Origin of the sequence: Amycolatopsis sp. 3B14 (genome assembly GCF_050958625.1) — a bacterium.
GTDB lineage: Bacteria > Actinomycetota > Actinomycetes > Mycobacteriales > Pseudonocardiaceae > Amycolatopsis_E > Amycolatopsis_E thermoflava.
Genome location: NZ_JBHZEN010000042.1, coordinates 1 through 52,554, shown reverse-complemented (window position 1 = coordinate 52,554; position 52,554 = coordinate 1). Strand labels below are relative to the sequence as shown.

Annotated in this window: 55 protein-coding genes; 31 read left to right on the top strand and 24 right to left on the bottom strand. The window is 72.8% G+C overall.

Annotation, left to right across the window (positions count from 1 at the left end):
• Window positions 1-241 precede the first annotated feature (241 nt).
• Window positions 242-1,207 (bottom strand): AraC family transcriptional regulator, encoded by a 966-nt coding sequence (locus tag ACCP09_RS23530; RefSeq protein WP_378366080.1) that lies wholly within the window; start codon window positions 1,205-1,207, stop codon window positions 242-244.
• A gap of 111 nt (window positions 1,208-1,318) precedes the next feature.
• On the opposite strand from ACCP09_RS23530, the gene ACCP09_RS23525 reads away from it, so the two are divergent.
• Window positions 1,319-1,492, top strand: a complete 174-nt coding sequence (locus ACCP09_RS23525) for a hypothetical protein (protein WP_433750231.1) — start codon at window positions 1,319-1,321, stop codon at window positions 1,490-1,492.
• Here the strand turns inward: ACCP09_RS23525 and ACCP09_RS23520 are convergent.
• Window positions 1,480-2,322: an LLM class flavin-dependent oxidoreductase gene (locus ACCP09_RS23520; protein ID WP_433750228.1), complete on the bottom strand. Its 843-nt coding sequence runs from the start codon at window positions 2,320-2,322 to the stop codon at window positions 1,480-1,482. The genes ACCP09_RS23525 and ACCP09_RS23520 overlap by 13 nt on opposite strands.
• A 124-nt stretch (window positions 2,323-2,446) precedes the next feature.
• Between ACCP09_RS23520 and ACCP09_RS23515 the strand changes: the two genes are divergently transcribed.
• Complete coding sequence (locus ACCP09_RS23515; RefSeq protein ID WP_433750225.1) at window positions 2,447-3,331, top strand: LysR family transcriptional regulator; 885 nt, start codon at window positions 2,447-2,449, stop codon at window positions 3,329-3,331.
• A gap of 7 nt (window positions 3,332-3,338) precedes the next feature.
• Here the strand turns inward: ACCP09_RS23515 and ACCP09_RS23510 are convergent, their stop codons facing one another.
• Both ACCP09_RS23510 and ACCP09_RS23505 read right to left on the bottom strand, forming a co-directional pair.
• Window positions 3,339-4,343: an LLM class flavin-dependent oxidoreductase gene (locus ACCP09_RS23510; RefSeq protein ID WP_378334797.1), complete on the bottom strand. Its 1,005-nt coding sequence runs from the start codon at window positions 4,341-4,343 to the stop codon at window positions 3,339-3,341.
• Between the two features lie 75 nt (window positions 4,344-4,418).
• Complete coding sequence (locus ACCP09_RS23505; protein WP_027935304.1) at window positions 4,419-4,853, bottom strand: DUF6292 family protein; 435 nt, start codon at window positions 4,851-4,853, stop codon at window positions 4,419-4,421.
• 122 nt (window positions 4,854-4,975) lie between these two features.
• Between ACCP09_RS23505 and ACCP09_RS23500 the strand changes: the two genes are divergently transcribed.
• The 3 genes from ACCP09_RS23500 (at window position 4,976) to ACCP09_RS23490 (ending at window position 6,618) form a co-directional block, all read left to right on the top strand.
• Window positions 4,976-5,269 carry a MerR family transcriptional regulator gene (locus tag ACCP09_RS23500; RefSeq protein ID WP_433750234.1) on the top strand — a complete coding sequence of 98 codons (294 nt, stop codon included), beginning with the start codon at window positions 4,976-4,978 and terminating at the stop codon, window positions 5,267-5,269.
• Window positions 5,270-5,271: 2 nt separating this feature from the next.
• Window positions 5,272-5,685 (top strand): hypothetical protein, encoded by a 414-nt coding sequence (locus ACCP09_RS23495; RefSeq protein ID WP_433750220.1) that lies wholly within the window; start codon window positions 5,272-5,274, stop codon window positions 5,683-5,685.
• A gap of 639 nt (window positions 5,686-6,324) precedes the next feature.
• Window positions 6,325-6,618 (top strand): hypothetical protein, encoded by a 294-nt coding sequence (locus ACCP09_RS23490; RefSeq protein ID WP_433750217.1) that lies wholly within the window; start codon window positions 6,325-6,327, stop codon window positions 6,616-6,618.
• Here ACCP09_RS23490 and ACCP09_RS23485 read toward each other — a convergent pair.
• Complete coding sequence (locus ACCP09_RS23485) at window positions 6,602-6,979, bottom strand: STAS domain-containing protein (protein WP_051362988.1); 378 nt, start codon at window positions 6,977-6,979, stop codon at window positions 6,602-6,604. The two genes, ACCP09_RS23490 and ACCP09_RS23485, sit on opposite strands and share 17 nt — an antisense overlap.
• A gap of 453 nt (window positions 6,980-7,432) precedes the next feature.
• On the opposite strand from ACCP09_RS23485, the gene ACCP09_RS23480 reads away from it, so the two are divergent.
• The 5 genes from ACCP09_RS23480 to ACCP09_RS23460 are packed head-to-tail and all read left to right on the top strand — an operon-like array spanning window position 7,433 to window position 13,324.
• On the top strand, window positions 7,433-9,241 hold the full coding sequence (locus tag ACCP09_RS23480) for a helix-turn-helix domain-containing protein (RefSeq protein WP_433750214.1): 1,809 nt from the start codon (window positions 7,433-7,435) through the stop codon (window positions 9,239-9,241).
• On the top strand, window positions 9,225-10,622 hold the full coding sequence (locus ACCP09_RS23475) for a hydroxymethylglutaryl-CoA reductase, degradative (protein ID WP_433750211.1): 1,398 nt from the start codon (window positions 9,225-9,227) through the stop codon (window positions 10,620-10,622). Before ACCP09_RS23480 ends, ACCP09_RS23475 begins: the two co-directional genes overlap by 17 nt.
• The gene (locus tag ACCP09_RS23470; RefSeq protein ID WP_378336579.1) at window positions 10,619-11,539 is read left to right on the top strand and encodes a hydroxymethylglutaryl-CoA lyase; all 921 of its coding nucleotides are present in this window, start codon (window positions 10,619-10,621) and stop codon (window positions 11,537-11,539) included. Before ACCP09_RS23475 ends, ACCP09_RS23470 begins: the two co-directional genes overlap by 4 nt.
• 16 nt (window positions 11,540-11,555) lie before the next feature.
• A complete protein-coding gene (locus ACCP09_RS23465; RefSeq protein WP_027935312.1) occupies window positions 11,556-11,960 on the top strand; it encodes a hypothetical protein in 405 nt (134 codons plus the stop codon).
• Complete coding sequence (locus tag ACCP09_RS23460) at window positions 11,957-13,324, top strand: tripartite tricarboxylate transporter permease (protein WP_123685727.1); 1,368 nt, start codon at window positions 11,957-11,959, stop codon at window positions 13,322-13,324. Before ACCP09_RS23465 ends, ACCP09_RS23460 begins: the two co-directional genes overlap by 4 nt.
• On the opposite strand, the gene ACCP09_RS23455 is transcribed toward ACCP09_RS23460, so the two are convergent.
• Window positions 13,285-13,644: a hypothetical protein gene (locus tag ACCP09_RS23455; RefSeq protein WP_400990917.1), complete on the bottom strand. Its 360-nt coding sequence runs from the start codon at window positions 13,642-13,644 to the stop codon at window positions 13,285-13,287. The genes ACCP09_RS23460 and ACCP09_RS23455 overlap by 40 nt on opposite strands.
• A gap of 132 nt (window positions 13,645-13,776) precedes the next feature.
• On the opposite strand from ACCP09_RS23455, the gene ACCP09_RS23450 reads away from it, so the two are divergent.
• Entirely contained in the window at window positions 13,777-14,751 is a 975-nt protein-coding gene (locus tag ACCP09_RS23450) for an SDR family NAD(P)-dependent oxidoreductase (protein WP_433750206.1), read from the top strand.
• Between the two features lie 49 nt (window positions 14,752-14,800).
• On the opposite strand, the gene ACCP09_RS23445 is transcribed toward ACCP09_RS23450, so the two are convergent.
• Window positions 14,801-16,618, bottom strand: a complete 1,818-nt coding sequence (locus tag ACCP09_RS23445) for an NAD(P)/FAD-dependent oxidoreductase (RefSeq protein ID WP_027935315.1) — start codon at window positions 16,616-16,618, stop codon at window positions 14,801-14,803.
• 148 nt (window positions 16,619-16,766) lie between these two features.
• Between ACCP09_RS23445 and ACCP09_RS23440 the strand changes: the two genes are divergently transcribed.
• Genes ACCP09_RS23440 through ACCP09_RS23420 form a run of 5 tightly spaced genes read left to right on the top strand, consistent with a single transcriptional unit; the run spans window position 16,767 to window position 20,369 of the window.
• Entirely contained in the window at window positions 16,767-17,933 is a 1,167-nt protein-coding gene (locus ACCP09_RS23440) for a helix-turn-helix domain-containing protein (protein WP_027935316.1), read from the top strand.
• A 39-nt stretch (window positions 17,934-17,972) separates the two neighbouring features.
• The gene (locus ACCP09_RS23435) at window positions 17,973-18,383 is read left to right on the top strand and encodes a PPOX class F420-dependent oxidoreductase (protein ID WP_027935317.1); all 411 of its coding nucleotides are present in this window, start codon (window positions 17,973-17,975) and stop codon (window positions 18,381-18,383) included.
• The gene (locus ACCP09_RS23430; RefSeq protein WP_433750201.1) at window positions 18,376-19,350 is read left to right on the top strand and encodes an RNA polymerase subunit sigma-70; all 975 of its coding nucleotides are present in this window, start codon (window positions 18,376-18,378) and stop codon (window positions 19,348-19,350) included. The genes ACCP09_RS23435 and ACCP09_RS23430 overlap by 8 nt, the downstream gene beginning before the upstream one ends.
• Window positions 19,351-19,372: 22 nt before the next feature.
• Window positions 19,373-20,173, top strand: a complete 801-nt coding sequence (locus ACCP09_RS23425; protein ID WP_433750198.1) for an alpha/beta fold hydrolase — start codon at window positions 19,373-19,375, stop codon at window positions 20,171-20,173.
• Between the two features lie 37 nt (window positions 20,174-20,210).
• Window positions 20,211-20,369 (top strand): hypothetical protein, encoded by a 159-nt coding sequence (locus ACCP09_RS23420; RefSeq protein WP_433750195.1) that lies wholly within the window; start codon window positions 20,211-20,213, stop codon window positions 20,367-20,369.
• Between the two features lie 288 nt (window positions 20,370-20,657).
• Here the strand turns inward: ACCP09_RS23420 and ACCP09_RS23415 are convergent, their stop codons facing one another.
• On the bottom strand, window positions 20,658-20,882 hold the full coding sequence (locus ACCP09_RS23415; RefSeq protein WP_027935321.1) for a hypothetical protein: 225 nt from the start codon (window positions 20,880-20,882) through the stop codon (window positions 20,658-20,660).
• A 34-nt stretch (window positions 20,883-20,916) separates the two neighbouring features.
• The gene (locus ACCP09_RS23410; RefSeq protein ID WP_433750192.1) at window positions 20,917-21,696 is read right to left on the bottom strand and encodes an IclR family transcriptional regulator; all 780 of its coding nucleotides are present in this window, start codon (window positions 21,694-21,696) and stop codon (window positions 20,917-20,919) included.
• A 114-nt stretch (window positions 21,697-21,810) separates the two neighbouring features.
• Here ACCP09_RS23410 and ACCP09_RS23405 point away from each other — a divergent pair, with 114 nt between their 5' ends.
• Entirely contained in the window at window positions 21,811-22,188 is a 378-nt protein-coding gene (locus tag ACCP09_RS23405) for a VOC family protein (protein ID WP_026153251.1), read from the top strand.
• 237 nt (window positions 22,189-22,425) lie between these two features.
• On the opposite strand, the gene ACCP09_RS23400 is transcribed toward ACCP09_RS23405, so the two are convergent.
• On the bottom strand, window positions 22,426-22,947 hold the full coding sequence (locus ACCP09_RS23400) for a cupin domain-containing protein (protein ID WP_433750189.1): 522 nt from the start codon (window positions 22,945-22,947) through the stop codon (window positions 22,426-22,428).
• A gap of 150 nt (window positions 22,948-23,097) precedes the next feature.
• Between ACCP09_RS23400 and ACCP09_RS23395 the strand changes: the two genes are divergently transcribed.
• Both ACCP09_RS23395 and ACCP09_RS23390 read left to right on the top strand, forming a co-directional pair.
• Window positions 23,098-23,826, top strand: coding sequence for a helix-turn-helix transcriptional regulator (locus ACCP09_RS23395; protein WP_433750186.1), 729 nt, complete (start codon window positions 23,098-23,100; stop codon window positions 23,824-23,826).
• Window positions 23,827-23,886: 60 nt separating this feature from the next.
• On the top strand, window positions 23,887-24,753 hold the full coding sequence (locus tag ACCP09_RS23390; protein ID WP_433750183.1) for an SMP-30/gluconolactonase/LRE family protein: 867 nt from the start codon (window positions 23,887-23,889) through the stop codon (window positions 24,751-24,753).
• 262 nt (window positions 24,754-25,015) lie between these two features.
• Here ACCP09_RS23390 and gudD read toward each other — a convergent pair whose 3' ends face one another.
• Genes gudD through ACCP09_RS23370 form a run of 4 tightly spaced genes read right to left on the bottom strand, consistent with a single transcriptional unit; the run spans window position 25,016 to window position 30,176 of the window.
• Window positions 25,016-26,335, bottom strand: coding sequence for a glucarate dehydratase (gudD, locus tag ACCP09_RS23385; RefSeq protein WP_123685734.1), 1,320 nt, complete (start codon window positions 26,333-26,335; stop codon window positions 25,016-25,018).
• Between the two features lie 12 nt (window positions 26,336-26,347).
• Window positions 26,348-27,919 carry an aldehyde dehydrogenase (NADP(+)) gene (locus tag ACCP09_RS23380; RefSeq protein ID WP_433750179.1) on the bottom strand — a complete coding sequence of 524 codons (1,572 nt, stop codon included), beginning with the start codon at window positions 27,917-27,919 and terminating at the stop codon, window positions 26,348-26,350.
• Window positions 27,919-28,848 carry a 5-dehydro-4-deoxyglucarate dehydratase gene (kdgD, locus tag ACCP09_RS23375; RefSeq protein WP_027935328.1) on the bottom strand — a complete coding sequence of 310 codons (930 nt, stop codon included), beginning with the start codon at window positions 28,846-28,848 and terminating at the stop codon, window positions 27,919-27,921. Before kdgD ends, ACCP09_RS23380 begins: the two co-directional genes overlap by 1 nt.
• A complete protein-coding gene (locus ACCP09_RS23370; protein WP_378336561.1) occupies window positions 28,845-30,176 on the bottom strand; it encodes an MFS transporter in 1,332 nt (443 codons plus the stop codon). Before ACCP09_RS23370 ends, kdgD begins: the two co-directional genes overlap by 4 nt.
• 102 nt (window positions 30,177-30,278) lie before the next feature.
• On the opposite strand from ACCP09_RS23370, the gene ACCP09_RS23365 reads away from it, so the two are divergent.
• The 3 genes from ACCP09_RS23365 (at window position 30,279) to ACCP09_RS23355 (ending at window position 33,770) form a co-directional block, all read left to right on the top strand.
• A complete protein-coding gene (locus ACCP09_RS23365; protein ID WP_027935330.1) occupies window positions 30,279-31,172 on the top strand; it encodes a LysR family transcriptional regulator in 894 nt (297 codons plus the stop codon).
• Between the two features lie 100 nt (window positions 31,173-31,272).
• Complete coding sequence (locus ACCP09_RS23360; RefSeq protein ID WP_378336560.1) at window positions 31,273-32,646, top strand: MFS transporter; 1,374 nt, start codon at window positions 31,273-31,275, stop codon at window positions 32,644-32,646.
• Complete coding sequence (locus ACCP09_RS23355) at window positions 32,643-33,770, top strand: L-talarate/galactarate dehydratase (RefSeq protein ID WP_433750173.1); 1,128 nt, start codon at window positions 32,643-32,645, stop codon at window positions 33,768-33,770. Before ACCP09_RS23360 ends, ACCP09_RS23355 begins: the two co-directional genes overlap by 4 nt.
• Here the strand turns inward: ACCP09_RS23355 and ACCP09_RS23350 are convergent.
• The 3 genes from ACCP09_RS23350 to ACCP09_RS23340 are packed head-to-tail and all read right to left on the bottom strand — an operon-like array spanning window position 33,767 to window position 36,184.
• Window positions 33,767-34,264, bottom strand: coding sequence for a DUF4232 domain-containing protein (locus tag ACCP09_RS23350; protein WP_433750170.1), 498 nt, complete (start codon window positions 34,262-34,264; stop codon window positions 33,767-33,769). The two genes, ACCP09_RS23355 and ACCP09_RS23350, sit on opposite strands and share 4 nt — an antisense overlap.
• 10 nt (window positions 34,265-34,274) lie before the next feature.
• Complete coding sequence (locus ACCP09_RS23345) at window positions 34,275-34,970, bottom strand: SDR family oxidoreductase (protein ID WP_433750167.1); 696 nt, start codon at window positions 34,968-34,970, stop codon at window positions 34,275-34,277.
• Window positions 34,971-34,975: 5 nt separating this feature from the next.
• The gene (locus tag ACCP09_RS23340) at window positions 34,976-36,184 is read right to left on the bottom strand and encodes a thiolase family protein (RefSeq protein WP_433750164.1); all 1,209 of its coding nucleotides are present in this window, start codon (window positions 36,182-36,184) and stop codon (window positions 34,976-34,978) included.
• A 113-nt stretch (window positions 36,185-36,297) separates the two neighbouring features.
• Here ACCP09_RS23340 and ACCP09_RS23335 point away from each other — a divergent pair, with 113 nt between their 5' ends.
• Together ACCP09_RS23335 and ACCP09_RS23330 are read left to right on the top strand one after the other, a co-directional pair.
• Window positions 36,298-36,861: a TetR/AcrR family transcriptional regulator gene (locus ACCP09_RS23335; protein ID WP_433750161.1), complete on the top strand. Its 564-nt coding sequence runs from the start codon at window positions 36,298-36,300 to the stop codon at window positions 36,859-36,861.
• A 95-nt stretch (window positions 36,862-36,956) separates the two neighbouring features.
• Window positions 36,957-37,835 carry a universal stress protein gene (locus ACCP09_RS23330; protein WP_433750158.1) on the top strand — a complete coding sequence of 293 codons (879 nt, stop codon included), beginning with the start codon at window positions 36,957-36,959 and terminating at the stop codon, window positions 37,833-37,835.
• An 18-nt stretch (window positions 37,836-37,853) separates the two neighbouring features.
• Here ACCP09_RS23330 and ACCP09_RS23325 read toward each other — a convergent pair whose 3' ends face one another.
• The 3 genes from ACCP09_RS23325 to ACCP09_RS23315 are packed head-to-tail and all read right to left on the bottom strand — an operon-like array spanning window position 37,854 to window position 39,121.
• A complete protein-coding gene (locus ACCP09_RS23325) occupies window positions 37,854-38,276 on the bottom strand; it encodes a hypothetical protein (RefSeq protein ID WP_433750155.1) in 423 nt (140 codons plus the stop codon).
• Between the two features lie 48 nt (window positions 38,277-38,324).
• Window positions 38,325-38,738: an SRPBCC family protein gene (locus ACCP09_RS23320; protein ID WP_027935339.1), complete on the bottom strand. Its 414-nt coding sequence runs from the start codon at window positions 38,736-38,738 to the stop codon at window positions 38,325-38,327.
• Window positions 38,735-39,121 (bottom strand): YchJ family protein, encoded by a 387-nt coding sequence (locus ACCP09_RS23315; protein WP_433750152.1) that lies wholly within the window; start codon window positions 39,119-39,121, stop codon window positions 38,735-38,737. Before ACCP09_RS23315 ends, ACCP09_RS23320 begins: the two co-directional genes overlap by 4 nt.
• 90 nt (window positions 39,122-39,211) lie before the next feature.
• On the opposite strand from ACCP09_RS23315, the gene ACCP09_RS23310 reads away from it, so the two are divergent.
• The 6 genes from ACCP09_RS23310 to ACCP09_RS23285 all read left to right on the top strand — a co-directional run bounded on the left by ACCP09_RS23310 (window position 39,212) and on the right by ACCP09_RS23285 (window position 46,473).
• Window positions 39,212-40,075, top strand: coding sequence for a p-hydroxycinnamoyl CoA hydratase/lyase (locus ACCP09_RS23310; protein WP_027935341.1), 864 nt, complete (start codon window positions 39,212-39,214; stop codon window positions 40,073-40,075).
• Complete coding sequence (locus ACCP09_RS23305) at window positions 40,075-41,550, top strand: acyl-CoA synthetase (RefSeq protein WP_433750148.1); 1,476 nt, start codon at window positions 40,075-40,077, stop codon at window positions 41,548-41,550. The genes ACCP09_RS23310 and ACCP09_RS23305 overlap by 1 nt, the downstream gene beginning before the upstream one ends.
• Before the next feature lie 41 nt (window positions 41,551-41,591).
• Window positions 41,592-42,401 carry an alpha/beta fold hydrolase gene (locus ACCP09_RS23300; RefSeq protein WP_433750145.1) on the top strand — a complete coding sequence of 270 codons (810 nt, stop codon included), beginning with the start codon at window positions 41,592-41,594 and terminating at the stop codon, window positions 42,399-42,401.
• Window positions 42,402-42,412: 11 nt separating this feature from the next.
• Window positions 42,413-43,561 carry a PP2C family protein-serine/threonine phosphatase gene (locus ACCP09_RS23295; protein WP_433750142.1) on the top strand — a complete coding sequence of 383 codons (1,149 nt, stop codon included), beginning with the start codon at window positions 42,413-42,415 and terminating at the stop codon, window positions 43,559-43,561.
• A gap of 468 nt (window positions 43,562-44,029) precedes the next feature.
• Window positions 44,030-45,070, top strand: coding sequence for a tryptophan dimethylallyltransferase family protein (locus ACCP09_RS23290; RefSeq protein ID WP_433750139.1), 1,041 nt, complete (start codon window positions 44,030-44,032; stop codon window positions 45,068-45,070).
• A 20-nt stretch (window positions 45,071-45,090) separates the two neighbouring features.
• Window positions 45,091-46,473, top strand: coding sequence for a tryptophanase (locus ACCP09_RS23285; protein WP_433750136.1), 1,383 nt, complete (start codon window positions 45,091-45,093; stop codon window positions 46,471-46,473).
• A 303-nt stretch (window positions 46,474-46,776) separates the two neighbouring features.
• Here ACCP09_RS23285 and ACCP09_RS23280 read toward each other — a convergent pair whose 3' ends face one another.
• From ACCP09_RS23280 to ACCP09_RS23265, 4 genes are read right to left on the bottom strand one after another with little or no spacing between them, the layout of a single operon-like run.
• On the bottom strand, window positions 46,777-47,376 hold the full coding sequence (locus ACCP09_RS23280; protein ID WP_433750133.1) for a GTP-binding protein: 600 nt from the start codon (window positions 47,374-47,376) through the stop codon (window positions 46,777-46,779).
• The gene (locus ACCP09_RS23275; protein ID WP_017983332.1) at window positions 47,357-47,722 is read right to left on the bottom strand and encodes a DUF742 domain-containing protein; all 366 of its coding nucleotides are present in this window, start codon (window positions 47,720-47,722) and stop codon (window positions 47,357-47,359) included. Before ACCP09_RS23275 ends, ACCP09_RS23280 begins: the two co-directional genes overlap by 20 nt.
• Complete coding sequence (locus ACCP09_RS23270; RefSeq protein ID WP_017983331.1) at window positions 47,722-48,147, bottom strand: roadblock/LC7 domain-containing protein; 426 nt, start codon at window positions 48,145-48,147, stop codon at window positions 47,722-47,724. The genes ACCP09_RS23275 and ACCP09_RS23270 overlap by 1 nt, the downstream gene beginning before the upstream one ends.
• Before the next feature lie 21 nt (window positions 48,148-48,168).
• Entirely contained in the window at window positions 48,169-50,601 is a 2,433-nt protein-coding gene (locus tag ACCP09_RS23265; RefSeq protein ID WP_027935347.1) for a sensor histidine kinase, read from the bottom strand.
• A 334-nt stretch (window positions 50,602-50,935) separates the two neighbouring features.
• On the opposite strand from ACCP09_RS23265, the gene ACCP09_RS23260 reads away from it, so the two are divergent.
• Window positions 50,936-51,529 carry a TetR/AcrR family transcriptional regulator gene (locus tag ACCP09_RS23260; RefSeq protein ID WP_433750128.1) on the top strand — a complete coding sequence of 198 codons (594 nt, stop codon included), beginning with the start codon at window positions 50,936-50,938 and terminating at the stop codon, window positions 51,527-51,529.
• The last annotated feature ends 1,025 nt before the right edge of the window (window positions 51,530-52,554 follow it).

Genomic DNA, 52,554 nt, shown 5'->3' with positions numbered 1-52,554 from the left:
GCCGCGAACCGCGCAGCCGCCAGCGGGGGAGGCCACCGCCGCCCGGTGCCGCGAACCGCGCAGCCGCCAGCGGGGGAGGCCACCGCCGCCCGGTGCCGCGAACCGCGCAGCCGCCAGCGGGGGAGGCCACCGCCGCCCGGTGCCGCGAATCGCACGGCCGCCACCGCGGGAGGCCACCGCCGCCCGGTGCCGCGAACCGCGCAGCCGTCACCACAGGGCGATCCGGTCGTCGCAAGGTCACTCACCACGTGCGGCGCCGGAGGGTGCGGGACGGCGGCTCCTCGTACCGGGCCCGGTAAGCGGCCGCGAACCGGCCGAGGTGGGTGAATCCCCAGCGGCCCGCGACGTGCGTGACGGTCGTCCGGGACGGGTCCGTGTCCAGCAGGTCCTGGTGCGCCCGGTCCAGCCGCACGTTCTGCAGGTACGCCATCGGCGTCATCCCGGTCTCCGCGCGGAACCCGTTGGTCAGCGCGCGCGCCGACACCGACACGGCGGCGGCGAGCCGCCCGGTGGTCCACTCCCGGTCCGGGTAGGCCTGCACCAGGTCCACCGCGCAGCGCACGGCCGACCGGCCGGGCGAGGCGGTCCCGGTGGTCAGCTGGTCGCTGTAGTTGTGCGGCTGCCCGGTCAGCAGCGCGTCGAAGACGATCTGCTCCAGCCGGCGCGCCGCGAGCGGATGGCTCAGCAGTTCGCTCTCCTGCCGCGCGGCCCGGGTCAGCAGCATGAGCGCCTCGACCCACGTCCGCGCCGGGCCGCGGCTCAGGTCCATCCGCGCGGCGAAGGCCAGCCGCGGGCCCACGTCGCGGCCGAGGAGCTGCCGCAGTTCGCGCTCGACCTCCCGCCCGTCGAGCATCACGCACAGCTGCTCGGTCCCCGGCGCCCAGTCCAGCTCCGCGGGCGCCTCCGGCGCGAACACCGTCGCCGTCCCGGGCTCGCTGACTACCGCCGGCCCGTCGCCGGAGTGGTACCGCGCCCGACCCGCCAGCGGGAGCACGACGTGGTAGTGCGCGTTCGGCGGGCACCGCACCCGGATCCGCGGCCCGAAGCTGATCAACCCGATCGTCAGCGCGGTGTGCGCCGTCGCGTCCAGCCGCATCGCCAGTTCGCCCCGCTCCGGCAGCAGTTCGAGGGGCAGGTACAGCCGGGTGAGCGTGTCCCGCGCCTCGTCCGGATCGCTGGTGGTGAAGGTGACGTGTCCGTTGCCCACGGCGGACCTCCTTGCCGGCACCACCCACCAGTGTGCCCCGCGCCGCAAGCGGATGGAATTCGTGCCGGAAACGGATAGCCGGGACCGCGCGCCCGGGTTTCGATCGACGGCGTGGCGGTGGTCTTCGAGCGGCGGGAGGAGCCGTGCCGGCGGTGCCGGGACGTGGTCGCGGTGAAGACCGTCGTCGAGTCGACGTCCCGGATGACCCTGCGGGTGCGGGAAACCGTGCACGCCGACGACGGCTCCCCCGCGGACGCCGCGTGTGCCCGCGATCAGACGGGCTGACCGGCCGAGGACGCGAGCCGCGCCAGCACCTCCACGTCGGTGGCGAAGTCGCTCCCGGACTGGGGCAGCAGCGCGACGTGGTCGGCGCCTGCGGCCAGGTGCTCGCGCACCTTCACCGCGATCGCGTCCGGTTCGCCGTACGCCACGACCGCGTCCACCAGGTGGTCCGCGTCCGCGGGATATCCGGCCCGCGCGACGGCGCGGGCGAACCACGGCTGCCCGAGCGTGCCCGTCACCCGCGCGACGGCCTCCGCTCGGCTCGCGCCGGGCATCACGGCCAGCCCGGCGACCAGCAGCTTGCCCGGGCCGAGCACGCGCCGGGCCAGCGCGGTCGCTTCGGGCGGCAGCATGGCGGGCATCGCGCCGTCGGCCAGCTCCCCCGCCAGCGCCAGCATCTTCGGGCCGTTCGCCGCCAGGATGCGCGGGTACTCGGCAGGGCCCATCCGGTCCACGTAGTCGCGCATCGTGGCCAGCGGGTCGCCGTACTCGCGACCGGTGTCGGCCGCCTGCTGCGGGTAGCCGACGCCCAGCCCGAGCACGAGCCGCCCGGGGTGGGCCCGGTGCAGGAACTCCGCGGCGGCCGCGGCCGTCCGCGCGTCCCGGGTCCAGATGTTGGCGACACCGGTCCCGAACACGACCCGCTCCGTGGCCTCCAGCAGCACGGCCAGTTGCACCAGCGCGTCCTTGCCGGGGAACTCGTTGGTCCAGATCGTGCCGTAGCCGGCGTCCGCCAGCCGGACGGCGGCCGCGGGCAGCTCCCGCGGCGCGGGCGGATCGGTGAACGGGACCGGCAGGTACACCCCGACCCGGCCCAGCGATGGGATCTGCACGAAAACCACTCCTTGCGAACAGGTGACCGTTGCTCCCACCGTGCTGCCGTCGCCGGCGGCCGGTCCAACGCCTGTTCCGCATCCGGCGATGCGATCCGGGCATCACCGCAGGTAGCTTGGGACGATGGCCGAGCACGCCGACCTGGACCTGCGACTGGTGCGGTACTTCGTGGCCGTGGCCGAGCACGGCCACTTCGGCCGCGCCGCGGCGGACCTGCACATCACCCAGCCCTCGCTGAGCCGCCAGATCCGCGGCCTCGAACGGCAGCTGGGCGCCCGCCTGCTGGACCGCAGCCCGCGCGGCACCCGGCTCACCGAGGCCGGCGAGGTCTTCCTGCCGCTGGCGAAGGACCTGCTGCGCTCGGCCGCCCGCGCAGCCGGCCGCACCCGCGCCGCCGCCCGGCCCGCCCGGATCACCATCGGTCACGCCGTGAACGTCCTCGTCACGCCGGCCGTGCGCGAGATGCGGCGCCGTCATCCGGAGGCAGAGGTGCGCACCCGGCACGTGGGCTGGCACGAGGTGCCCGCGGCGCTGCTCGACCACCGGGTGGACGCGGCCGTGGCGCGGCTGCCGTTCCCCACCGGCGGGCTGCACGTGACCGTTCTCCACGACGAGCCGCGGGTGCTGTTGCTGCCGCGCGACCACCGGCTGGCGGGCAAGGAGTCGGTGCGGCTCGACGACATCGCCGACGAACCGCTGCCGCGCGTGCCGGGTGACGCGGAGTGGAACGCCTTCTGGCGGGTCGACCCGCGGCCCGGCGGCAGGCCGGCGCCGGACGGGCCGGTGATCGGCGCGGTCGAGGACAAGGTCGAGCTGGTCGCCGGCGGGCAGGCGATCGCCATCGTGCCGGCAAGCGCCGGGCTGACGGGCCTGCGCCCGGACCTCACCACGGTCCCGCTGGAGGACGTCGAACCGAGCCACGTCGTGCTCGCCACTCGCGCGGACGACCGGAGCCGTCTCGTCGCCGCGTTCCGCAGGATCGCGCAGGCTCAGCTCAGCGGCGCGTGAACACGCATCACGCGGACCAGCCGAGTTCCGGCCCGAGCTTGGTCGCGATGTCGGTCAGGATCTGCACGTAGTCGGCGTGCTCGAAGGTGAACGGCAGCGCGAAGGCGACCTCGTCGACCTCCCGGAACGCGGCGTGCGCGTGCAGCCGTCCGGCGATCTCGGCGGACGTGCCCACCAGGTCGGGGGCGAACATCATCCGCGCCGGGCCCTGCGGAGCGGTGGTCCGCGGCGTGCGCTTGGCGGCGTACTCGGCGTACTTCGCGCGCTGCGCGGCGGTGGCCGAGTCGGTCGGGATGACCACCAGGCCCTGCGACACGCGGGCGCGGTCGCCGTCCGGGTGGTGGGCGCGGAAAGCGCGGATGTGGGAGAGCTGGATCTCGGCGAAGTCCTCCGACTCCTCGGCCTTGACGACGCTGCTGGTCAGCAGGTTCATCCCGTTCTCGCCCGCCCAGCGCGCCGAGCCGAGGCTGCCCGCGCCGTACCAGAGGCGGCGGCCGAGGCCGGGGGAGTGCGGCTGGACGCGGTCGGAGAAGACCTCGAAGCCCTCGGTGCCGCGGAAATCGGTGACGGGCTCGCCGCGGACCGCGTCCAGGAGACGGCGGACGCGCTGGTGGCTGAAGTCCTCGGCGTCCGCGGTGTCCGGGTAGAGCGCGTCCTTGACCTGGTCCCAGTGCATCGGCGGGCCGACCGACAGGCCCGGGTTGAGGCGGCCCCCGGAGAGGATGTCGACGGTGGCGAGGTCCTCGGCGAGGCGGAGCGGGTTCTCCCAGCCCATCGGGATGACCGCGGTGCCCAGCTCGATGCGCCGCGTGCGCTGCGAGGCGGCCGCGAGGACCGCGACCGGCGAGGAGATGCCGAACTGCAGGTGCCGGTGCCGCACCCAGGCGCTGTCGAAGCCGAGCTGCTCGCCCAGCTCGATGATCTCCAGCGTGCTCTCGTGGCCGGCGCGCGGGTCGGCCTCCTCGAACAGGCCGATGGTGAGGAAGCCCAGCTTCCGCAGCGGTCGTGACACGCGTCCTCCCGGGGTCCGTGATCACGATTCTGGCACCGGATCCCGGGCGGACGGCGGTCGTCCCACATGCCGGAGCTACCCCGCGGCGAGCAGCTCCTCGGCCACCGGCGCGTACGCGCCCAGCTCGTCGTGCAGATCGGGCGCTGGGAGCACCTCCGGCTCCGGCGTGCCCGCCGCCTCACCGGCCAGCGCGCGGCGCACGAAGGCGGCCACCACCCGCGGCGCGGGCGCCACCTGGCCGCCCAGGTAGGCCAGCACCAGCAGGTCCTCGCCGCAGCGGGCCTCCACCGCCAGTGACCAGCCGTAGCGCTCGTCCCACAGCAGGGCCACGTCGCGGTCCGGGAACGCGGGCACGTGCCCGTCGATCGCGAGGTAGGCGCTCAGCGGCGCGTCCAGTTGCACGAAAGAGCCGTGCCCGCTCAGGCCGAGTTCCTCCTCGACCAGTCCGATGTACCGGCGCAGGCCCCGCGCCGGTTTGCTCTGCGGGTCGAGACCCGGGTTCGGGAACACCTGCTCTCACCTCCCGAAAATATCTATAGTCAAGACTGGAGATTGAGTCAATCGAGCGAAGCAGATAGACTCTTCAAGTGGCTGTAGACAAGCTGGATGACGAGGACTACCCCGCCTGGACGATGGGGCAGGCGGCAGACGCGCTGGACGTGCAGCCTGCGTTCCTGCGCAGCCTCGACGCCGCCGAAGTCGTCCAGGCGCACCGCTCGTCCGGCGGCCACCGCCGCTACTCGCGCCGCCAGCTGCGGCTGGCCGCTCGGGTCCGCGAGCTGTTCGACGACGGGATGACCCTGGCGGCCGCGGAGCGGATCGTCCGGCTGGAGGACGAGCTGGCCGCGTCGCGCGCCGAGAACGCGGATCTGCGGCGCAGGCTGGGCGAGCAGACCGAGTCCATGGAGACCGAACGGGAGGATTGAGGATGGCGCTGGAGAACGTCTGGATCCGCACCCCTGGCGACGGGCTGGTCCGGGCCGATCAGGTCATCGGGATCTCCAACCACCGCACGCCGTCCCTGTCCGGCAAGCCGGGGCGCTGGCTGCTGACGGTGGCGCTGCCGGTGCCGACGGGCAGCGGGAGCGCCGACGGCTGGGGGCTGACGAACCTGCACCGCACGCTGGTGCAGACGGACCAGGAGGTGGCCGGCGCGCCGGACCGCCTGGCGCGGCTGCTGGCCCAGCTGGCGGTGGTGGACACCGCGGGGATCATCACGGCCGTCCCGTGCGGCCCCGACCGCAGCGACGTGCGGTTCGAGTTCAGCCGGTTCGACGCGGATATCCCGGCTGCCGCGGAACCGCAGGCGCAGGCGGAGGTGCCCGAGGTGGTCGGCGTCTGAGCCGGCCGCCGTGGGTGGCTCTGCTTCCGCTGGGGTAGGTCCAGCGGCGGGCGAGGAAAGCGCGGCAAGCCAAGGCGGCGGTGCGGAGGACGTGCGCCGATCACGTGCGCAGTCGCAGGTGCCGCCGCCGTCGGCGTCCGCCCGACCGGGTGGTTGATCCGCCGCCGGTGGGCGAGGAAGGCCGCCCGCTGCTGCTTTCGGCGCCTGGACCGGCGCAGGAAGCGCCGCCCCTCGCGGCGACTTTCAGCACCGGCACCGGCGCGGAGGGCGTGCGCCGGCAACGGAGGGCATGCGCTGGCGCGGAGCCGGAGTTGGCCGCCGCGGGGCTGGGCGGTTGATCCGCGTGGGCCCGGGGGGCCTGTGAATGTTCAGGAAGGCGCGCCGCGACGGCTTCCAGCGCCTGCATTGACCCGCGCCGGTTGCGGTGCCGGAGGTGGTCGGCGTGGAGCTACCGCGACGTTGGGTTGATCCGTGCCCGCCGGGGGTGGGACCAGCTGATGTGCAGCCCGCCGCGGCGGCGTTCAGCACCTGCGCTGGCGCGGAGGACGTGCGCCGATCAGGTGCGCAGTCGAAGGTGCCGCCGCCGTCGGCGTCCGCCCGACCGGGTTGATCCGCTTCCAGCGCGGGTAGGTCCAGCGGATGGCGACGAAAGCGCCGCCCGCCACGGCGGCTTCCAGCACGTGGACCGACGAGGACGGCGTGCGCCAGCCGGGCGCGGACGCCCACGCCTGGCTGCCTGGCACGAACCAGACCCTCTGCGGCCTCTCGCTGCACCGCACCCGCCTCGGCCGCTTCCCCCACGTGCTCTGGATCGACACGCTCTGGCTCGCGGACACGTCGGCGCACCGGATCGTGCCCTGCCGGCGCTGCGTGGCCGCCGCGGGCGGGCGGTCCGGCGCCCGCCGCTGGTTGCGCGTCAACCCGCGTCCGTGAGCGCCTCCTCCATCGTGCTGTAGACGTTCAGGAACTCCAGCAGGTCCGTGAACGCCATGACCCGCCGCACCGCCGTTCCCGCCACCACCCGCAACTCCGCGGGCGCGGCCTCGCGGTGCGTGCCCGCCAGCAGGCCCAGTCCGCTGGAGCTGATGAACCGCAGTTCCGACAAATCCAGCACCAGCAGGCGCGGCCGATCCACGAGCGCGAGCCGGATCAGCCCGCGCAGCTTGGGCAGCGTCGCGATGTCCAGTTCGCCCGTCGCGGTGAGCACGACGTCCCGTCCCCGGTGCTCGGCCGAAACCGTCATGGCGTGCGCGGGCGCGGGTTCCGTCCGCGGGCGGTCGCTGGGTGGTGCCATTCGCCCATCATGCATAAGAATCCGCGATCCGGCAGCAGCCATTTACACCGCCGTGCGATCGGCGCGCGACCGCGTTTGCCGCGCGATCAACGGGGTAACTCCACCCGCCATTCGTGCGAGCCGCGGCCGACGACGCCGATTTCCTTGCCAGGCAAGCGAATCCGGGCGCACTTGCCCGGCGACATGCGTGTGCAGGAAGGAAATCACCGCACCCTGGTCGTAATGGTCGAGCGACCCCAGTGCAGAGTCCAAAGCGGACTCCGGCCGCGCGGACGCGGCGCACCTGGTGCCGCCGTTCGCGGGGGACTAGCCCGGGTGGCGACGTTCGAGTGGTTCTTCGGCAACCTCGGCGTGCCCGCCGTGCCGGAGCACCGCCGGCGCACCATGAGGCGCATGTACCGTAGGCCCACCCGCCACCGCCCCGGGGTGGTCGTCCGGTCCACGAGGTGATGCATGAGCCTGCCCGTCGCCGCCGTCGTCGGCCTTCTCGAAGCCGCCGAGCAGGACACCGACGTGACGCCGCTGCTGGACGGCCTCGACGCCGCCGACGCCGAGCGGATCACGTCCGGCATCCGGCGCCTGCGCGCGACCTCGGATCGCCTTCGCCGCCGCGGGCAGGAGCTCGCCGCCCTGTTCTCCTCCGCCAGGGAGCTGGCCGAGCTGCGCGACGTTGACGAGCTGCTGGCCCGGCTGGTGGAACGGGCCCACGACCTCGTCGGCACCGACGTCACCTACCTGTCGGAGTTCGACGTCGGCAGCCGGGAGCTGCGGGTGCGCACCACGCTCGGCACGGTCGCGCCGTCGTTCCCCGGGCTCCGCGTGCCGCCGGGGATGGGCCTGGCCAGCCAGGTGGTCGAAAGCCGCCGCCCGTGCTGGACCGCGCGGTACGACGCGATGACCCAGGCGCCGCACGACGACCGCATCGACGAGACCGTCGCCGCAGAGGGCCTGGTCTCGCTGCTCGGGGTCCCGCTGCTGGCCGGGGAAGAGGTCATCGGGGTGCTGTTCGCCGCCAACCGCGTCGAGCACGCGTTCTCGCCGGAGGAGATCTCGCTGCTGTCCGCGTTCGCCGACCACGCGGCCGTCGTGCTGCAGACCGCCCGGCTGCTGGCGCGCGCCAACGCCGCCGCCGAGGAAACCCGCCGCGCCTACGGTGAGCTGGCCCGGCACGTGGAGGCGATGGAACGCGCGAGCGAGGTGCACGGCGACCTCACCGCGCTCGTCCTGCAGGGCGGCGACGCGACCGAGGTGGCCGGGGCGCTCGGCCGCGCGCTGCGCTGCCGCGTCACGCTGCTCGACACCGGCCACCTGGACGGCGGCGTGCGGGCGGCCGTCGAGCAGAGCCGGCGCAGTGGGCGGTGCGTCCCGGCGGGCGAGGGGACGTTCGCGGTCGCTGTCGTGGCGGGGCCGACGCTGCTCGGCGCGCTGCTGCTGGAGCAGGGTGCCGTCGAGTTCGGGCCCGTCGAGCTCCGCACCGCCGAGCGCGCCGCGCAGATCACCGCCCTGCTCAGCCTCAAGCAGGACGCCATGGCCGAGGCGGAGCAGCGCGTGCGCGGGGACCTGCTCGCCGACCTGCTCTCGGCCGACGCGGACCGCCGCGCGGGCGCCGCCGCACGGGCCCGCGCCCGCGGAATCCGGCTGGCGGCCCTGCGCTCGCTCGTGGTCGTCGCGGTCCCCGCCGACCTGCGCCGCCAGGCCGCCCGCGCCCTGCGTGGCACGGGTGACCTGATCGGCGAGCACGCGGAGCACGTCGTCGTCCTGACCGCGGGCGAGGACCCCGCCGCCGTGGCGCGGACCGTGCATGCCGCCGTCGCGCGGTCACTGGCCGCCCCGGTGCTGGCCGTGGGCACTGTCGGCGGGGACGACCTGCGCGAACCCGTGGAACAGGCCGCCGCGTGCGTGCGTGTCCTGCCCGCGCTCGGCCTGTCCGACGCGGCCGTGACCACCGACGAGTACCTGCCCTACACGGCGCTGTTCGGGCCCGGCGAGGAGCGCGTCGCCGCGTTCGTGCGCCGGGTCCTCGGACCGGTCCTGGACTGGGACGCCGAGCACGCCGGCACCCTGCTGCCCACCCTCGCCGCCTATCTGGACAACCGGATGAGCCCGGTCGCCACCGGCCGCGCCCTGCACGTCCACAAGAACACCGTGCTGCAGCGGCTGGAACGCGCCGGCGAGCTGCTGGGGGAGGGCTGGCAGGAGCCCGACCGGCTCTTCCGACTCACCGTCGCCGTCCGGCTCGCCCGCCTTGCTGAACGCCCATAGCCAGACCGCACGGAATGGACGCTCGGTCCATTCCCGCTGTCCGGACGCGGAGCTAGCGTCCTGGGGCGTCACGCAGCCACACGGAAGTGGAAGGGGCGCTATGGCGCGCACCAGTCGTATCCAGGGACTACGGGACCTCCCCGTCGAGGCCCGGCGCAAGTCCGTCGCCGAGGCGGCCGGGCTCGACCCGGCCCGGATCGCGGCGTTCGACCCCGCGCGGGGGCTCGACGCGGGCGCGGCCGACCACATGATCGAGAACGTCGTCGGCATCCTCGGCGTCCCGCTCGGGGTGGCGACGAACTTCGTGGTCAACGGTGCCGACGTGCTGGTGCCGATGGCCACCGAGGAGGCCTCGGTGGTCGCCGCCGCGAGCAACGCCGCCAAGATCGCGCGCGTGCACGGCGGGTTCACCACGTCTTCGACCGCGCCGATCATGCAGGCGCAGGTGCAGATCGTCGGCGTCAGCGACCCCGAGGCCGGCCGTGTCCGCCTGCTGGAGGCCCGCGACGAGCTGATCGAACTGGCCAACGCCCAGGACGAGAAGCTCGTCGAGTTCGGCGGCGGCGTCCGGGACGTCGCGGTGCGGCTGGTGCACTCCCGCGCCGGCACCTACGTCGTGGCGCACCTGCAGGTCGACGTCCGCGACGCGATGGGCGCCAACGCCGTGAACACCATGGCCGAGGCCGTCGCCGCACGCGCCGGGGAGATCGCCGGCGGCCGTCCGCTGCTGCGGATCCTGACCAACAAGGCCGATCTGCGGCTGTCCCGGGCCCGCGCGGTGTTCGACGCCGAAACCCTCGGTGGGCCCGCGGTGGTGGACGACATCGTGCACGCCGCCGCGCTCGCGGAGGCCGATCCCTACCGCGCCGCGACCCATAACAAGGGGATCATGAACGGCATCAGCGCGGTCGTGCTCGCCACCGGCAACGACACCCGCGCGGTGGAGGCGGGCGCCCACTCGCACGCGGTCGCGGAGAACGGGCGGTACACCTCGTTGTCCCGCTTCGAAAAGGACGCCGACGGCAACGTGGTCGGCACGCTGGAACTGCCGATGCCGGTCGGGCTCGTCGGCGGCGCCACCCGGGTGCACCCGGTGGCGCAGGCCGCGGTCGCCCTGCTCGGCGTGCGGACCGCCGCCGAGCTGGCGGAGATCATCACCGCGGTCGGGCTCGCGCAGAACTTCGCCGCGGTGCGGGCGCTGGCCACCGAGGGCATCCAGCGCGGGCACATGTCGCTGCACGCCCGCAACATCGCCACGACCGTGGGCGCGACCGCCGCGGAAGTGCCCGCGGTCGTCGCGCGGCTGGTCGCCGACCGCAAGGTCCGCGCCGACCACGCCGAGAAGATCCTCGCCGAGCTGCGGGCGAAGAGCAGGTCATGACCGTCGACCGGCTGCCCGGGCTGCCGTCCGCGGTGACGATCTGGGAAGTAGGCCCGCGCGACGGGCTGCAGAACGAGTCCGCGCTCGTGCCCGCCGCGGTGAAGGTCGAGCTGGTGGAACGGCTCGCCGACGCCGGGCACACCGTCATCGAGACGACCAGCCTGGTCCGCCCGGACCGGGTGCCGCAGCTGGCGGACGCCGAGGAGGTCCTGCGCCGCCTCGACCGCCGTCCCGGCGTGCGGTACCCGGTGCTGGTGCCCAACCAGCGCGGGCTGGCGCGGGCACTGGACCTCGGCGTCACCGACATCGCGGTGTTCGCCTCGGCCACCGAAGGCTTCGCCAGGGCCAACCTCAACCGGTCCGTCGGCGAGTCGCTGGAGGTGTTCGCGCCGGTTGTGGCCCGCGCCCGCGAGGCCGGGCTGAACGTGCGCGGCTACCTGTCGATGTGCTGGGGCGACCCGTGGCAGGGCGAAGTCCCGCTGTCCCAGGTGATCGCGGTCGCCACCCGGCTGTTCAACCTGGGCTGCACCGAACTGAGCCTCGGCGACACGATCGGCGTCGCCACGCCCGGCCGGGTCGTCGCACTGCTCGACGGGCTCGTCGCCGCGGGTGTCCCGCTCGGGCGGATCGCGGTGCACTTCCACGACACCTACGGGCAGGCGCTGGCGAACACCCTCGCCGCCCTGCAGCGCGGCGTCACCACCGTCGACGCGTCGGCGGGCGGCCTCGGCGGCTGTCCGTTCGCCAAGAGCGCCACCGGCAACCTCGCCACCGAGGACCTGCTGTGGCAGCTCGACGGGCTCGGCATCCACACCGGTGTCGACCTGACCAAACTCGCCGAAACCAGCGCCTGGCTCGCCGGGCACCTGGGACGGCCCAGCCCATCCCGCACCCTGCGCGCGCTCACCGGCGCCTGACCCAACGGAGAAAGCCTTGGCACTCAACGACGAGAAGCCCTACGTCGTCGTCTGGAACGACGCCGTCGACCTGCGGCACCTGGCCGCGTCCATCGTGATCTGCGTGGCCGCCGGCCTGCCGGTCTTCCTCGGCGCGAAGGCGCTGTTCGGGGCACTGGTCGACACGCCGTCACTGGCCGGCGGCTACGCACTGCTGGCCGGGCTCGCCGCGTGCGTGCTCGCCGCCGCCGTGTGCGCCCGGCTGTTCCGTCCGAAGCGGACGTTCGGCGCCGAGCAGGCCGCGGACCGGGAGGCCGCCATCGCCGAACTGGAGCGCATGGGCGGCACCGCCGAGGCCTTCGCCGAGCTGCCGCCGCGCGTGCGGGCCGAAATGGCCGAGCTCGGCCTGGTCCGGGAGACCGCCCAGGAGGTGCGGGCATGACCCCGGACCTGCTGTGGGCCCTGGGCATGGGCCTGCTCGGCGCGGTCGTCTTCGCGGCGATCGGACTGGTCTCCGGCACCGACGAGACGTCCACCCTCGCGCCGGTCACGCTGCTCGTCGTGCTGCTCGGCGTCCCGCCGGCCGGGGTGCTGACTTTCTTCATCGCCGGAGCCGTCAGCAAGCACATGACCCACGCGATCCCCACCACGCTGCTGGGCATCCCGGGCGACACGACCGCGGTGCCGCTGCTCGACGACGCCACCGCGCTGCGCCGGCTCGGCGCCCCGCACATCGCGCTGCGCAAGGCACTGGCGGGCGGGCTCGTCGCCGCCCTGATCGCGGTTCCGGTCGCGGTCGGCGTCGCGTCCCTGCTCGCCCCGCTGGCCGGTCCGATCAAGACGGTGGCGCCGTTCGTGTTCGGCGCCGCCGCGATCTTCGTCGGCTACTTCTCGCCGGGCCGGTGGGCCAGCGTCGCCGCGATCGTGCCGTTCGCGCTGCTGGTCACCGGGCTCAACACGGTCGCCACCGACCAGCTCGACAAGAGCCTGTCGATCAGCTTCTTCCTCGGCATCGCGATCGGGCCGCTCGTGGTGGACCTGCTGATCGCGTCGTCCCGCAGCGGGCGGCGCACCCTGGAACGCACCGGGCCGCGCCCGTTCTGGCTCGCGCCGGACGGCGGCACCGGACGGCGGTGGATCCCCAACCCGCTGCGGATCCTGGACGGCAGGCAGACGGCGGCGACGGCCGCCGCGGCCGGGGTCACCTCGACCACGTTCATGCTCAGCCCGGTCGCCGCGACCGTGCTCGCCGGCGAGATCACCGGGTCCAGGATCAAGCACCCGTACCGCAGGCTGACCACCCTGATGGCGGTCAAGAACGGCACCACGGAGTCGACCTACCTGGCCGAGACGCTCATCCCGCTCGTCGCGTTCGGCCTGCCGCTGAGCCCGGTCGCCGCGGGTCCCGCTGCCGCGTTGTTCAACGCGCCGCCGGTCTACACGGTCAAGGGCGCGGACGGGGGCGTGCACAACCTGCACACCCTGCTCAGCTCGTGGCAGTTCCTGGTGTTCAGCCTGCTCGGCGTCGTCATCGCCGGGCTCGTCGTGTACCCGTTCGCGATGCGCTACGCGCGGGCCGCCAGCGGCTGGGTCGCGCGGCGGATCAGCCACGAGGCGCTGATCGGCGCGTTCGTCGCGCTGATCGCCGTGGTGGCCTGGTACGAGGGCGGGCCGCTCGCGCTCGCGGTGAGCCTGACGGTCGGCGCGGTCGGCGGACTGGCGAACCGGCTGCTCGGCATGACCTCCGGCGTGCAGTTCATGGCCTACTACGTCGCCGTGCTGCTGGTGCCGATCGTGCTCGGCTGAGACGTGGAACGCCCCGCCGCAGGGGCGGCGGGGCTCAGGAAGAGATCGCGGATGTTCCGGGTGTCGTCCCTCCTTTCGTCGCGGACCAACGGTTTTCCCGAGCGCGGAGGCGAGCGCTGGCGTCGCCAGAGCTGGGAGGTCCGTGCGGCGCGGGCCGGGCGCCCGGCAGGCTCCGGGAGCGGCATCCGGGGCGGTTCGGACCGCGGGGGCGAGGTTTCGCCGAAGTTGGCTTCGATGATCGCGGTGAACTCGTCCCGCAGCCAGTCCGGGTCGTCGCACACCAGGTCGGCGAACCCGAGCTGCTCCAGCACGTCCGGCATCGCGAATCACTCCCGGGGGAGGTCCTGCGTCCACACCGCTGACAGTCATATGTGTAGCTCGCACTGTAGATTCAGTCAAGTCCCCGGAGCAGGTTTGACCTGGAGCGCGCTCCAGCACCTAGCGTCGGCGCCATGACCACGGCACAGCACCCCATCGGATCCGGCTTCGGCGCGTCGACCACCGCCGCGGAGGTCCTGCGCGGGATCGACCTCTCCGGCAGGCTTGCGATCGTCACCGGCGGCTACTCCGGCCTCGGCCTGGAGACCACCCGCGCGCTGGCCGGCGCGGGCGCGCACGTCGTCGTCCCGGCCCGGCGGCCGGACGCGGCCAAGGCCGCGCTGGGCGACCTGGCCGAGGTCGACGAGCTGGACCTGGGCGACCTGGACAGCGTGCGGGACTTCGCCGGGCGGTTCACCTCGTCCGGGCGGCGCGTCGACATCGTGATCAACAGCGCCGCGATCATGGCCTGCCCGGAAACACGCGTCGGCCCCGGCTGGGAGGCCCAGTTCGCGACCAACCACCTCGGCCACTTCGCGCTGGTGAACCACCTGTGGCCGGCGATCGCGCCGGGCGCGCGGATCGTGTCGGTGTCCTCGCGCGGCCACCACTTCTCCGGCATCCGCTGGGACGACATGTGGTTCGAGCGCGGTTACGACAAGTGGCAGGCCTACGGTCAGGCCAAGACCGCGAACGCGTTGTTCGCGGTGCACCTGGACGAGCTGGGGGAGCCGTCGGGCGTGCGGGCGTTCTCGGTGCACCCGGGCAGCATCCTGACCCCGCTGCAACGGCACATCCCGCTGGCGGAGCAGATCGCGAACGGCTGGGTCGACGAGAACGGCACCCCGGTCGCCGACTGGTTCAAGACCCCCGAGCAGGGCGCCGCGACGCAGGTGTGGGCCGCGACTTCCCCGGCACTTGCCGGGATGGGCGGCGTGTACTGCGAGGACTGCGACATCGCCGAGCCGGCCTCGGGGGAGCCGCTCCCGTCCGGCCCGGGCCGCCCGGCGATGTTCCTCGGCGTCCGCGACTACGCCACCGACCGGGAGCAGGCCGCGCGGCTGTGGGCGCTGTCCGCGGAACTGACCGGGGTCAACGCGTTCGCGTAGGTGGAACCCGGGGCCCGGCCGCCCCGTCGACGGCCGGGCCCCGGAAGCTTCACGACAGGTGGTGCACCTCCTGCAGCCCGTACACCGGCGTCGGGATGCCCTCGTACCGGGCCTTCAGCTGCAGCGCCAGGTACAGCGAGTAGTGCCGGGACTGGTGCAGGTTCCCGCCGTGGAACCACAACCCCGGCTGCTGGGTCGGCTTCCACATGTTCCGCTGCTCGCCTTCCCACGGTCCGGGGTCCTTCGTCGTCCCCGAGCCGAGGCCCCAGCACTTGCCGACCCGGTCGGCCATTTCCTGCCCGGCGATGTCGGCGACCCACCCGTTCATCGACCCGTACCCGGTCGCGTACACCACCAGGTCTGCCTCCAGCTCGGTGCCGTCGGCGAGCACCACGGCGTTGCGCGTCAGGTGGTCGACCTGGCCGCGTACCAGTTTGATGTCGCCGTTCGCGACGAGCTCGGAGGCGCCGACGTCGATGTAGTAGCCGGAGCCGCGCCGCAGGTACTTCATGAACAGGCCGGACCCGTCGTCGCCCCAGTCGTGCAGGAAACCGGCCTTCTCCAGGCGGTCGTAGAAGTCCGCGTCGCGCTGCTTGATCTGCTGGTACACCGGGATCTGGAACTGGTGCATGATCCGGTAGGGCAGCGACGCGAACACCATGTCGGCCTTGTCGGTGGTCATGCCGTTCGCCACCGCGCGCTCGGAGTACAGGTCGCCGAGGCCGATCTCCATCAGCGAGTCCGACTTCACCACGTGGGTGGAGGACCGCTGCACCATCGTGACGTCCGCGCCGTGCTCCCACAGCGCCGCGCAGATGTCGTGCGCGGAGTTGTTCGAGCCGATCACCACGGCCTTCTTGCCCGCGTAGGCGTCCGGGCCCGGGTGCTGCGAAGAGTGGTGCTGATCGCCCTCGAAGACATCCATCCCGGGGAACGACGGGATGTTCGGCTTGCCCGACATGCCGGTCGCGAACACGAGCTGTTTCGGCGTCAGCACCACGGTTTCACCCGCCCGGTCGACGGTGACCGTCCACTGTGCCGTGTCCTCGTCGTAGGACGCCGACTTCACCTCCGACCGCGTCCAGTACGGCACGTCCATCACGCGGGTGTACATCTCCAGCCAGTCCGCGATCTTGTCCTTCGGCGCGAACACCGGCCAGTTCTCCGGGAACGGCAGGTAGGGCAGGTGGTCGTACCAGACCGGGTCGTGCAGGCACAGGCTCTTGTAGCGCTTGCGCCACTGGTCGCCGGGACGTTCGTGGCGGTCCACGACCAGCGCGGGCACCCCGAGCTGCCGCAGCCGCGCGCCGAGCGCGATGCCGCCCTGCCCGCCGCCGATCACCACCACGTAGGGCTGGCGCTCGTACCCGAGCTCCTTCTTCTCCAGCTCGCGTTCCTCGGCCCACACCCGGCGTCCCCGGATGACGCCGTGCCGCACACCCTTCGGGCGGCGTTCGCGTTGCGGTTCCTCGAAGCCCTTCAGCTCGCGCAGGCTGGTCAGGAACGTCCAGGCGCCCTCGTCGGTCAGCCGGAGGTGGCCCTTGCCGCGGCCGGTGGCGGTCTCGAACTCCAGCCACGCCTCGACGACCCCGTCGGCCTCGGTCGGGGTCTCGGTGGTGCGGAAACCGGACGGATCCGTGCCGTCCAGGCAGGCGGACAGCATGTCGGCGACGCCTTCGCGGCCTTCGACGGTCTTGATGTTCCAGGTGAACGCCACCAGGTCGCGCCAGAAGCTGTCGACCGCGAACATGCCCGCCGCCGCCTCGACGTCGCGGGCGGCCAGCGCGGCCTCGAACCGCTCCAGCCAGGCGTCGACGCGCGCCTGCGGCGACCGCGCCGGCGCCTCCCGGTCGATCGTCTGTGTCATCGCCACTCCTCCTCGCCGTTGGGGATGTAACACCGATCACAGCGCGCCGGACGGGTGACCGGCAACGGTTGCAGCGAATTGCACGCCTTGGCGAGCGCGTGAGCGGCACCTATGCTCGATCGTCGACGCAGTGGTGCGGAGGTGGACCGTGAGCGTGCCCGGCGCAGTCCCGCCTGGCTGCAGCCTGCCCGCCTACGCCCGCGACCTGGTCCGCATGCACGACGCCGTGATCGCGGGCGGCCGTCCGCCGCTGCGGCCGCGCGACGTGGTGTCCCGGTCCTGGGAACGGGTCATCGGGCTCGGGCTGAAGGCCGACGGGCTCAACACCCGTGACTGGCTGAACGAGGACGAGCTGGCCAGGCGGCGGGAGAACTCGCCGCTGCGGGACGCGGTCGGCGACCTCAAGCAGGTGCTCGGCGGGATGCCGCACGTGCTGCTGGTCGTCACCGACGCCGACGGCGTCATCCTGTGGCGCGAGGGCACTTCCCGCGTCCGCCGCCACGCCGACGACCTCGGGTTCTTCGAGGGCGCGGAGTGGACCGAGGAGCGCGTCGGCACCAACGCGATCGGCACCGCGCTGGCCGAGGCCGCCCCGGTCGAGCTGCTCGCGGGCGAGCACTTCGAGCAGAACCAGCACCCGTGGTACTGCACGGCGTCGCCGGTGCACGATCCGCGCACCGGCGATCTGCTCGGGGTGATCGACGTGAGTGGCCCGGCGCTGACGCTGCACCCGGCCATCGGGGCGCTGGTGGAGACCGGCCGCAGGCTCGCCGAGGCGCAGATCTGGCGCTGGCATCAGCGGCGGCTCGACCGGTTGCGCCAGGTGGGCGAACCGCTGCTGGCCACCGGGCCCGCGTTGCTGGTCGACGACCACGGCTGGGTCGCGGCAGGCGCCGGGGTGTCGGTGGGCGACCGCATCGCGGCGCCGTCCGCGGGCGAGCCGATCGCGGTGCCCGGGCTCGGCGCGTGCCTGCCCGAGCGGCTGGCCGAGGGCTGGCTGATCCGCCCGGCCGGACCCGACCGGCGGGTGACGCTCGACCTCGACCTCACGCACACCCCGCTGCTGACGTTGCAGGGCGGCGACACCGGCTGGCGGCGCAAGGTGACCCGCCGCCACGCGGAGATCCTCGTGCTGCTGCACCGCGCCGGACCCGCCGGGCTGTCGGCGGAGGCGCTCAGCCGCGCGTTGTACGGCGACGCCGAGCACATCGTCACGGTGCGTGCGGAGGTTTCGCGCCTGCGGCGGCTGCTGGGCGCGCTGGTGGACACGCGCCCGTACCGGCTGGCCGAGGGTGTGCGCATGACGGTGCGCTGAGACCGATTCCTTTCCGGCCGCCCGCGAGTCGGTACCGGTATGACACTGCCCGAAACCGTCCGCCGCCTCGTCGGCGAACCGCACTTCGCGATCGTCTCGACCAGCAACCCCGATGGCCGTCCCCAGTCGTCGGTCGTCTTCGTCAAGTGCGAGGACGACGGCACGATCGTGTTCAGCACGCTTCGCGGCCGCCGTAAGACGCGCAACCTGGAGCGCGATCCGCGGCTCAGCCTGCTCGTGGTGTCCAGGGTGACCGGCCACTACGCGGAGGTGCGCGGCCGTGTGGAGATCACCGCCGATCCGGGGAAGGAGCTGCCGGTGGTCATGTACCGGCTGTACATGGGCGGGCAGGAGCCGCCGCCGGAGCCGGGCGCCGAGCGCGTGGTCGTGCGGATCTTCCCGGAGCACGTGAACCTCTTCCCACCGGCGGAGGTGAGGCAGAGTGCTTGACGTGGGAACCACCGAGGACGGCTTCGCCCAGCTCGCGGAGCCGTTCCGCGCCGAATTGCTGGCGCACTGCTACCGGATGCTCGGCTCGCTCGACGACGCCGAGGACCTGGTGCAGGAGACGTACCTGCGCGCGTGGCGGTCGTTCGGCGCGTTCGAGGGGCGGGCGTCGGTGCGCACCTGGCTGTACCGGATCGCGACGAACGTGTGCCTGACGGCGTTGCGGGGCCGCGGGCGGCGGGTGCTGCCGTCCGGGCTGGCGCCGCCGTCGGACGATCCGGCCGCGCCGCCGGGCGAGGCGCCGGGAGTGGCGTGGCTCCAGCCGATCCCGGTGGACCCCGCTGCGGCGGCCGAATCGCGGGAGGGGGTGCGGCTGGCGCTGATCGCGAGCCTGCAGGTGCTGCCACCACGGCAGCGAGCGGTGCTGATCCTGCGGGACGTCCTGGCCTTCCCGGCCGCCGAGGTCGCCGGCATGCTCGGCCTGACGGTCGCGGCGGTGAAGAGCGCGCTGCAACGGGCGCGGGCGAGCCTGGCGGAGGTGGCCGCGCCGGAAGAGCTGGCAGAGCCGTCCGCGCCCGAGGCGCGCGCGTTGCTGGACCAGTACATGGCGGCGTTCGAGAAGTCGGATGTCGCGCTGCTGGAACGCGCGCTGCGCCAGGACGCCGCGCTGGAGGTGGTCGGCTCGCCGACGTGGTTCGCCGGCCGCCGCACCTGCCTGCCGTTCCTCGAGAGCCCCGCGGTGATCGGTGAGCCCGGTGAGTGGCGCATGCTGCCGACGACCGCGAACGACCAGCCGGCCGCGGTGACGTACCGCCTCACCGACGGCGCCCACCGCGCGTACGGCCTCGCGGTCCTCACGGTGACCTCCAGGGGCATCGCGAAGATCACCGTCTTCGGCGAGCCGACCCTGGTGCGGCGGTTCGGCTTCCCGGATGTCCTCCCGCCGCGGGCCCGTTCGTCGGCACACTGAAACCCCGGTGAAGGAGGACGGCATGCACACGGTGACCTCGGCGGACGGGACGCCCATCGCCTACGAGCGGGACGGCAGCGGGCCGCTCGTCGTGTTCCTCGGCGGCGCCTTCAACGACCGGACGGCGTGCGCGCCCGTCGCGGAGGTGCTGCGCGACCGGTACACCGTCGTGTGCGTCGACCGGCGCGGGCGCGGGGACAGCGGCGACGCCATTCCGCCGCACCAGGCCGCGACCTACCGGGTCGAGCGCGAGGTCGAGGACCTGAACGCCGTGCTCGCGGCCGAGGGCGGGCCGGCTGCGGTGTTCGGCTTCTCCTCGGGTGGCATCCTCGCGCTGCACGCCGCGGCCGCCGGGGCGGCGATCACCCGCGTCGCGCTCTACGAGCCGCCGTTCGCGCTCGGCGGCTTGGCCGGCTCGGCCCGGGATCTCTCGGGGAAGCTCGCCGCGCTGATCGGCAACGGCAGGCGCGGTGACGCGGTCGCGACGATGCAGATCGAGGGCATCGGGCTGCCGCCGGAGACGGTCGAGCAGATCCGGCGCTCCCCGATGTGGCCGCAGCTGGAGGCCGTCGCGCAGAGCCTGGTGTACGACGCCACGCTCACCGCCGCGCCGAACCTGCCCACCGCGGCCATGCGTGCTCTCGACCTGGACGTCCTCGTCCTCAGCGGCAGCGAGACTTGGCCCGGCCTGCGTGAAGCCGCCCGGGCGCTGCCGGCGCACCTCGCCCGGGCGAAGTACGCCGAGGTCCCCGGCGGCGCCGGGCACGGAATCCCCGCCGAGGCGACGGCGAAGGTGCTCGACGAGTTCCTCGGCGGAAAATAGCGGGCACCGCCGCGGCGTCCCGCGCTACCGTCCGCCCATGGACGACGGCTACTTCGGCGAGGACGTCGCCGCGACGTACGACCAGTCGGAGGGCCCGGAGTTCGAGCCCGCCGCGGTGGACGCGACGGTCGGTTTCCTGGCCGGGCTCGCCGCGTCACCCGGCCTCGCTTGCAGGCGAGTGACCACGGCGCCGTAGATGCCGTGCACCGGCACGCGGCGAGCGGTAGCGCGATCCGGCCGGTGCCGCTGCCTAGTTCGAGGGCCGCGCCCTCACCGGCCTGACTACTCAGGTGGAACAAACGGTGCTTCCGCAGCCACCTCCAGCCAGGCGGGGGTTTCGATGATCGAGGTAGACCCGGCCACGCAGGCGATGAGCTCCAACTACGTCGACGTCACCGGCGGCCGCGGCGTGTTCCGGTCGATCCCCGGCCAGACTTAGCGGGGAGAGCCGCAAGCACGTCTCGGTCTGGCAGAAGCCCTGAACTCACTCGCCGCGCATCGAGCGGCGGATCTCCTCCAGCTTGTCGCGTGCGGCGCGGTCCCGGTCGGCCAGTTTCTCGTCGAACGAGGCCGCCTCCGGGGTCTCCCCGGCCAGTTCGGTCGAGCCGAGGGCCGTCGCGTAGCGGTTCTCGATGCGGTCGCGCACGAAGTCGAAGCTCGGCACGCCGGATTCGGTGTAGTCGCCCTCGGGCGTGGTTTCGTCGGGCATGGCGCCCCCTCTCTCGTCCCCGCCCATTGTGCCCTCAGTAGACGAGCTGCTTCGCGATCTGCGCCGCGGAGTGCCGCAGCATCGTCGTCAGCTCCAGTTCACGCGGCGAAACGCCGGCGGCCGGACCGGGGTTGAACCGGAACAGGGGACCGGTGAGCGCGAGGCTGCACAGCACGCGGCCGGCGGCGCGCGGGATCGGCACCGCGAGCGCGGCCAGGCCCTCCTCGGACTCACCGGTGTTGCGCCCGAAACCCTCGGCCCGCACGCGCGCCAGCTCCCGCCGGAGTGCGGTGCGGGTGTGCAGGCCGGCGTCGGTGGCGCCGGTCAGTTCCTCGTCCGGGTACAGCTCGGCCAGCTCGTCGTCGGTGAGTTCGGCGAGCAGCACCTTGCCCGCGGCGGACACGTGCGCCGGCATGCTCAGGCCGACCCGGCTCGCGACGCGCATCAGCAGCGGCGATTCGACGGCGGCGACGAACTTCACCCGCGCGCCGGCCAGCACCGAGATGTGCACGGTCTCCCGCGAGTCGTCGCGCAGCTGCTGCATGAGCGGGTACGCGACCTCCAGGCAGTGCTCGACCGCCTGCGTCTCGCTGGACATGGTCATCGACGGGCCGATGCGGTAGCGGCGGCCGCCGTGGGTCTGTTCGGCGAAGCCGTGTTGCTGCAAGGTGGTCAGCAGGCGGTGCGCCGTGGACGGGCCGACGCCGAGGTGCCGCGCCGCGTCCGTCACCCCGACGTCCGCCTGGGCGCGGAGCAGCAGCACCAGGCGCAAAGCGTTCGAGACGGACTGCAATGTTGGTGAATTTTCCCCCATGGAGGAACGTTACCACGGTTATTCCGGGTTCCGCGCTCTGTCTACTGTGGACCAGCGAGGGTGTCCGGAACGTGGCGGCCGGAAATTGTCGGTGGTGCCGGTTAGCCTTCGCGCATGCTGGATCATCTCGGAGTTCAGGTGGCCGACGTCGAGGCGTCCGCCGCCCTGTATCAGCGCGTGTTCGGGCCGATCGGGTTGCGGGAGGCGATGCGATTTCCCGCGGGCGACAGCGTGGTGGTGGGCATGGCCGGGCCGGACGGCAACCCCGACTTCTGGCTGAGTTCCGCGGGCGGCGCGGAAACCCGCGAGCTGCACGTGGCCTTCCGCGCGCCCGGCCGGGACGCGGTGGACGCCGTGCACGCCGCGGCCGTCGAGGCGGGTGTCGAGGTGCTGCACGCGCCCCGCGAGTGGCCCGAGTACCACCCGGGTTACTACGCGGTGTTCCTGCGCGACCCCGACGGGCACAACGTGGAGGCGGTGCACCACGGCTGACGATCACCCCGGAACGGCGAGCAGCGCGGCGGCCACCCCCGCGAACACCTGAGCCACGACGTTCTCGGGGCCTCGCCGGTCGTGGTGCGTGCTGCGGTGGGGCGCGGGCCGTCGGACAGTGCCGGATGGCGGGTCGTGGTGCGTGCTGCGGTGGAGCGCGGCCGGAGAGCGCCGGATGGCGGGTCGCGGCCCCTGCCGTGGTGGAGCACAGGCCGTCGGACGGCGCCGGGTCGCGGGTCAGGGCCAGTCCTGCAGCGAGATGCCGTGCCGGTGCAGCACCTCGGTCAGCAGCGGCGCGGCCTCGGCCATCGGCGTGCCCGCCGGCACCGCCTGGTCGACGTCCCGGAAGAAGCGCCCCATCTGCGCGCCCGGGCTGAACGCCAGAAACTTCACCGACGGCGTGTGCACGGTGAACGTGTGCATCGCCCCGGCGGGCACCGTGATGGACGCGCCCGGCCCGAGGTCGTGGATCTCGCCGTCGACGAGGACCGCCATCCGGCCGTGCAGCACGTAGTACGCCTTCGGCCACGGCGTCCCGTGCGGGGGCACCGCGGGCCCGCGCGGCGCGTCGACCTCGAACAGCTCGAAGGCGCCCGTGTGCTCAGCCCCGGCCTTCACGGTGATGATCGCATCGGGCGAGTGCAGTTCCTGGCCCTCGACCACCTCGATGGCGGCCGCGTGCAGGTCCGCGACGGCGAGGCCCGCCTCGGCGAGCGCGATGATGTCACGCCGGGCGCCGTGTGCCCGGCCCTCCCACATGCCCGGCAGTACGCGCCCGCGGCGGTGGTCGCGGGTATCCCACAATTCCGGGATCGCCCGAGTGGGTGGGATGTCGTTGGCTGGCCGCATGAAAACACACAGCAGCACCGCGGGCGAACCTGCGCCGAACTCGCCCGGCGCCCGACGCCGGTGGCGCGGCTGTCCGAGCTGCCCCGGTGCGACCGTGAGCGCAGCAGCCGCGTCAACGAAGTGTGGCGCCCGCTGGGACTGCACCACGAGCTGCGCCTGGTCTTCCGCGTCGACGGCGTGTGCTGGGGCGCCGCCGGAATGGTCCGCATGGCGGACTTCACCGACCGCGAGGTCGAGTTCCTCACGGCCGTCGCGCCCGCGCTGGCCTGCGCGACCCGCGTCGCCGCCTGCGCGGGCGGCGGCGGGCCGGAGCGGGCGGCGATCGTCGTGGCCACCGTGGACGGCGAGGTCCGCGCGGCCACTGCCGCCGCGCGGGAATGGCGCGACGAACTCGACGACATCGCCCCCGGCCGGTTCGCGGTCATGGTGCGGGCGGTGGTCAGCGGCGCCCGCGCCGCGCCGTCCGGCACGTTCGGCGCCCGCGTCCGCGGTTCGCGCGGCGGGTGGATCCTGCTGCGCGCCGCCCGGCTCGTCTCCGACGACGACGAAACCGCGGTGACCCTGGAGCGCGCGAGCGGCGACGCGCTGGTGGACCTGCTGTTCGCGGCCTACGGGCTCACCTCGCGCGAACGTGAGATCTGCCGCGAGGTGCTCACCGGAGCGTCCACTGTGGACACCGCGGAGGCGCTCGGGATCTCGGCGCACACGGTGCAGGACCACCTCGAGGCCGTCTTCGCCAAGGTCGGCGTGTGGAGCAGGGGAGAGCCGGCGGCTCGCCTCAGGGGCTAGCGCAATCCGCAGATTGAGATATGCTGTTCGGCTAGTGAAACCTACTGAAGTTGAGGTCTCATGATCGGTTCCGAGCGCAGCCCGGTCCTGTGTCCGGCGGAGAGCGTGACCACAGCGGCGAGCGAACTCGGCGAGTCGCCGCTGTGGGATCCGTCGGGTGTCCTGTACTGGGTCGACATCCCCGGTCTGCGGCTGCACAACGTCACGCCGTCCGGGTCGGGGGTGTCGGTCGGGCTGGACGTCCGGGCCAGCGCGGTCGAGCTCGGCCCCGGTGACGACCTGCTGGCGGTCACCGAACGCGGCCTGGCGTGGCTCGACCCGCGCTCGGGCCGGACGTCGCCGGTCGTCGAGCTGCCGCTGGAGCCGGGCGCGCGCATGAACGACGCCGCGATCGACCCGCGCGGCCGGTGCTGGGCGGGTTCGGCCACGCACGACCACCGGCGGATCGGCTCGCTGTTCTGCGTCGCGGGGCGCAGTGTGGCGGTCGCGGTGCGGGGGCTGGGGATGTCCAACGGCCTCGACTGGTCGCCGGACGGGCAGGTGCTGTACCACGTCGACACGGCGGCCGGGAACATCTCGGCGTGGCGTTATCGCCCGGCCACCGGCGAGGTGTCGGGCCGCCGGGTGCTGCGGCACGTGTCGTCGCGGGTGGGGCTGCCGGACGGGCTGACGGTCGACGCGGAAGGCGCGGTGTGGGTGGCGATCTGGGGCGCCGGCCAGGTGTGGCGGCTGGACCCGGTGTCCGGGGAGCGCCTGATGACGGTCGACGTGCCCGCGGCGTGCCCGACGAGCTGCGTGTTCGGCGGGCCGGACCTGGACGTGCTGTACGTGACGAGCGCCCGCCAGGACGGGGACGGCGGACTGCTGTACCGCGCGGAGGTGGGTGTGCGCGGCATCCCGCCGCGCCGGTTCGTGGAGGGTTTCTGACGGAGGCGCCGACGCGGAGACGACGGTCGAGACGGGGCCGTCGCCCCCGCACGAGCTGCTCCGGGCCGGCGGCGCGGACCGACCCGGAGCAGCCCCACGACGTGACACGCGTGGTGGAGCTGGGCGGTGGTCGGGCTGGGTCGCCTCGGGGCGGCCGGTGGGGTGCCGCCCGTGGTGGGGCCGGGCGTCCCGGTCCGGCCGAGGCGGCCCGTGGCGTCCAACCTGTGGTCGAGCCGGGTCGCCGGGAGGAAGCGGCGCAGAATCAGCGGTCCAGACAGGGCCGCTTCGGGTCGAAGGTCCAGCCCTCCACCAGGTACTGCATCGCCACGGCGTCGTCGCGGGTGCCCAGGCCGTGGCGGCGGTACAGCTCGTGCGCCTGCTCCACCTGGTCCCAGTCCAGCTCCACCCCGAGCCCCGGCCGCTGCGGCACCTCGATCTCGCCGTCCTTGATACGCAGCGGGTCCCTCGTCAGGCGCTGCCCGTCCTGCCAGATCCAGTGCGTGTCGATCGCCGTGATGTCGCCCGGCGCGGCCGCCGCCACGTGGGTGAACATCGCCAGGGACACGTCGAAGTGGTTGTTCGAGTGCGAGCCCCACGTCAGGCCCCACGCGTCGCACAGCTGCGCCACCCGCACCGAGCCCGCCATCGTCCAGAAGTGCGGGTCCGCCAGCGGGATGTCCACCGCGTCCGTCCGCACCGCGTGCCCCAGCTGCCGCCAGTCCGTGGCGATCATGTTCGTCGCGGTGCGCAGGCCAGTCGCGCGCCGGAACTCCGCCATCGTCTCCCGGCCCGAGTAGCCGCCCTCCGCGCCGCACGGGTCCTCGGCGTAGGACAGCACGTCCCGCAGCGACCGGCCGACCCGGATCGCATCCGCCAGCAGCCACCCGCCGTTCGGGTCCAGCGTGATCCGCGCCTCCGGGAACCGCGCCGCCAGCGCCCGCACCGCCTCGGCCTCCTCCTCGGCGGGCAGCACCCCGCCCTTGAGCTTGAAGTCCCGGAACCCGTACCGCGCCTGCGCCGCCTCCGCCAGCCGCACCACGGCCTCCGGCGTCAGCGCCTCCTCGTCCCGCACCCGGAACCACCCGTCACCCGAACCACCGCGGTACGGCAGGTCGGTGCGCGTCCGGTCGCCCACGTAGAACAGGTAACCCAGCACCGGCACCCGGTCCCGCTGCCGCCCCTCGCCCAGCAGGTCCGCCACCGGCACCTCCAGGTACTGCCCGAGCAGGTCCAGCAGCGCGGCCTCCAGCGCCGTCACCGCGTGGATCGTCACGCGCAGGTCGAACGTCTGCGCGCCGCGGCCGCCGGCGTCCCGGTCGGCGAACCGGCGCCGCACCTCGCCCAGCACCGCGTGGTGCCCGCTCACCGGCCTGCCGACGACCAGCGGCACGCAATCCTCCAAAGTGGACCGGATGCGCTCGCCGCCGGGCACCTCGCCGACCCCGGTGCGGCCCGCGGAATCGGTGAGCACCACCAGGTTCCGGGTGAAGAACGGCGCGTGCGCGCCGCTGAGGTTGAGCAGCATGCTGTCCTGGCCCGCGACGGGCACCACCCGCATCGCGGTCACCACGGGAACGGTCATCTCGAAGCCTTCCTAGTCGCGCGAGAGCTCGCCGTCGATCCTGCGCCACACGCCTTCCGGGTTGCCGTCCCGCAGCACCGGGGGCAGCAGCGCGGCCGGCACGTCCTGGTAGGCCACCGGGCGCAGGAACCGCTCGATCGCGAGCGAACCGACCGAGGTGGTGCGGGAGTCGGAGGTCGCCGGGAACGGCCCGCCGTGCACCATCGCGTGCCCGACCTCGACACCGGTGGGCCAGCCGTTGAACAGGATCCGCCCGGCCTTGCGCTCCAGCACCGGCAGCAGAGCAGCGGCCAGCGGCTCGTCGGACTCCACCGCGTGCACGGTCGCGGTCAGCTGCCCCGCCAGCGCCCGCACCACGCCGAGCAGCTCGGTCTGGTCGGCGCACCGCACCACCAGCGAGGTCGCGCCGAACACCTCCTCCTGCAGCTCGGCGGTGAACCGCGACCCGTCGACGGTCAGCAGCGCCGCGCCACCACAGGCGGCCGACGAACCCGCCTCGCCGCGCGCCAGCTCGACGACACCCGGCCGCCCGGCCAGCCGGTCCCGGGCGCCGGCGTAGGCACCGGCGATGCCGAGCGTCAGCATCGTCCCGCCCGCGTCGCCGCGCACGGCCTCGGCCGCCGCGGACACGAACTCGTCCAGCCCGGGCCCCTCGACCGCCAGCACCAGACCGGGATTGGTGCAGAACTGGCCCGCGCCCAGCGTCAGCGACCCGACGAACGCCGTGCCCAGCTCCGCGCCCCGCGCGGCCAGCGCACCCGGCAGCAGCACCACCGGGTTCACGCTGCTCATCTCGGCGTACACCGGGATCGGCTGCGGCCGGGAAGCCGCCGCGGAAACCAGCGCCAGCCCCGCGCCCCGCGAGCCGGTGAACCCGACCGCCTGGATCCGCGGATCGGTCACCAGCATCGTGCCCAGCTCCGGCCCGTCGCCGACGAGCAGCGAGAACACGCCCTCCGGCAGCCCGCACGCCACCACCGCCGCCCGCACCGCGGACGCGACCAGCTCGGACGTGCCCAGGTGCGCGTCGTGCGCCTTGACCACCACCGGGCAGCCCGCGGCGAGCGCGGAGGCCGTGTCGCCACCGGCGACGGAGAACGCCAGCGGGAAGTTGCTCGCGCCGAACACCGCGACCGGCCCGAGCGGCACCCGCCGCTGCCGGATGTCCGCGCGCGGCAGGGGAGCGCGGCCCGGCTGGGCCGGGTCGATGCGCGCGCCGTGCCAGCTGCCCTCGCGCAGCGTCGCGGCGAACAGCCGCAGCTGGCCGGTGGTGCGGGCGACCTCGCCGGTCAGCCGCGCCTGCGGCAGACCCGTCTCCAGCACCGCCCGCTCCACGATCGGCCCGGCCAGCGCGGTGATCTCGTCCGCGATCCGTTCCAGGAACGCCGCCCGCGTCGCCGAGTCCGTGGCGCGGTAGACGTCGAACGCCTCCTCGGCCAGTGCCGCTGCCCGCGAGACCTCCGCCGTGCCGCCGTAGCGGTAACCGGGCGTCAGCTCCTCGCCGGTGCGCGGGTCGCGGGAAAACACCTCCTTGCCGGAGCCGGTCACCCGTGCCGCGCCGATGAACATCTCGCCGGTCAGCATCAGGCCACCGCCCCCATTGGCTCGACCAGCGCGATCAGCGTGGTCAGCGCGGCCAGCTCGTCCGGCGTGAGGTCGGTCAGCGGCGGGCGGACCGGCCCGGCCGGGTGGCCGGTGGCGGTCATGCCGGCCTTGACGATGCTCACCGCGTACCCGGCCTTCCGGTTGCGGATCTCCACATACGGGAGCACGAACTCCTTCAGCATGCGCCGCACCTCGTCGCGCCGCTCGGCGCGCACCGCGGCGTAGAAGGCGAGCGCGAACTCGGGCACGAAGTTGAAGATCGCCGACGAGTAGGTCGTGACCCCCAGCTCCAGGTAGGGCAGCGCGAACGTCTCGGCGGTGGGCAGCCCGCCGATGTAGGTGAGCCGGTCGCCGAGCCGCGCGTGGATCTTCGTGATGGCCTCGACGTCGCCGACGCCGTCCTTGTAGCCGACCAGGTTCGGGCAGCTCTCCGCCAGGCCGGCCACGGTCTCCGCGGTGTACTTCGCGTTGGCCCGGCTGTAGACGATCACGCCGAGCGAGGTGGCCGCGCAGACCGCGCGCACATGCGCGGCGAGGCCGTCCTGGGGCGCCTCGGTCAGGTAGGGCGGGAACAGCAGGACGCCGTCCGCGCCGGCCCGCTCGGCGGCACGGGCGAACTCGACAGCCGCCGCGGTGCTCTGCCCGGCCGGGGCGACGATCGGCGTGCCCTCCGGGGCGCTCGCCACCGCGGCCCGCACCACACGGTCCACTTCGGACGGGGTGAGCGAGAAGAACTCCCCGGTCCCGCCCGCCGCGAACAGTCCGGCCACCTCGTACTTGCCCAGCCGGGCGATGTTGTCGCGGTAGGCGGGCTCGTCGAAGTTCAGCTCGCGGTCGAAGTGCGTGACCGGGAACGACAGCAGGCCGGAGCCCAGCCGCCGGGCCAGCTCGGTCGGGGTGAACGTCATGACTTGTCTCCAACGGTGTCTCGGAGGGTTACCGGGGGCGCCACGACCCGGTCGCGGCGCAGGAACAGCACGAGGACGGCGGCGGCCAGGCACGCGGCGGCCAGGGCGTACAGGCCCCAGGTCACCTCGCCGGTCGCCTCCTTGATCAGGCCGAAGCCGTAGGGCGCGACGAACCCGCCGAGGTTGCCGAGCGAGTTGATGATCGCCACCGCGGATGCCAGTGCCAGCGGGTGCACGCTGCCCTGCGGGATCGTCCAGAACAGCGGGCTGGCGCTCTTGAAGCCCATCGCCGCGACACACAGGAACACCAGCGCGAGCACCGGCGAGACGACCGCCGCGAGGTAGGTGCCCGCCGCGGCGACGACGAGCGCGCCGACCAGCAGCGGCTTGCTGCGGCCCAGCCGGTCCGAGGCGCGCCCGGTCACGTACATCGCGACCACCGCGCAGATCCACGGCAGCGACGACAGCAGTCCGACGGTGATGTCGTTCGTGCCCTCGATGCGGCGGACGATGTTCGGCAGCCAGAACGTGTTCGCGTAGATGGACAGCTGGATCGCGAAGTAGATCACGCAAAAGACCAGGATCTGCGGCTGCACCAGCAGGCGCCAGCGCGACACCCGGCCGGTGGCGGTGGACCGGCGCGCCTCGTCCTCCCGCTCGATGGCCGCGGCCAGCGCGTGCTGCTCCGGCCCGGTCAGCCACTTCGCGTCGGTGATCCGGCTGTCCAGCCGCGTGTAGGCGATCAGGCCGACCACGACCGACAGCAGGCCCTCCAGCCCGAACAGCCACTGCCACCCGGCCGCGCCGAGAAAGCCGTGCAGCGACAGCAGCGGCCCGGACAGCGGACCGGACAACGCGGCGGCGATCGACGAGCCCGCCACGAACAACGCGGTCGCCCGGCCGCGGTGCGACGAGGGCAGCCAGCGTGAGAAGAAGTAGATGATCGCGGGGAAGAACCCGGCTTCGGCGGCGCCGAGCAGGAAACGCAGCACGTAGAACGACGTCGGCCCCTGGACGAACGCCATCGCGGCGGACACCAGGCCCCAGCTGACCATGATCCGGGTCAGCCAGATCTTCGGCCCGTAGCGTTCCATCAGCATGTTGCTGGGCAGTTCGAAGATCGCGTAGGCGATGAAGAACAGGCCGGCGCCGAGGCCGTAGGCGGCCGCACCGATGCCGACGTCGGCTTCGAGGTGCTCCTGGGCGTAGCCGATGTTCGAACGGTTGAGCTGGTTGCAGATCAGCATCACGACGAACAGCGGGACCACGCGGCGGAAGACCTTGCCGACCGCGGTGTCCAGCGGACCGCCGGCGGGGAGGGAGGACATCGGTGACCTCTCAGGGAACGGGGGTGTTCGGCTCCCCGACGGTAGGTGCCCGGAGCGATACCAGTCCAACACCATTCTTGCATCCGGTGATACCTTTTCGACATGGAGTTCTCGTTCGGCCAGCTCGAGGGCTTCGTCGCCGTCGCCGAGGAGCGTCATTTCGGCCGCGCCGCCGAGCGCCTCTCGATGACCCAGCCCCCGCTGAGCCGCCAGATCCAGAAGCTGGAGCGGTCGGTCGGCGCGCAGCTGCTGGACCGGGACAGCCGCGGCGTGCGGCTCACTGCGGCGGGGGAGGCGTTCCTGGTCGACGCGCGGCGGCTGCTCGCGCTCGCCGGGCGCGCCCCGGACTTGGCGCGGCGCATCGCCGCGGGGCAGGCGGGCTCGATCCGCATCGGCTTCACGGGGGCGTCGGCCTTCGGCGTGCTCGGCCGGGTGCTCAACACGATCGGCGGGCAGCTGCCGGACCTGCGGGTGGAACTGTCCGAAATGGTCACCGGGGAACAGGTCGCCGCGCTGGCCAACGGCGAGATCGACCTCGGGCTGGCGCGCCCGCCGTTCGACACCGCCACCTTCGCCTCGCGACCGGTGCACCGCGAACGGCTCGTGCTGTGCGTGCCGTCCGGGCACCGGCTGGCGGGCGCGGGGCCGGTCCCCGCGGCCGAGCTCGCCAGCGAGCCGCTGATCATGCACTCGCCGGTCAAGGCGCGCTACTTCTACGACCTCGTCGTCGGTCTCGTGCCGATCGCGCACCGCAACGTGGTCCACGCGGTCAGCCAGATCCAGACGATGATCTGGCTGGTCGCCGCGGGGCGGGGCATCGCGTTCGTGCCCGAGTCGGCGACCCGGATGCGGATCGACGGCGTGGCCTGGGCCGAGATCGACGGGCTGCCGGACCGGCCGGTCGAGCTGCACCTGCTGTGGGCACGCGAGTCGGCGAACCCGGCACTGTCCACTGTGCTCACCGCGCTCGAACCGCTCACGGCGGAGCTCGCCTGACCCGATGCCCTCCGGGTATCGCGCCATGTCCAAACAGTCTTGGACGGGCATCGGCGAGTCGTCCTAACCTCCTGACACGCTCCAACGCAGGAGGACGACGATGTCGGAAACCGAGACGGCGCCGGCGGTGGCGAGCACCGCGACCGGACGCCGCCGCATTCCCACCAGGTACCTGGTTCTCAGCCTGATCTTCATCATCACCGCGATCAACTACGCCGACCGCAGCAGCCTGTCGATCACCGGCAGCAGCATTTCGGCCGAGCTCGGCTTCAGCACGGTCCAGCTCGGCTACATCTTCTCCGCGTTCAGCTGGGCTTACGTGCTCGGCCAGCTGCCCGGCGGCGTGCTGCTGGACCGCTTCGGCGCCCGCCGCATCTACGCGCTCAGCCTCGCGCTGTGGACGGTCGTGACCGCCGCGATCAGCCTGGTCGGCCTGATCACCACGCCGGTGCTGGTCGCGGTCACCATCGTGTTCGCGCTCCGGCTGCTGCTGGGCGTGTTCGAATCGCCGGCGTTCCCGGCGAACGCGCGCGTGGCGACCACCTGGTTCCCGACGGCCGAACGCGGACGGGCCACCGCGGTGTTCAACTCGGCGCAGTACTTCGCGACCGCGTTGTTCGCCCCGGTCATGGGGTGGATCACGCACGAGTTCGGCTGGCGCTGGGTGTTCGTCATGCTCGGCGTGCTCGGGCTGACGCTCGCCGTGGTGTGGTCGCGCTGGATGGACTCGCCGCGCCACCACCGCCGCGTGACCCCGGCCGAGCTGGACACCATGACCACCGGCGGCGCGCTGGTCGACCTCGACGAAGCCCGCACCCGGGCCGAACAACGCGCCCCGCTGGACCGGCGCACGATCGCGAAGATCTTCTCGACGCGGCCGCTGTGGGGCGTCTACATCTCGCAGTACGCGGTCAACGCGCTCACCTACTTCTTCATCACGTGGTTCCCGGTCTACCTGGTCGAGGGGCGCGGGTTGTCGTTGCTGGAGGTGGGGTTCGTGGCCGCGCTGCCCGCGCTGTGCGGGTTCGCCGGCGGCCTGGCGGGCGGATTCGTCTCGGATGCCCTGCTGCGCCGCGGGGCCTCGCTCACCGCGGCGCGCAAGATCCCGTCCGTGACCGGGATGGCGCTGGCCACCAGCATCGCGCTGTGCAGCCTGACCGACAGCAGCGCGCTGATCGTCGCGATCATGACGCTGGCGTTCTTCGGCAAGGGCCTCGGCGCCCTCGGGTGGGCGATCACCACCGACATCGCGCCGCCGCAGGCAACCAGCTTCGTCGGGTCCACGATGAACGCCTTCGGCAACGCGGCGGGCATCGTCACGCCCATCGTCATCGGCTACACCGTGCAGGCGACCGGTTCCTTCGACACCGCACTGTGGTTCGTCGCCGCGCACGGTGTCCTCGCCCTCATCGGGTTCGCCGTGATGGGCAAGATCAAGCGCATCGAGTTCGACACCAGGGAGAAGACCGCATGAGCGCCACCCTCGACCGCATCAGCCGGGTTCGGATCTCGTCCGTGACGTTGCCGCTGGCGACCCCGATCAGCGACGCGAAGGTCCTCACCGGGCGGCAGAAGCCGATGACCGAGGTGGCGATGCTGTTCGCCGAGATCACCACCGAGAACGGTCTGGAGGGCGTCGGGTTCGGCTACTCGAAGCGGGCGGGCGGCCCCGGCCAGTTCGCGCACGCCCGTGAGATCGCGCCGGTGTTGCTCGGCGAGGATCCCAGTGACATCGCCAAGATCTGGGACAAGCTGGTGTGGGCGGGCGCGTCGGTCGGCCGCAGCGGCCTGTCCGTGCAGGCGATCGCGGCGTTCGACGTCGCGCTGTGGGACCTCAAGGCCAAGCGGGCCGGGCTGCCGCTGGCGAAACTGCTCGGCGCGCACCGGGATTCGGTGCGGTGTTACAACACCTCCGGCGGGTTCCTGCACGCGCCGATCGAGGAGGTCGTCGAGCGCGCCGCCGAGTCGGTCGAGCGGGGCATCGGCGGCATCAAGATCAAGGTGGGCCACCCGTCGCACGAGGTCGACCTGGCCAGGGTGACGGCGGTCCGGGAAAAGATCGGCGACGTCCCGCTGATGGTCGACGCCAACCAGCAGTGGGACCGCGCGGCGGCGCGGCGCATGTGCCGCGCGCTGGAGCCGCTGGACCTGGTGTGGATCGAGGAGCCGCTGGACGCCTACGACTTCGAGGGGCACGCGCAGCTGTCGGCGGCGTTCGACACGCCGATCGCGACCGGCGAGATGCTCGCGAGCGCGGGGGAGCACGCCGAGCTGATCCGGGCCCGCGGCGCGGACATCGTGCAGCCCGATGCGCCGCGCGTCGGCGGCATCACCCAGTTCCTCAAGGTCATGGCGCTGGCCGACCACGCGCACCTCGGGCTCGCGCCGCACTTCGCGATGGAGGTCCACATCCACCTGGCGGCCGCCTACCCGCGCGAGCCGTGGGTCGAGCACTTCGAATGGCTGGACCCGCTGTTCGACGAGCACCTGGAGATCTCGGGCGGGCGCATGCACCTCTCCGGCCGGCCCGGACTGGGTGTGACGATCAGCGAGCAGGCCCGCGCGTGGACGGTGGCCCACGACGACGTGAGGATCTAGCGCGCCAGCTCCGTCGCCCACGCGGTCACCGTGATTTCGCCCGTCGTGCCCAGGTCCGTTTCCACCGGCAGCTGTCGCGGCGCTTCGCCGGGCTTCGACGCGACAGCGAGCGCCGAGCCGGTCACGATCTCGCCGTCGGTCACCGTGTTCGCCCAGGACACCACCGTCACCAGCGACTTCCCGGGCGCCAGCGCGAACGTTCCCGGCCCGGGGTCGATCGCCATGTAGGACGAGCCCCGCTCCACCCGGACGTCCAGCACCTCGCCCTCCGGACCGAGGACCTGGACGTCCGGGTACCCGGACACGGCACGCGCCGCCGTGCCGCAGTTCGTCAGTGTCAGCACGAAGGCCCGGTGCCCCAGCGCCGGCTCCACCGGGCCGCTCTCGTAGCGGGCGCAGTCCGCAGGCGGCGCGGGCGGTGGCGGCGGCGCCGGCGACGAGCACGCCGCCACCGAGAACAGCAGAACGGGCAACACGAACCCGAATCCCCCCATGCGGGGCAGGTTACCGCTCGAACGCGGCGACCGGTCCGGCGAGCCCCGCCTTGACGCCGCGGCTCAGCTCGTCGCCCAGCACCTCCTCCTGGCCTTTCTCCACGGCGTCCAGCACCTGCCGCGCGAGGTCCTCCGGCGCCACCTTCGGGCCCTCGACGTGCGCGGCCATGTCGGTGTCCATGTACCCGACGTGCACCCCGACCACGAGCGTGCCCTGCCCGCGCAGTTCCCAGCGAGCGGAGTTGGTGAACGACCACGCCGCCGCCTTCGCCGCGCTGTAATCGGCCGTCACCGGCGGCGCCAGCCACGACAGCACCGACAGCACGTTGACCAGCGCGCCCCCGCCGTTGCGGCCGAGGATCGGCGCGAACGCACGCGAGACGTTGACCGGTCCGAAGAAGTTGGTCTCCAGCACCTTCCGGGCCGCGTCCAGGTCCGGCGCGGTCAGCAGCGAGCCGTTGCTGCCCACCCCCGCGTTGTTGACCACCAGCGTGGCGTCGGCCGCCAGCTCCGCCGCCGCCGCGACCGACGCGGGGTCGGTGACGTCGAGCCGGACCGGCGTCAGCCGCGGATCGGTGATGCTCTCCGGGTTGCGGGCCGCCGCGTAGACGGTCTTCGCGCCGCGGTCGAGGAGAGCGGTGGAGAGCACGCGGCCGAGACCGCGGTTGGCGCCCGTCACGAGCGCGATCGAACCGGCGATTTCCACTGTCCTCAAATCCTTTCGATGATGGTCGCGTTGGCCGTGCCGCCGGCCTCGCACATGGTTTGCAGGCCGAACCGGCCGCCGGTGCGCTCCAGCACCCCGAGCAGGGTGGTGGCCAGCCGCGCGCCGCTCGCGCCCAGCGGGTGCCCGATCGCGATCGCGCCGCCGTCGACGTTGACCTTCGCCGGATCCGCGCCGGTCTCGGCGAGCCAGGCGAGCACGACCGAGGAGAACGCCTCGTTGACTTCGAACGCGTCCATGTCCGAAATGGACAGGCCGGCGCGGGCGAGTACCTTCGCGGTGGCGGGGATGATCCCGGTCAGCATGTAGACCGGGTCGTCGCCGGTGACCGTCGCGGTGTGGATCCGCGCCCGCGGCCGCCACCCGCGCTGACGCGCGATCTCGCTGGTGGTGAGCACGAGCGCGGCCGCGCCGTCGTTGACCGGGCTGGAGTTGCCCGCGGTCACCTTCCAGTCGATCTCGCCGAACCGCGCGGTCCAGTGCTCGTGCGCGAACGCCGGGCGCAACCCGGCCAACACCTCCAGGCTGGTTCCGGGCCGGATCGTCTCGTCGACGTCCAGCTGCGTGACCGTGCCGTCGGCGGCGGTGACCTTCAACGGCGCGACCTGACCGGCGAAGTGGCCGTCACGCCACGCCGCAGCCGCCCGCTGATGGCTGGTCACCGCGAACTCGTCCAGCTGCGTGCGGGACAGGCCCCACTTGCGGGCGATCAGTTCGGCCGCCACGCCCTGCGGGATGAGCCCGCCGGGGTAGCGCTTCTCGACCGAGGGGCCCCACACGTCGGCGCGCACACCGTCGACGTTGGCCGAGCTGCCGATCGGCACGTGGCTCATCGACTCGACACCGGAGGCGACGACGATGTCGTAGGCGCCCGCGACGATCCCCTGGGCGGCGAAGCTGAGCGCCTGCTGGCTGCTGCCGCACTGGCGGTCGACGGTGACGCCGGCGACCGAATCGGGGAAGCCCGCGGCCAGCGCCGCGAACCGGGTGGTGTTCCCGCTCTGCTCGCCGACCTGCCCGACGGCGCCGCCGATCACGTCGTCGATCTCGGACGGGTCGAGACCGGGCACGCGTTCCACCGCGCTCCGCAGCACGTGGGCGTGCAGCTCGACGGGGTGCACCGCGGCATAGGCGCCGGTCGGCTTGCCCTTGGCGACGGGGGTGCGGACGGCCTCAACGATGACGGCGTCCCTCATGGTGTGCTCCCTTCTGCGGACCGATCGGTCCCGGACCGGTCGGTCCGAGCATGCGCCGCTGATCGCAGGCCTGTCAACGGCGCGCGGACCGATCGGTCCGTTATCCTCGACACATGGCACGCACGGCAGCACCGGGAACTCGCGAGCGGATCCTCGACGTGGCGACCGCGCTCTTCTACACCGAGGGGGTCCGCGCGGTCGGGATGAGCCGGATCATCGGCGAGGTCGGCTGCGGGAAGAACCTGCTCTACGCGCACTTCCCCAGCAAGACCGACCTGGTGGCGGCCTACCTCGACCGGTTCCGCGAGTGGCGCGACCGCGCCGAAACCGCGGCGCTGCGCGAGGCGGGCAACGACCCGGCTGACCGGCTGGTTGCGCTGGTCGAGGAGATCGCCGGGCGGCTGCGGCGCCCGGACTTCCGCGGCTGCCCGTTCCGCAACCTGCTCACCGAGTTCCCTGGCGGTAACGAACAGCCGGAGCGGATGGCGCGGGAGTACCTGGAGCAGACGCGCGAGCTCGTCGGCCGTCTGGCGCGGGAGACCGGCGCGGCCGATCCGGAGGGCCTGGCGGACCGGGTGTGGCTGATCATCGACGGGCTGTACGCGAGCGGGTTCCGGGAGCGGGCCGCGGACATCGCGCCGGAGATGGTGCGGGAGGCCATCGCCGCGGCCCGGTGAGGGCCCGAAGTCCCCGCCGCGGGTGACCATGGTCAGCTGCGACGGCGGGTGCGCTCGCCTAGCGTGGGTTCCGGACCGACCGGGTGGAGGAACTGATGGACAGCAACGCGATCGTCGTCGGCGTGGACGGTTCCGACGAGGCGGACCGGGCGCTGCGCTGGGCGGCGGGCACGGCCGCGCGGCGCCACGAGCCACTGCACATCGTGCACGGGTTCGCCCCGATGGCCGGCTTCTACGGCGCCGGGCTGCCGGTGCTGCGCGAGGCCTACGAAGCGTTCGTGACGGCGGCCGACGACCTGCTCGCCGCCGCGGAGCGCACCGCGCGGGAGGCCGGCGGGCCCGAGCTGACGATCACCGCCGGGAAGCTGCACGAAGCCGGTCCGGTCGCGTTGATCGAGGCCTCGCGCACGGCCCGCACGGTGGTGCTGGGCTGTTCCGGCACCGGTGGCTTCACCGGGATGATGGTCGGCTCGACGACCGTCGAGGTCGCCGCGCACGCCCGCTGCCCGGTGGTCGTGGTCCGCGGCCGGGACGAGGCGACGGGCCCCGTGGTGGCCGGCGTCGACGGCAGCGCCACCAGCGAGCGCGCGCTCGGGACAGCGTTCGAGGAGGCGTCCTGGCGGGGCGTGCCGCTGGTCGCGGTGCACGTCTGGGCCGACGCGGACATCGCGGGACCTCCGGGCACGGTGCCGTTCCTGGTCGACTGGTCCGAGATCGAGCAGGACGCGCAGCGGCTGCTGGCCGAGCAGCTGGCGGGGTGGCAGGAGAAGTACCCGGACGTCGTCGTGGAGCGGGTCGTCGCGCGGGACCGGCCGCGGCACCAGCTGCTGAGCTGGAGCACCCGGGCGCAGCTGGTCGTGGTCGGCAGCCGCGGCCGGGGCGGGTTTCGCGGCCTGCTGCTGGGCTCGACGAGCCAGGCGCTCATCCACCACGCGCAGTGCCCGGTGATGATCGTGCGCCCGGTAGCCGTATAACGACTTATATCCGGCCGCTCAGGAGCGGGTCGTCCGGACCGTGGAGGTCGGGCCGACCGTGATCACCGGCCCGGTCCACTCCGTGGACGCTGTGTAGGTGCTCAGCGGCGGACGGGGGTGCGGTTCCATCGCCCGCTGCCGCGCCACCTCGTCGCTGTCGGTTTCGCGGGTGGCTGCCGTCGAGTGCGTGCGGCTCGTCGTGGTGCGGGTGCGCGTGGTGCTCACGGTGCTCACCTCGGACGGCGCCGGGGTGACCTCGACGACGGGCGCGACGACGGTGGCCGGCGGCGGTGGGGCGGCGCTCGTCGCGGCCGGGCGCGCCTCGACGGGTGCGGGTGGCGCGGGAGCCGGGGACGCGAGCGAAACCGTCACGATCCCGGCGGCGCCGGTCGCGAGCGTGAGGACGGCGAGCGCCGGGCGCGGCCAGGATCTGGGGGACATCGAACCTCTTCCGGGTGATCGGCAGGAAACGTATCACCCGGACGGGGTTCAGCCCGCCGACACCAGGTCCGCCAGCCGGTCCAGCGACTCGTCCAGCCGCCGCTCGACGTCGTCGGCGGCGCTGCCGCCGTGGGCGGCCGGCTGGTCGCCGTGGAAGGACAGGTGCAGCGTGGCGTAACTGGAGCCGCCCTCGGCCGAGGACACCTGCAGCCAGCCGCTGTAGTCGGCGCTGCCGCGGCGGCCCCACTCCAGCCGCAGTTGCTCGCGGCGCGCGCCCAGCACGCCGGGCGCCTCGTACTCGCCTGCCGGGTCGTGCACGTCGACGTCCACGCCCTCGGGTTCGGCCGGGTGGACGGTGATCACGCCGGGCAGCCACTCGTCGAGCCGGTTCACGTCGGCGGCCACGGTGAACACCCGCTCCGCCGGGGCCGGCATGGCGCGTTCGCGTTCGAACTCGGTCATGCCCGGCGGGCTACCCGCCGGGGCCGGGTGTACACCCAGCGGCCGTCCACCCGGGTGAACTCGCTGTCCTCGTGCAGCGAGCCGGGCCCGTCCGGGGTGCGGTAGTGGGCGCGGAACTCGACGGTGCCGTCCGTGTGGAAGGGGCTGCCGCCGGTGGTGGCCAGCACCTCAAGCCGCGTCCAGCGCTGGTCCGGGTCGAGCCGGATCGTGGCCGGGCGGGTGTCCGGGTGCCAGCTGGTGAGCAGGTAGTCGACGTCCCCGACGGCGAACGCGCTGAACCGCGAGCGCATCAGCCGTTCGGCGGTCGGCGCCGCGGACTCGCCGCGGTGCAGCGGCGCGCAGCAGTTGTCGTACGTCTCACCCGACCCGCAGGGACACCTCATGCCCCCGATTGTCCCGGTCGGGTCCGGCTTGACTGAGCCGCCCGTTCCTTGCTATCCCTATATCAGAACTACTGATATAGGGAGCGATGGATGAGCACAGCGGTCGGCAACGGGCGGGTCCGGACGGAGCCGTGGGGCGAGACGGTTCTGGTGGAGTTCGACGAAGGCATCGCCTGGGTCACGCTCAACCGGCCGGACAAGCGCAACGCCATGAACCCCACCCTGAACGACGAGATGGTGCGGGTGCTGGACCACCTGGAGGGCGACGACCGCTGCCGGGTGCTGGTGCTCACCGGCGCGGGCGAGTCGTTCTCCGCGGGCATGGACCTCAAGGAGTACTTCCGCGAGGTCGACGCCACCGGCAGCACGGCGGTGCAGATCAAGGTGCGGCGGGCCAGCGCGGAGTGGCAGTGGAAGCGGCTGGCGAACTGGAGCAAGCCGACGATCGCGATGGTCAACGGCTGGTGCTTCGGCGGCGCCTTCACCCCGCTGGTGGCCTGCGACCTGGCCTTCGCCGACGAGGACGCGCAGTTCGGGCTGTCCGAGGTCAACTGGGGCATCCCGCCGGGCGGCGTGGTCAGCCGGGCGCTGGCGGCGACCGTGCCGCAGCGCGACGCGCTGTACTACATCATGACCGGTGAGCCCTTCGACGGGCGCCGCGCGGCGGAGATGCGGCTGGTCAACGAGGCGCTGCCCGCCGACCGGCTGCGGGAGCGCACCCGCGAGGTGGCGCTCAAGCTCGCGTCGATGAACCAGGTGGTCCTGCACGCGGCCAAGACCGGGTACAAGATCGCCCAGGAGATGCCCTGGGAGCAGGCCGAGGACTACCTCTACGCCAAGCTCGACCAGTCGCAGTTCGCCGACAAGGCAGGCGCCCGCGCCAAGGGGCTGACCCAGTTCCTCGACCAGAAGTCCTACCGGCCCGGCCTGAGCGCCTTCGACCCGGAGAAGTAGTGCGCAACCAGGGCCTGGGCTCGTGGCCGGTGCGCCGCGCCAGGATGAGCCCGCACGCGACAGCCGTCCGGCACGGCGGGACGGCGCTGACCTACGCCGAGCTGTCCCGCCGCGTCGCGCGGCTCGCCCACGGGCTCCGGGAGGCCGGGGTCCGCCCCGGCGACCGGGTGGCCTACCTCGGGCCGAACCACCCGGCCTACCTGGAGACCCTGTTCGCGTGCGGGCAGGCCGGCGCGGTGTTCGTGCCGCTGAACTTCCGGCTGGGCGTCCCGGAACTGGACCACGCGCTGGCCGACTCCGGCGCGTCGGTCCTGATCCACACGCCGGAGCACGCGGAGACGGTCGCGGCGCTCGCCGGTGACCGGCTGCTGCGGGTGCCCGCGGGCGAGCTGGAGGCCGCGGACGACGAGCCGCTCGACCTGCCCGTCGGCCTCGACGACGTGTGCCTGCTGATGTACACCTCGGGCAGCACCGGGCGCCCCAAGGGCGCGATGCTCACCCACGGCAACCTCACCTGGAACTGCGTCAACGTCCTGGTGGAGACCGACCTGGCGAGCGACGAGCGGGCCCTGGTCGCCGCGCCCCTGTTCCACGCCGCCGCGCTCGGCATGGTGTGCCTGCCCACCCTGCTCAAGGGCGGCACGGTGATCCTGCACTCCGCGTTCGACCCCGGCGCCGTGCTGTCCGCGGTGGAACAGGAGCGGGTCACGCTCGTGTTCGGGGTACCCACGATGTACCAGGCGATCGCCGCGCACCCGCGGTGGCGCAGCGCCGACCTGTCCAGCCTGCGGACCCTGCTGTGCGGCGGCGCGCCGGTGCCCGCCGACCTCGCCGGCCGCTACCTCGACCGCGGGCTCGCGTTCGTGCAGGGCTACGGGATGACCGAGGCCGCGCCGGGCGTGCTGGTCCTCGACCGCGCGCACGTCGCGGAGAAGATCGGCTCGGCCGGGGTGCCGTCGTTCTTCACCGACGTGCGGGTGGCCGGCCCGTCCGGCGAGCCGGTGCCGCCGGGGGAGAAGGGCGAGATCGTGGTCAGCGGGCCGAACGTCATGAAGGGCTACTGGGGCAGGCCGGAGGCGACGGCCGAGGTGCTGCGCGACGGGTGGTTCCACTCCGGCGATGTGGCCACTGTGGACGGTGACGGGTACTTCCACGTCGTCGACCGGCTCAAGGACATGATCATCTCCGGCGGGGAGAACATCTACCCGGCCGAGGTGGAGAACGAGCTGTACGGCTACCCGGGGGTGGAGGCGTGCGCCGTGATCGGCGTGCCGGACCCGCGCTGGGGCGAGGTGGGCAAGGCGGTCGTCGTGCCCGCCGCGGGCAGCCGCATCGACGGCGCCGAGCTGCTGGCCTGGCTGCGCACCCGGCTGGCCGGGTACAAGGTGCCCAAGTCGGTCGAGTTCACCGACCGGCTGCCCACGACCGGCTCCGGCAAGATCCTCAAGGGCGAGGTCCGCCGCCGCTTCGGCTGATCAGGCGGCCGTCCCGGCCCGCGGCGGCTACGCTGGCGGCGGTGGACATCCGGACGAGGAACGCGGTGACCGTGGCGGGGAGGCCGGGCGGGCAGCCGATGGTGTTCGCCCACGGGTTCGGCTGCGACCAGGCGATGTGGCGCCTGGTCACGCCCGCCTTCGAACCGGACTACCAGCTGGTGCTGTTCGACTACGTCGGCGCCGGCGGCTCCGACCTGGGCGCCTGGCGACCCGAGCGCTACGCCACGCTGGACGGCTACGCCGACGACGTGCTGGAGATCTGCGCCGAGCTCGACCTCGAAGAGGTGGTGTTCGTCGGCCATTCGGTCAGCTCGATGGTCGGCGTGCTGGCCGCGGCGCGGGAGCCGTCGCGGTTCGCCGGGCTGGTCATGGTCTGCCCGTCGCCGTGTTACCTCGACGACGACGGCTACACCGGTGGCTTCACCCGGCCCGACATCGACGAGCTGCTCGAGTCGCTGGACAGCAACTACCTGGGCTGGTCGGCGGCGATGGCCCCGGTCATCATGGGCAACCCGGACCGGCCCCACCTCGGCGCCGAGCTGACCAACAGCTTCTGCCGCACCGACCCGCACATCGCCCGCGAGTTCGCGCGCGTCACGTTCCTGTCCGACAACCGGGACGACCTCGCGAAGGTGCCCGTGCCCAGCCTCGTCCTGCAGAGCCGCCACGACGCGATCGCGCCGGTGCCGGTCGGCGAGTACGTGCACGAGCAGCTGCCGGACAGCGAACTGGTCGTGCTGGAGGTCAACGGGCACTGCCCGCACCTGAGCGACCCGGACCTGACCACGGCGGCGATCGGGGCGTTCCTGGCCCGCCGCGGGACGCGGTGACGGAGCCGGCCGTGCTGCCCGGGGCCGCCGCCGAGGACCTGTGGGACAACGCGCCCTGCGGGTACCTCTCGGCCCGGCCCGACGGGACGATCGTGCGGGTCAACGCCACCCTCCTGAACTGGCTCGGCTACCGGGCGGAGGAGCTGGCCGGCCGCCGGTTCAGCGACCTGCTCACCGCGGGCGGGCGGCTCTACCACGAGACGCACTACGCGCCGCTGCTGCGCATGCAGTCCGAGGTGCGGGAGATCGCACTGGACCTGGTCGCCGCCGACGGCACGCGGCTGCCGGTGCTGGTCAACTCGACGCTGCGCGCGGGGCCGGACGGGGTCACCGGCATCCGCACCACGGTGTTCGACGCCCGGGACCGGCGCGCCTACGAGCGTGAGCTGCTGCGGACGAGGGAGGAGGCCGACCGGGAGCGCGAGCGGCTGACCCGGTTGTCCCGGACGCTACAGGAGACCCTGCTGCCACCGGGTTTGCCCGACGTGCCCGGGTTGCGTGCCGCCGGGTACTACCGGGCCGCGCCGACCGAGATGATCGGCGGCGACTTCTACGACCTGTTCCCGCTGAGTCCCGGCCGGTGGGCGTTCTTCATCGGCGACGTGTGCGGCAAGGGCGCCGAGGCGGCCGTGCTCACCTCGCTCGCGCGCTACACGCTGCGGGCGGCGGCGGTGCAGGAGCCCGACCCCGGCTCGGTGCTGCGCACCCTGAACGCGGTGCTGCTGCAGGACTACCGCGCTCCCGAGGGCCGCTTCTGCACCGTCCTGTTCGGACTGCTCGAGCCGGACGGCGACGGGTTCCGGGTGGAACTGGCCGCGGGTGGCCACCCGCCCGCGCTGCGGATCGCGGCGGACGGCACGGTGCACCCCATGGACACGCCGGGCGGCCGGCTGCTCGGGGTGTTCCCGGACGCGTGCGTGACGACCGCGGTCGCCCGCCTCGCGCCGGGCGAGGCGCTGTTCCTCTACACCGACGGGCTGATCGAGGCCAGGGACCCGCGGGGCGCGCTCGTCGGCGAGGGGCGGCTGGCGAGCGTGGCGTCGGGCTTCGCGGGCCTGGACGCGGACGCGATCGTCGACCGCCTCGGACGGCTGCTGTCGGACCTCGACGAGGGGGTCACCGACGACACGGCCGCGCTGGTGCTCACCGTGCCCCGCTGAGGCCGTGTTCCGGGCCAACGAGGCCATTCGTGACACTCCGCTGATCAGGTGAACATTGTTCTAGACGGGTGGTCGCCACCGACCTCCGGCCGAACGGCCGTTCCCGCACTACTCCTGTTTGTCTACTGTGGACGGCATGGTACACAGTGACGTGGATCGCACCCGGTAAGCGTTTTCCCAGGTTGCGCCGGGTGGGATTGGTTGCCGTGGCGGCGGTTGCGCTCGGGCCGATCGCGAAAACTGTGCCGTGGCAGCGAACCAGGAGGACAGCGGCGTGTGGTGACTGACCGTGCGGCCAAGATCACTCCTCCAGCGGTACGTCTTGCCGGAAAGATGACGTTATGTTGGACGACGGTCTGTCCCCCGCCTAGTCGAGCAGTTGCTCGCCAGACCGTCGGAGTGAGTGTGAACGTCGCCCCCGTGACCCTATTCGACCATGCCCGGAGACAGCTCGGAGAACTCTGCAGGGTGGCAGGCTTTCCCGACGGCGGCCGCGATGCCGTCGACGTGCTGCGGGAACTCCTCGGCGCGGCGGGCCGCCGCGCGCTGACCGAGCCGCCGCTGTGGCCCTCGGACGTCGCGGACGACGCGACCCCGGTGGAGTTCTCCGTCGCGTTCGACGAGAGCGGCGACCGCGCGGTGCGGATCCTCGGCGAGACCATAGCCGAAAACCCTGGCCCCGCATCGAACATCGAGGCGGCGAAGCGCTTTCTCACCCACATGGCGCAACGGTTGGACCTTCGGCTGGACCGGTTCGCCGCGGTCGAGGACCTGTTCCTCGTCGACCGGCCGCAGGGAAAGTTCGCGCTGTGGTTCTCGGTGATCCTGCGGCCCGGCCGGGCGCCGGCGCTGAAGGTCTACTTCAACCCGCAGGTGCGCGGCCAGGGCGCGGCGCGCGGGCTCGTCGCGGAAGGGCTGCGGCGGCTCGGGTTGAGCGACGCGTACGACACCGTGGCCGAGTACGCGCTCCGGCGCGGCGCCGCCGACCAGTTCTCGTTCTTCGCGCTCGACCTCGACGACGGGCCGCTGTCCCGGGTCAAGCTGTACATCTCGCACGACTCGGCGGACTCGGGCACGGTGGAGCGAGCGGCCGGAGCCGTCGAGGGCGTGGACCCGTTGCTGGTGCGCGATTTCCTGACCACCGCGGGCGGCGGCCCCGGCCCGTACGCCGGACGGCCGCTGATCTCCAGTTACTCCTTCGTGGAGGCCGAAGCGGGCCGTCCCGGCAACTACAGCCTCTACCTGCCGATCCGCGACTACGTCCCGGACGACGCCGTGGCGCGTGAGCACGTGCTCGCCCACTTCGCGCGGTCCGGGTTGCCGTCCGCGGAGCTGGACCGGGCGATCGCCGCGGTGACCGGCCGCCCGGCGGCGGCCGGTGTGGGGCTCATCGCGCACGTCTCCCTGCGTCTCGGCCGGTTCGGGTCGGGAACGACGGTATATCTTTCGTCCGAGGCCTACGCCGTGCAGGCGCCCCGCGGGCGGGTCAGCGCCTCGGCCACGTTCTGAACTGGGAGGAAGAAGCCAGCATGAAGTCGTTCCCGCCATACCGGGTGCAGGTTGTCAAGGCGATACCGATCACGACCCGGGAGGAGCGGGAGGAAGCGCTCGCCCGCGCCGGCTACAACATGTTCGACCTGCCTGCGAACATGGTGACGATCGACCTGCTGACCGACTCCGGCACGGGCGCGGTGTCCGCCGCGCAGGAGGCCGGCGCGGCGGCGGCCGACCGTTCCTACGCGGGTTCCGACTCGTGGTTCCGGTTCAAGTCGGCGCTGGAGGACCTGACCTCGTTCCCGCACCTGTTCCCGGTGCACCAGGGCCGGGCGGCGGAGCGGATCCTGTTCTCCACCGCGCTGAAGCCGGGGCAGATCTCGCTGTCCAACACGCACTTCGACACCACGCGGGCGAACGTGGAGCTGGCCGGCGCCGAGGCGCGGGACCTGCCCTGCCCGGAAGCGGCCGACCTGGACAGCCGGGATCCGTTCAAGGGCAACATCGACCTCGGCGCGCTCGAGGAGACGCTGTCCGGCCCGGACGGTTCGCGGGTCGGGCAGGTGCTGATCACGATCACCAACAACGGCGGCGGCGGGCAGCCGGTGTCGATGGCGAACCTGAAGGCCGTGCGCGCGCTGTGCGACCGGTTCGGGGTCCCGTTCTTCCTCGACGCGGCGCGGTTCGCGGAGAACTCGTGGCTGATCATCCAGCGCGAGGACGGTTACGCGGGCAAGACGCCGAAGGAGGTCGCGCAGGAGACGTTCGCGCTCGCCGACGGTTTCGTCGCCAGCCTGAAGAAGGACGCGATCTCGCCGATGGGCGCGGCGATCGGCGTGCGGGACGAGCAGCTGGCCAAGCAGTGCGAGGCGATCCTCATCGCCACCGAGGGTTTCCGCACCTACGGCGGCCTGGGCGGGCACGACCTGGAGCGCGTCGCGCAGGGCCTGCGGGAGGTCGTGGACCCGGACTACCTGCGCAACCGGGCCGAGGAGACCGCGCACTTCGCCCGGCTGATCAACGAGGCCGGCGTGGACATCGTGCAGCCCGCGGGGGTGCACGGCCTGTACCTGAACGCCGGGCGCCTCCTGCAGCACATGCCGCCGCACGGCTTCCCCGGGCACGCGCTGGCGTGCGAACTGTACCTGGCGGGCGGCATCCGGTGCGCCGAACTGGGTTCGCTGTACCTGGGCACCTTCGACGACGAGCACAACCTGATCTCCCCAGCGCCGTTCGAGCTGGTGCGACTGGCCATCCCGCGGCGGACGTACACGTTGGCACACCTGGAGTACGTGGCTGACGTGCTGGCCTCGATCGCGAAGAATCCGGAATCAGTGCCGGAGTACCGGGTCACGCATGCGCCGCAGTTGTTGCGGCACTTCAACTTGAAGCTGCGGCAGGTGCCCCGGGTTTCGTAGCCGCCACACGCGACTTCCGTCCGCAGGCCGGCGACGAAACGGAACAACCCCACGGACCACTCCCCTCCCGCAACCCGATCCCCAGCCAAATCGGTTGCCGAGCAGTCGGGTCAAGGCACGCTTTCCCGCCTTGACGCGACTTCTCGGCAACCGAACACTGAGAGATCGGGTTCGGAAGGGGCTTGTTTTCATCCGGGCGTAGCGAAGCGAAGCCGATGCAGTAGATACCCGCGTAGCGGCGCCAAAAAAAGAGCCACCCCGTCACCGAAGAACGGGGTGGCCCTTCTTATCCCGGGCGAAAAGTCAGGCGGGAGCCAGCTCCGACTCGGCGGGCAGCCGGCTCATCGCGTACCGCACCAACCGGATCAGCGCCAGCTTGCTCGATTCCCGGGAACGGGCGTCGAAGAACATCACCGGCACTCCGGGGGCGATGGCGAGCGCTTTGCGGATCTCGTCCTCTTCGTAGTCGTCCGAGTCCTCGAAGCAGTTGACCGCCACGATGAACGGGATCTTGCGCCGCTCGAAGAAGTCGATCGCCGCGAAGCTGGAGTCCAGGCGTCGCGTGTCGACCAGCACCACGGTGCCGATGGCGCCGAGCGCGAGCTCGTCCCACATGAACCAGAACCGGTCCTGCCCTGGCGTGCCGAACAGGTACAGCACCGTCTGCGGGGAGATGGTGATGCGGCCGAAGTCCAGCGCGACCGTGGTGGTGGTCTTGCGTTCCACCCCGGTGAGGTCGTCGACGCCCGTGCTGGCCTCCGTCATCACCTCCTCGGTGGACAGCGGGACGATCTCGCTCACCGACGCGACCATGGTGGTCTTGCCGGCGCCGAAGCCGCCCGCGATGACGATCTTGACGGGCGTCGGGATGACGCCCCCTTCTTCAGAGCTTGTTGAGGCCATCGAGCACCGCCTGGAGTAGTTCGCGATCGGGGGCCTTGGCCGGCTGCGACGGCGAACGGACGATCACGGCGCCCCGTTCGATCAGATCGCTGCACAACACCTTGACCACGGCGAGAGGGACCTTGACGTACACGGCAATTTCAGCGACGGACAACGGCCGCTGGCACAACTCGAGGATCGTCAGGTGCTCCGGGGTCAACCCGATCGGGTCGTGGTTGCCCCGGATGGCCATCACCTGCGTCGCCACGTCGAGTTTGATGTCGACGGACGGGATCCTGCCCCGTGTGATGGCGTACGGCCGGATCAGCGGCCCGGCCGCTTCGTCGTACCACTGGTCGTCCGCCATCAGTTGTGCTCCGGAACGAACCTCGCGGCATCCCGGGGAGCCGACGTCATGTAGTCACCGACGCGCTTGACGAGGCGGCTCATCTCGTAGGCGATCATCTCGACGTCGACCGTCTCCTCGGCGAGGATCGCCAGGCACGCGCCCTGACCCGCCGCGCAGACGAAGAGGTAACCCTCGGCCATTTCGATGAGGGTCTGCAGCACCGGCCCGCGCTGGAAGTGCTTGCTGGCGCCCTTGGCGAGGCTCTGCAGGCTGGACGCGATCGCCGACAGCTGGTCGGAGTCGTCCTTCGACAGGTTCGCGGACTTGCCCATGAGCAGCCCGTCGGCCGAGAGGACCACGGCGTGCTGCGCCCCGACGACGCGGTCGACCATGTCGTCGAGCAGCCAGTTCAGGTCGACCTTGGAGTTCTCGTTCTCGTTCATCGATGAGGTTCGACTTCCCTCTCAGTCAATGGTGGCCCGGGGGTCTTCCGGTGCGTCTGCGTCGCGCCCGCGGCGGGTTCCCTTGTGGAACGCCGAGAGCGTGTTGCGGGTCCGACCGGAGAACTCGTGGTAATCGGTGGCGTCCGACTCCGGGTCGTCACGGAGCTGGGCGACGAGGTTCTGCTGCGGCTCCCGCTGCGGCAGCGGCGCCCGGCGCCGCTTGGGGCGCGGCGAGGGCGTCGGTGCCGGCGCGGGCTCCGGCTCGAACACCGAGATCGTCTGCACACCGGTGGTCTCGCTCGCCGTCTCCGGTTCCGGTTCCGCGTGCCGTCCCGAGGGGAGCTCCGCCGGGACCCGCCGAGCGGGCTCGGCGGCGCCGTTGTTCTCGTGTCGTCCCATACCGTTCGTCCCGGCCGGACGGCCGGTCTCCTCCTGCTCGTGCGAGTCGGTCCCGGTGGTGGCCGGGGCGCCGCGGAACTCCGGATCGGCGTTCTCGGCGACCTGGTCCCCGTTGGCGAGCAGTGCCGACGGGATCAGGATCGTGGCGCGAGTGCCACCGTAGCGCGAGGAGTCGAACATGACCTTCAGGCCGAGCCGGGCCGCCAGCCGCGCGACCACGAAAAGGCCCAGGCTGGAGTCGGCTTTCAGGGCCATCGCGTCGAACTCGGGCGGTTCCGACATCATCCGGTTGGCCCATTCCCGGACGTCGTCCTTCATGCCGAGACCCTGGTCGGCCACGTCCACCACGACGCCGCGCGCGACGAGGGTGGAGGTCATGTGGACCTGCGACCCGGGCGGGGAGAAGGTGGTGGCGTTGTCGACCAGCTCCGCGACCAGGTGGATGGTGTCGGCGACCGCGGACCCGATGATCGCGACCTGCGGGACGTTCTCCACCTCGACCCGCGAGTAGTGCTCGGTCTCGGACACCGCGGCGCGCAGCACGTCCATCAGCCACACCGGCTTGCGCCAGCGGCGGCCCGGCTGCTTGCCGCCGAGGATGATGAGGTTCTCGGTGGTACGGCGGGCGCGGGTGGCCAGGTGGTCGAGCTGGAACAGGCCCTTGAGCTGCTCCGGGTTCTCCTCCCGGCTCTCCATCCGGTCCAGGATCTGCAGCTGGCGGTGCACCAGGCCCTGGTTGCGGTGGGCGATGCCGAGGAACACGTTGTTGACACCGCTGCGGGCCTTGGCCTCACTGGCCGCGGCCTGGACGGCGGTCAGCTGCGCGATGTTGAACGCCTCCGCCACCTGGCCGATCTCGTCCTTGCCGTGGTCCAGGCGGGGCAGCTCGGCGGTGACGTCGACCGACTCGCCCTCCTTGAGCCGGTTCACGATGCTCGGCAGGCGGGTGCGGGCCAGTTCCAGCGAGTCGTTGCGCAGGCGCTCCAGGCGCGTCATCAGGGTCCGGTCGACCAACGTGCGGGACACCCGGACGGCGACCCAGATCGACGCGATCGCCGCGAGCAGGGCGACGACACTGCCGATGATCACGGTCCACAGGTTGACGTTGCCCTTGTCCAGCGCGGCGCCGGAGGCCAGCTCCGACTGCTCGACGGTCAGGCTGATCAGCCGGCCGGACACCTCGGTGGTGAGGTCGCGCCAGTCGTTCTCCCGCACGGTCAGCCCGCCGACGTTCTCGCGGAACACGCCCGGCCCGTGCGTGATGATCGAGTTCTCCGCGGCGGTGAGGCGCTGCCACTGCTCGCTCGAGGTGAGGTCGCGGTAGCGCTGCCCCGCCTCGGGGGCCATGTAGCTCGCGATCTTCGCCAGCTGGTTGCGGTAGCTGCCGACGAGCTGGGCGAACTGCAGGTGGTCGGCCGGGGCGAACTGGCCGGAGGCGAACGCGCTGGAGGCCAGCGACGCGGCGCGCGACATCTGGTCCGAGGCGCGGAAGATGTCCACCGACGTCATACCGCCCTGGGTCGACTCGGCGTCGGGCACCAGGCGGGCCTGCGAGTCGAACAGGTCGGTCGAGACGTCCAGCAGGCGGTTGTAGAAGTCGTTGACCTGCTCCTTGGAGATCGTGCGCAGGTTGATCTCCGCGCGGATCACCGGGAGCTGGTCGAGGCTTGCCTCCATCTGGTTCATCCGCTGCCCGATCTCGTCCGGCACGAGGCTCTTCACCTCGCCGAGGGCGGACCGGAGGCTGGTCAGCGACCTGTCGATGGACTGCTGCTGCGCCTGCAGGTCACGCAGGCCGACCTGGGGGCGTTCCAGGTAGACCAGCGACAGCTGGCGTTCCTGCTGGACGGCGCCGAGCGCGGTGACGGCGGGGATCGACACGTCCTGCACGGAGGAGGCCACCGTGCGCACGTAGATCGCGTCCACCAGGAAGTACCCGGAACCCGCGATCCACATGACGAGGAGCGCGATACTCGGGATCAGGACGGTGCCGGTCAGGCGCTTTCGGATCGACTTGTGGTGGCCTTCGCCTGACTTGTCATCTGTGTTTTTCACGACGCTCCACGAAATCCTGGGGACCGGGACGAAGACGGCGACGTCACGACAGAGTCGTATGCAACCACCCCTGTCAAGCAGGGGTTGTCGACAAGTGCCCTCCCGGCGGCTCGGGAGTTCTTCTCACTCTGAGTCACAGTCGCCGATCACTCGATAGATGCTCTGGTCGAGGTGAAATCATGTCGTACCGCGATCACTCCCGAGCCGCGACCCCCCGGTTACTGTGCGCAAACCCCGTTCCGGCCGGTTGCGGCGACGCGCGGGCGCCCGAAAGCGCTTTCCTCCGTGCGGGGGAGGTGGCCGGCGGTATCCTCACCCGTTCGCGGAGAAAGGCGTGGGTGTGCGTCCTGATCGCAAGAAGCAGCTCGTCGACGCCGCCGAGCGGCTGCTGATCACCGAGGGGGCGGCGGCGGTGACGACGCGCAGGCTGGCCGCCGAGGCCGGCCTGAACCAGGCGCTGGTGCACTACCACTTCGGCTCGATGGCCGACGTGCTCGTGGCGGTGCTGGACCGGGTCGGCGACCAGTACGCGGCGGGGGTCGCGGCCGCGTTCGCCGGCGAGGAGTCGCTGGTGGCGCGCTGGCGGCGGCACCGGGACCTGCTGATCGGGGACGCGCGGGCGCGGGGGTGGCCCAAGATCTGGCTCGAGTTGTGCACGCTGGCGCTGAACCAGCCCGCGCTGCGGGAGCGGCTGGCGCCCCGGCTGGACGCCCTGCGGTCGACCTTCGCGGACGCCGTCCGCGGCGAGGCCGCCCGCCGGGACGTGCCGCTGAGTGAGGACGAGGTGTGCGCGGTGGCGACCCTGTGGGGCACCGCGGTCGAGGGGCTGTTCGTGGAGCAGCTCCTCGGGTACGAGCGGGGGCACCGGGAGCTGCTGGCCTTCCTGGAGGCCCGGCTGACAACGGCCTTCGGCGACGCCGGGAACTGACGCTTCGCCTTTCTTCCGGCCGGCCCCGGCTGCTGCCGGTCCTGGCCAGTCCGCCGGCTGCCGGCCCCGGCTGGCCTCGCCGCTGCGCGGTGGGGATGCCCCATGCCCGCCGAACCGCCGGGGCTCGGCGGGCCGCGGGAGGCCGGCCAGGCGGTGTCGCCAGACGCGGCAGTAGGCAATCCGGCTGGGCGGCAGGCTCCCGGAGCGGCCACGGCGCAGTCCCCGTCGAGCCGGGGCATCCGGCCCACGGGCTGCCGCCCGCCGGCGGCCGACGGCGGGCCGGATGCCTCGGCCAGGCGTGGCAGTCGACGATCCTTTTGAGCGGGCTGGCCCGCCGCTCTGCCCCAGCCGCCCGGTCTTCGGTCACCCACCCGAGCGTGGGGCGGGCGGTCCAGACCGCCCGGGGGCGGCCTGGGCGCGGCCCCGGCCCCCAGCCCGCCGCCTTCTGTCCCGTCGGCCCTCGCGGCCAGCCCGTCGGCCCCCTCGCCAGCCCGCCGCTCCCCGGGGCCAGCCTGCCGCCCCCGCGGTCAGCCTGCCGCCCCCGCGGCCAGCCTGCCGCTCCCGCGGCCAGCCTGCCGCTCCCGCGGCCAGCCTGCCGCTCCCCGGGGCTAGCCCGCCGCCTCCTGGGCCAGCCTGCCGCCCCTGCGGCCAGCCTGCCGCTCCCCGCGGCAGCCCGCCGCCTTCCATCCCGTCGGCCCCCGGGGCTAGCCCGTCGGCCCCCGGGCCAGCCTGCCGCCCCTGCGGCCAGCCTGCCGCTCCCCGCGGCAGCCCGCCGCCTTCCATCCCGTCGGCCCCCGGGCCAGCCCGCCGCCTTCTGCCCCCTCGGCCACCACGCCGGTTGCCTCCGCCCACCTGCCGCCCGGCGGCGGCCGCCACGTGGCCGCTGCCTCTGGCCGCCGCCACGGGCCGCCCGCCTGCCGGCGGCTGGCGACGCGGCCGCAACACGGCGGCCGCAACACGGCGGCCGCAACACGGCGCCCGCAACACGGCGCCCGCAACGCGGTGGCCGCAACACGGCGGCCGCA

Bases quoted from the DNA above. Each gene is read 5' to 3' on its own strand.
- ACCP09_RS23515 (WP_433750225.1), top strand. From the start codon at position 2,447: ATGGCCGAGCACGCCGACCTGGACCTGCGACTGGTGCGGTACTTCGTG.
- ACCP09_RS23500 (WP_433750234.1), top strand. From the start codon at position 4,976: ATGGGGCAGGCGGCAGACGCGCTGGACGTGCAGCCTGCGTTCCTGCGC.
- ACCP09_RS23495 (WP_433750220.1), top strand. From the start codon at position 5,272: ATGGCGCTGGAGAACGTCTGGATCCGCACCCCTGGCGACGGGCTGGTC.
- ACCP09_RS23490 (WP_433750217.1), top strand. From the start codon at position 6,325: ATGGCGACGAAAGCGCCGCCCGCCACGGCGGCTTCCAGCACGTGGACC.
- ACCP09_RS23485 (WP_051362988.1), bottom strand. From the start codon at position 6,979: ATGGCACCACCCAGCGACCGCCCGCGGACGGAACCCGCGCCCGCGCAC.
- ACCP09_RS23480 (WP_433750214.1), top strand. From the start codon at position 7,433: ATGAGCCTGCCCGTCGCCGCCGTCGTCGGCCTTCTCGAAGCCGCCGAG.
- ACCP09_RS23470 (WP_378336579.1), top strand. From the start codon at position 10,619: ATGACCGTCGACCGGCTGCCCGGGCTGCCGTCCGCGGTGACGATCTGG.
- ACCP09_RS23460 (WP_123685727.1), top strand. From the start codon at position 11,957: ATGACCCCGGACCTGCTGTGGGCCCTGGGCATGGGCCTGCTCGGCGCG.
- ACCP09_RS23455 (WP_400990917.1), bottom strand. From the start codon at position 13,644: ATGCCGGACGTGCTGGAGCAGCTCGGGTTCGCCGACCTGGTGTGCGAC.
- ACCP09_RS23450 (WP_433750206.1), top strand. From the start codon at position 13,777: ATGACCACGGCACAGCACCCCATCGGATCCGGCTTCGGCGCGTCGACC.
- ACCP09_RS23445 (WP_027935315.1), bottom strand. From the start codon at position 16,618: ATGACACAGACGATCGACCGGGAGGCGCCGGCGCGGTCGCCGCAGGCG.
- ACCP09_RS23435 (WP_027935317.1), top strand. From the start codon at position 17,973: ATGACACTGCCCGAAACCGTCCGCCGCCTCGTCGGCGAACCGCACTTC.
- ACCP09_RS23425 (WP_433750198.1), top strand. From the start codon at position 19,373: ATGCACACGGTGACCTCGGCGGACGGGACGCCCATCGCCTACGAGCGG.
- ACCP09_RS23420 (WP_433750195.1), top strand. From the start codon at position 20,211: ATGGACGACGGCTACTTCGGCGAGGACGTCGCCGCGACGTACGACCAG.
- ACCP09_RS23415 (WP_027935321.1), bottom strand. From the start codon at position 20,882: ATGCCCGACGAAACCACGCCCGAGGGCGACTACACCGAATCCGGCGTG.
- ACCP09_RS23410 (WP_433750192.1), bottom strand. From the start codon at position 21,696: ATGGGGGAAAATTCACCAACATTGCAGTCCGTCTCGAACGCTTTGCGC.
- ACCP09_RS23405 (WP_026153251.1), top strand. From the start codon at position 21,811: ATGCTGGATCATCTCGGAGTTCAGGTGGCCGACGTCGAGGCGTCCGCC.
- ACCP09_RS23400 (WP_433750189.1), bottom strand. From the start codon at position 22,947: ATGTGGGAGGGCCGGGCACACGGCGCCCGGCGTGACATCATCGCGCTC.
- ACCP09_RS23390 (WP_433750183.1), top strand. From the start codon at position 23,887: ATGATCGGTTCCGAGCGCAGCCCGGTCCTGTGTCCGGCGGAGAGCGTG.
- gudD (WP_123685734.1), bottom strand. From the start codon at position 26,335: ATGACCGTTCCCGTGGTGACCGCGATGCGGGTGGTGCCCGTCGCGGGC.
- ACCP09_RS23380 (WP_433750179.1), bottom strand. From the start codon at position 27,919: ATGCTGACCGGCGAGATGTTCATCGGCGCGGCACGGGTGACCGGCTCC.
- kdgD (WP_027935328.1), bottom strand. From the start codon at position 28,848: ATGACGTTCACCCCGACCGAGCTGGCCCGGCGGCTGGGCTCCGGCCTG.
- ACCP09_RS23370 (WP_378336561.1), bottom strand. From the start codon at position 30,176: ATGTCCTCCCTCCCCGCCGGCGGTCCGCTGGACACCGCGGTCGGCAAG.
- ACCP09_RS23365 (WP_027935330.1), top strand. From the start codon at position 30,279: ATGGAGTTCTCGTTCGGCCAGCTCGAGGGCTTCGTCGCCGTCGCCGAG.
- ACCP09_RS23360 (WP_378336560.1), top strand. From the start codon at position 31,273: ATGTCGGAAACCGAGACGGCGCCGGCGGTGGCGAGCACCGCGACCGGA.
- ACCP09_RS23355 (WP_433750173.1), top strand. From the start codon at position 32,643: ATGAGCGCCACCCTCGACCGCATCAGCCGGGTTCGGATCTCGTCCGTG.
- ACCP09_RS23350 (WP_433750170.1), bottom strand. From the start codon at position 34,264: ATGGGGGGATTCGGGTTCGTGTTGCCCGTTCTGCTGTTCTCGGTGGCG.
- ACCP09_RS23340 (WP_433750164.1), bottom strand. From the start codon at position 36,184: ATGAGGGACGCCGTCATCGTTGAGGCCGTCCGCACCCCCGTCGCCAAG.
- ACCP09_RS23335 (WP_433750161.1), top strand. From the start codon at position 36,298: ATGGCACGCACGGCAGCACCGGGAACTCGCGAGCGGATCCTCGACGTG.
- ACCP09_RS23330 (WP_433750158.1), top strand. From the start codon at position 36,957: ATGGACAGCAACGCGATCGTCGTCGGCGTGGACGGTTCCGACGAGGCG.
- ACCP09_RS23325 (WP_433750155.1), bottom strand. From the start codon at position 38,276: ATGTCCCCCAGATCCTGGCCGCGCCCGGCGCTCGCCGTCCTCACGCTC.
- ACCP09_RS23320 (WP_027935339.1), bottom strand. From the start codon at position 38,738: ATGACCGAGTTCGAACGCGAACGCGCCATGCCGGCCCCGGCGGAGCGG.
- ACCP09_RS23315 (WP_433750152.1), bottom strand. From the start codon at position 39,121: ATGAGGTGTCCCTGCGGGTCGGGTGAGACGTACGACAACTGCTGCGCG.
- ACCP09_RS23310 (WP_027935341.1), top strand. From the start codon at position 39,212: ATGAGCACAGCGGTCGGCAACGGGCGGGTCCGGACGGAGCCGTGGGGC.
- ACCP09_RS23285 (WP_433750136.1), top strand. From the start codon at position 45,091: ATGAAGTCGTTCCCGCCATACCGGGTGCAGGTTGTCAAGGCGATACCG.
- ACCP09_RS23280 (WP_433750133.1), bottom strand. From the start codon at position 47,376: ATGGCCTCAACAAGCTCTGAAGAAGGGGGCGTCATCCCGACGCCCGTC.
- ACCP09_RS23275 (WP_017983332.1), bottom strand. From the start codon at position 47,722: ATGGCGGACGACCAGTGGTACGACGAAGCGGCCGGGCCGCTGATCCGG.
- ACCP09_RS23270 (WP_017983331.1), bottom strand. From the start codon at position 48,147: ATGAACGAGAACGAGAACTCCAAGGTCGACCTGAACTGGCTGCTCGAC.